Source organism: Parvularcula bermudensis HTCC2503 (assembly GCF_000152825.2).
In the GTDB taxonomy this organism is placed as follows: Bacteria; Pseudomonadota; Alphaproteobacteria; order Caulobacterales; family Parvularculaceae; genus Parvularcula; species Parvularcula bermudensis.
Genome location: NC_014414.1, coordinates 2,216,133 through 2,273,803 on the forward strand (window position 1 = coordinate 2,216,133; position 57,671 = coordinate 2,273,803).

Annotated in this window: 49 protein-coding genes and 1 tRNA gene (2 of these 50 cut by a window edge); 19 read left to right on the top strand and 31 right to left on the bottom strand. The window is 61.2% G+C overall.

The genetic code is table 11. The annotated features are described in order from the left end of the window. From PB2503_RS10515 to PB2503_RS15070, 10 genes are all read right to left on the bottom strand, one after another. On the bottom strand, window positions 1-28 hold the start of the coding sequence (locus PB2503_RS10515; protein WP_013301238.1) for a TolC family protein. It extends 1,370 nt beyond the left edge of the window; 28 of the gene's 1,398 nt are visible here — the first part of the coding sequence; it begins with the start codon at window positions 26-28; its stop codon lies beyond the left edge, outside the window. 1 nt (window position 29) lies between these two features. Then, on the bottom strand, window positions 30-1,340 hold the full coding sequence (locus PB2503_RS10520; RefSeq protein WP_013301239.1) for an HlyD family type I secretion periplasmic adaptor subunit: 1,311 nt from the start codon (window positions 1,338-1,340) through the stop codon (window positions 30-32). Next, on the bottom strand, window positions 1,337-3,346 hold the full coding sequence (locus PB2503_RS10525; protein ID WP_013301240.1) for a type I secretion system permease/ATPase: 2,010 nt from the start codon (window positions 3,344-3,346) through the stop codon (window positions 1,337-1,339). The genes PB2503_RS10520 and PB2503_RS10525 overlap by 4 nt, the downstream gene beginning before the upstream one ends. Before the next feature lie 160 nt (window positions 3,347-3,506). Beyond that, a complete protein-coding gene (locus tag PB2503_RS10530) occupies window positions 3,507-6,119 on the bottom strand; it encodes a TonB-dependent receptor (RefSeq protein WP_013301241.1) in 2,613 nt (870 codons plus the stop codon). Window positions 6,120-6,612: 493 nt separating this feature from the next. Beyond that, on the bottom strand, window positions 6,613-7,473 hold the full coding sequence (locus tag PB2503_RS10535) for an MBL fold metallo-hydrolase (RefSeq protein WP_041534984.1): 861 nt from the start codon (window positions 7,471-7,473) through the stop codon (window positions 6,613-6,615). Beyond that, a complete protein-coding gene (locus tag PB2503_RS10540) occupies window positions 7,470-8,252 on the bottom strand; it encodes a TatD family hydrolase (protein ID WP_013301243.1) in 783 nt (260 codons plus the stop codon). Before PB2503_RS10540 ends, PB2503_RS10535 begins: the two co-directional genes overlap by 4 nt. Continuing rightward, window positions 8,239-9,234, bottom strand: coding sequence for an AAA family ATPase (locus PB2503_RS14090; RefSeq protein WP_013301244.1), 996 nt, complete (start codon window positions 9,232-9,234; stop codon window positions 8,239-8,241). Before PB2503_RS14090 ends, PB2503_RS10540 begins: the two co-directional genes overlap by 14 nt. After that, complete coding sequence (gene tmk, locus PB2503_RS10550) at window positions 9,231-9,860, bottom strand: dTMP kinase (protein ID WP_013301245.1); 630 nt, start codon at window positions 9,858-9,860, stop codon at window positions 9,231-9,233. Before tmk ends, PB2503_RS14090 begins: the two co-directional genes overlap by 4 nt. Then, on the bottom strand, window positions 9,857-11,020 hold the full coding sequence (locus tag PB2503_RS10555) for a D-alanyl-D-alanine carboxypeptidase family protein (RefSeq protein WP_013301246.1): 1,164 nt from the start codon (window positions 11,018-11,020) through the stop codon (window positions 9,857-9,859). The genes tmk and PB2503_RS10555 overlap by 4 nt, the downstream gene beginning before the upstream one ends. Before the next feature lie 9 nt (window positions 11,021-11,029). Further along, window positions 11,030-12,316, bottom strand: coding sequence for a septal ring lytic transglycosylase RlpA family protein (locus tag PB2503_RS15070; protein ID WP_013301247.1), 1,287 nt, complete (start codon window positions 12,314-12,316; stop codon window positions 11,030-11,032). A 401-nt stretch (window positions 12,317-12,717) separates the two neighbouring features. Here PB2503_RS15070 and PB2503_RS10565 point away from each other — a divergent pair, with 401 nt between their 5' ends. The 3 genes from PB2503_RS10565 to PB2503_RS10575 all read left to right on the top strand — a co-directional run bounded on the left by PB2503_RS10565 (window position 12,718) and on the right by PB2503_RS10575 (window position 16,496). Continuing rightward, complete coding sequence (locus tag PB2503_RS10565; RefSeq protein ID WP_013301248.1) at window positions 12,718-13,929, top strand: NADP-dependent isocitrate dehydrogenase; 1,212 nt, start codon at window positions 12,718-12,720, stop codon at window positions 13,927-13,929. A 129-nt stretch (window positions 13,930-14,058) separates the two neighbouring features. After that, on the top strand, window positions 14,059-15,000 hold the full coding sequence (locus PB2503_RS10570) for an ABC transporter ATP-binding protein (protein WP_013301249.1): 942 nt from the start codon (window positions 14,059-14,061) through the stop codon (window positions 14,998-15,000). Beyond that, the gene (locus PB2503_RS10575) at window positions 14,997-16,496 is read left to right on the top strand and encodes an ABC transporter permease (protein WP_013301250.1); all 1,500 of its coding nucleotides are present in this window, start codon (window positions 14,997-14,999) and stop codon (window positions 16,494-16,496) included. Before PB2503_RS10570 ends, PB2503_RS10575 begins: the two co-directional genes overlap by 4 nt. A 19-nt stretch (window positions 16,497-16,515) precedes the next feature. On the opposite strand, the gene PB2503_RS10580 is transcribed toward PB2503_RS10575, so the two are convergent. Beyond that, complete coding sequence (locus tag PB2503_RS10580; RefSeq protein WP_013301251.1) at window positions 16,516-17,082, bottom strand: HNH endonuclease; 567 nt, start codon at window positions 17,080-17,082, stop codon at window positions 16,516-16,518. Between the two features lie 292 nt (window positions 17,083-17,374). Between PB2503_RS10580 and PB2503_RS10585 the strand changes: the two genes are divergently transcribed. Next, window positions 17,375-18,331, top strand: a complete 957-nt coding sequence (locus PB2503_RS10585; RefSeq protein WP_013301253.1) for a fatty acid desaturase family protein — start codon at window positions 17,375-17,377, stop codon at window positions 18,329-18,331. A 26-nt stretch (window positions 18,332-18,357) separates the two neighbouring features. Here PB2503_RS10585 and PB2503_RS10590 read toward each other — a convergent pair whose 3' ends face one another. The 3 genes from PB2503_RS10590 to ssb form a co-directional block, all read right to left on the bottom strand. Next, a complete protein-coding gene (locus tag PB2503_RS10590; protein WP_013301254.1) occupies window positions 18,358-19,731 on the bottom strand; it encodes a glutamate--cysteine ligase in 1,374 nt (457 codons plus the stop codon). 75 nt (window positions 19,732-19,806) lie between these two features. Beyond that, window positions 19,807-20,598 carry a 16S rRNA (uracil(1498)-N(3))-methyltransferase gene (locus PB2503_RS10595; protein WP_202944374.1) on the bottom strand — a complete coding sequence of 264 codons (792 nt, stop codon included), beginning with the start codon at window positions 20,596-20,598 and terminating at the stop codon, window positions 19,807-19,809. Window positions 20,599-20,813: 215 nt separating this feature from the next. Further along, entirely contained in the window at window positions 20,814-21,278 is a 465-nt protein-coding gene (gene ssb / locus PB2503_RS10600; RefSeq protein ID WP_013301256.1) for a single-stranded DNA-binding protein, read from the bottom strand. 182 nt (window positions 21,279-21,460) lie between these two features. Here ssb and PB2503_RS10605 point away from each other — a divergent pair, with 182 nt between their 5' ends. From PB2503_RS10605 to PB2503_RS14100, 6 genes are all read left to right on the top strand, one after another. After that, window positions 21,461-21,754 carry a hypothetical protein gene (locus PB2503_RS10605; RefSeq protein ID WP_013301257.1) on the top strand — a complete coding sequence of 98 codons (294 nt, stop codon included), beginning with the start codon at window positions 21,461-21,463 and terminating at the stop codon, window positions 21,752-21,754. Window positions 21,755-21,819: 65 nt separating this feature from the next. Beyond that, window positions 21,820-23,988 (top strand): TonB-dependent receptor, encoded by a 2,169-nt coding sequence (locus tag PB2503_RS10610; protein WP_013301258.1) that lies wholly within the window; start codon window positions 21,820-21,822, stop codon window positions 23,986-23,988. A gap of 166 nt (window positions 23,989-24,154) precedes the next feature. Next, window positions 24,155-24,994, top strand: coding sequence for an OmpW/AlkL family protein (locus PB2503_RS10615; protein ID WP_013301259.1), 840 nt, complete (start codon window positions 24,155-24,157; stop codon window positions 24,992-24,994). Window positions 24,995-25,080: 86 nt separating this feature from the next. Continuing rightward, a complete protein-coding gene (gene uvrA, locus PB2503_RS10620) occupies window positions 25,081-28,008 on the top strand; it encodes an excinuclease ABC subunit UvrA (protein ID WP_041535610.1) in 2,928 nt (975 codons plus the stop codon). A 138-nt stretch (window positions 28,009-28,146) separates the two neighbouring features. Beyond that, window positions 28,147-29,532 (top strand): methylenetetrahydrofolate--tRNA-(uracil(54)-C(5))-methyltransferase (FADH(2)-oxidizing) TrmFO, encoded by a 1,386-nt coding sequence (gene trmFO, locus PB2503_RS10625; RefSeq protein WP_013301261.1) that lies wholly within the window; start codon window positions 28,147-28,149, stop codon window positions 29,530-29,532. Between the two features lie 57 nt (window positions 29,533-29,589). Beyond that, entirely contained in the window at window positions 29,590-30,375 is a 786-nt protein-coding gene (locus tag PB2503_RS14100) for an endonuclease III domain-containing protein (protein ID WP_013301262.1), read from the top strand. Here the strand turns inward: PB2503_RS14100 and PB2503_RS10635 are convergent. Next, window positions 30,362-31,312: a polyprenyl synthetase family protein gene (locus PB2503_RS10635; RefSeq protein ID WP_013301263.1), complete on the bottom strand. Its 951-nt coding sequence runs from the start codon at window positions 31,310-31,312 to the stop codon at window positions 30,362-30,364. The two genes, PB2503_RS14100 and PB2503_RS10635, sit on opposite strands and share 14 nt — an antisense overlap. Window positions 31,313-31,464: 152 nt before the next feature. On the opposite strand from PB2503_RS10635, the gene fni reads away from it, so the two are divergent. Next, window positions 31,465-32,496, top strand: a complete 1,032-nt coding sequence (fni, locus tag PB2503_RS10640) for a type 2 isopentenyl-diphosphate Delta-isomerase (RefSeq protein WP_013301264.1) — start codon at window positions 31,465-31,467, stop codon at window positions 32,494-32,496. 64 nt (window positions 32,497-32,560) lie between these two features. Here the strand turns inward: fni and PB2503_RS10645 are convergent, their stop codons facing one another. The 8 genes from PB2503_RS10645 to fabD all read right to left on the bottom strand — a co-directional run bounded on the left by PB2503_RS10645 (window position 32,561) and on the right by fabD (window position 39,039). Then, on the bottom strand, window positions 32,561-32,893 hold the full coding sequence (locus tag PB2503_RS10645) for an Hpt domain-containing protein (RefSeq protein ID WP_013301265.1): 333 nt from the start codon (window positions 32,891-32,893) through the stop codon (window positions 32,561-32,563). Between the two features lie 92 nt (window positions 32,894-32,985). Beyond that, a complete protein-coding gene (gene gmk, locus PB2503_RS10650) occupies window positions 32,986-33,621 on the bottom strand; it encodes a guanylate kinase (RefSeq protein WP_013301266.1) in 636 nt (211 codons plus the stop codon). Further along, window positions 33,621-34,556, bottom strand: a complete 936-nt coding sequence (locus PB2503_RS10655; protein WP_083811060.1) for a YicC family protein — start codon at window positions 34,554-34,556, stop codon at window positions 33,621-33,623. Before PB2503_RS10655 ends, gmk begins: the two co-directional genes overlap by 1 nt. Further along, a complete protein-coding gene (mltG, locus tag PB2503_RS10660; RefSeq protein WP_148235260.1) occupies window positions 34,514-35,530 on the bottom strand; it encodes an endolytic transglycosylase MltG in 1,017 nt (338 codons plus the stop codon). Before mltG ends, PB2503_RS10655 begins: the two co-directional genes overlap by 43 nt. Continuing rightward, entirely contained in the window at window positions 35,527-36,810 is a 1,284-nt protein-coding gene (gene fabF / locus PB2503_RS10665) for a beta-ketoacyl-ACP synthase II (RefSeq protein ID WP_041535615.1), read from the bottom strand. The genes mltG and fabF overlap by 4 nt, the downstream gene beginning before the upstream one ends. A gap of 94 nt (window positions 36,811-36,904) precedes the next feature. Continuing rightward, a complete protein-coding gene (locus PB2503_RS10670) occupies window positions 36,905-37,144 on the bottom strand; it encodes an acyl carrier protein (RefSeq protein ID WP_013301270.1) in 240 nt (79 codons plus the stop codon). Between the two features lie 192 nt (window positions 37,145-37,336). Then, window positions 37,337-38,074 carry a 3-oxoacyl-[acyl-carrier-protein] reductase gene (gene fabG, locus PB2503_RS10675; RefSeq protein WP_013301271.1) on the bottom strand — a complete coding sequence of 246 codons (738 nt, stop codon included), beginning with the start codon at window positions 38,072-38,074 and terminating at the stop codon, window positions 37,337-37,339. A gap of 20 nt (window positions 38,075-38,094) precedes the next feature. Beyond that, window positions 38,095-39,039, bottom strand: coding sequence for an ACP S-malonyltransferase (gene fabD / locus PB2503_RS10680; RefSeq protein ID WP_013301272.1), 945 nt, complete (start codon window positions 39,037-39,039; stop codon window positions 38,095-38,097). A 182-nt stretch (window positions 39,040-39,221) separates the two neighbouring features. On the opposite strand from fabD, the gene PB2503_RS10685 reads away from it, so the two are divergent. From PB2503_RS10685 to PB2503_RS10695, 3 genes are all read left to right on the top strand, one after another. Continuing rightward, window positions 39,222-41,120, top strand: coding sequence for an ABC transporter ATP-binding protein (locus tag PB2503_RS10685; protein ID WP_013301273.1), 1,899 nt, complete (start codon window positions 39,222-39,224; stop codon window positions 41,118-41,120). A 150-nt stretch (window positions 41,121-41,270) separates the two neighbouring features. Beyond that, window positions 41,271-41,346 (top strand) — tRNA-Ala (locus PB2503_RS10690). Between the two features lie 250 nt (window positions 41,347-41,596). Then, window positions 41,597-42,367, top strand: coding sequence for an FkbM family methyltransferase (locus PB2503_RS10695; protein ID WP_013301274.1), 771 nt, complete (start codon window positions 41,597-41,599; stop codon window positions 42,365-42,367). 129 nt (window positions 42,368-42,496) lie between these two features. Here the strand turns inward: PB2503_RS10695 and PB2503_RS10700 are convergent, their stop codons facing one another. The 3 genes from PB2503_RS10700 to PB2503_RS10710 all read right to left on the bottom strand — a co-directional run bounded on the left by PB2503_RS10700 (window position 42,497) and on the right by PB2503_RS10710 (window position 46,414). Then, on the bottom strand, window positions 42,497-44,251 hold the full coding sequence (locus PB2503_RS10700; RefSeq protein ID WP_148235261.1) for a hypothetical protein: 1,755 nt from the start codon (window positions 44,249-44,251) through the stop codon (window positions 42,497-42,499). Between the two features lie 220 nt (window positions 44,252-44,471). Then, window positions 44,472-45,560: a glycosyltransferase family 4 protein gene (locus PB2503_RS14105; RefSeq protein WP_013301276.1), complete on the bottom strand. Its 1,089-nt coding sequence runs from the start codon at window positions 45,558-45,560 to the stop codon at window positions 44,472-44,474. Beyond that, window positions 45,557-46,414 carry an FkbM family methyltransferase gene (locus tag PB2503_RS10710; protein ID WP_013301277.1) on the bottom strand — a complete coding sequence of 286 codons (858 nt, stop codon included), beginning with the start codon at window positions 46,412-46,414 and terminating at the stop codon, window positions 45,557-45,559. Before PB2503_RS10710 ends, PB2503_RS14105 begins: the two co-directional genes overlap by 4 nt. Before the next feature lie 142 nt (window positions 46,415-46,556). Here PB2503_RS10710 and PB2503_RS10715 point away from each other — a divergent pair, with 142 nt between their 5' ends. Together PB2503_RS10715 and PB2503_RS10720 are read left to right on the top strand one after the other, a co-directional pair. Further along, window positions 46,557-47,720, top strand: a complete 1,164-nt coding sequence (locus PB2503_RS10715) for a glycosyltransferase family 4 protein (protein WP_013301278.1) — start codon at window positions 46,557-46,559, stop codon at window positions 47,718-47,720. Next, window positions 47,717-49,090, top strand: a complete 1,374-nt coding sequence (locus PB2503_RS10720; protein ID WP_013301279.1) for an oligosaccharide flippase family protein — start codon at window positions 47,717-47,719, stop codon at window positions 49,088-49,090. Before PB2503_RS10715 ends, PB2503_RS10720 begins: the two co-directional genes overlap by 4 nt. Here PB2503_RS10720 and PB2503_RS10725 read toward each other — a convergent pair. From PB2503_RS10725 to PB2503_RS14115, 5 genes are all read right to left on the bottom strand, one after another. After that, a complete protein-coding gene (locus PB2503_RS10725; RefSeq protein WP_013301280.1) occupies window positions 49,087-50,202 on the bottom strand; it encodes a CgeB family protein in 1,116 nt (371 codons plus the stop codon). The genes PB2503_RS10720 and PB2503_RS10725 overlap by 4 nt on opposite strands. Then, a complete protein-coding gene (locus PB2503_RS14110) occupies window positions 50,199-51,152 on the bottom strand; it encodes a sulfotransferase family protein (protein WP_049782004.1) in 954 nt (317 codons plus the stop codon). Before PB2503_RS14110 ends, PB2503_RS10725 begins: the two co-directional genes overlap by 4 nt. Window positions 51,153-51,192: 40 nt before the next feature. Next, window positions 51,193-51,936 carry a class I SAM-dependent methyltransferase gene (locus tag PB2503_RS10735; protein ID WP_013301282.1) on the bottom strand — a complete coding sequence of 248 codons (744 nt, stop codon included), beginning with the start codon at window positions 51,934-51,936 and terminating at the stop codon, window positions 51,193-51,195. Further along, window positions 51,933-52,748: an FkbM family methyltransferase gene (locus tag PB2503_RS10740; protein ID WP_013301283.1), complete on the bottom strand. Its 816-nt coding sequence runs from the start codon at window positions 52,746-52,748 to the stop codon at window positions 51,933-51,935. Before PB2503_RS10740 ends, PB2503_RS10735 begins: the two co-directional genes overlap by 4 nt. Before the next feature lie 143 nt (window positions 52,749-52,891). Continuing rightward, entirely contained in the window at window positions 52,892-55,282 is a 2,391-nt protein-coding gene (locus PB2503_RS14115) for a DUF2793 domain-containing protein (protein ID WP_013301284.1), read from the bottom strand. 70 nt (window positions 55,283-55,352) lie between these two features. Between PB2503_RS14115 and PB2503_RS10750 the strand changes: the two genes are divergently transcribed. The 3 genes in view from PB2503_RS10750 to PB2503_RS10760 are tightly spaced (at most 2 nt apart) and all read left to right on the top strand, a layout consistent with a single transcriptional unit that may run on beyond the window. Then, a complete protein-coding gene (locus PB2503_RS10750) occupies window positions 55,353-56,618 on the top strand; it encodes a glycosyltransferase (protein WP_013301285.1) in 1,266 nt (421 codons plus the stop codon). Between the two features lie 2 nt (window positions 56,619-56,620). After that, window positions 56,621-57,211, top strand: a complete 591-nt coding sequence (locus tag PB2503_RS10755; RefSeq protein ID WP_013301286.1) for a putative colanic acid biosynthesis acetyltransferase — start codon at window positions 56,621-56,623, stop codon at window positions 57,209-57,211. Beyond that, window positions 57,211-57,671, top strand: partial view of a glycosyltransferase family 2 protein gene (locus PB2503_RS10760; RefSeq protein ID WP_013301287.1) — the 5' portion only. Its footprint extends 538 nt past the window's final position; 461 of the gene's 999 nt are visible here — the first part of the coding sequence; its start codon is at window positions 57,211-57,213; its stop codon lies off the right edge, out of view. The genes PB2503_RS10755 and PB2503_RS10760 overlap by 1 nt, the downstream gene beginning before the upstream one ends.

Below are 57,671 nucleotides of genomic sequence, written 5' to 3' on the forward strand. Positions count from 1 at the left end.
GGAGAGAAACCACAAAACGCCTAGGCATATCAACTCATCCGTGTACCGCGCTGGAAGGTGGAGAAGATCGGTTCCAGAACGTAGTCGAGGAAAGTTCTCGACGTTCCGGAGGCGATAAAAGTTTCGACCGGCATACCGGGGAGCAGATCAAAACGGGTTTTCGCTTCGACGTCGGAGGCGTCCAGCCGCACCTCCGCTTCATAGTAAACCGCCCCAGTCGCCTCATCCTGTTTGAGGTCGGCGCTTACTTTCATCACTTCGCCCGCAAGATCAGGGACCAAGAACGATTTGTAGGCGGTCAGCTTGGCACGAACCTCCTGGCCAGGCTCCACCGCATCCCGGTCCGTCGGCATCACTCTGACGGAGGCGACAAGGTTATCCGTCACTGGAACGATTTCCATCAGCATACCGCCAGGGGACAGGACCCCGCCCACCGTGGAATATTCCAGGTTGAGAACGATACCGGACTCAGGGGCCCGCACCACGGTCCGAGCCAGACGGTCATCAAGCGCAGAGAGCCGCTCGCGCGCCGCCAGATATAGGCCCTGGGCCTCGACGAGTTGACCGCCGATCCCCTCCTGAAAATCGGCCTCCGTCTGGGCCTTTTCCCTGGCGACGGTTTGAATACTTTCCCGCGCCTCACTCTGTTCACCGCGCAATCGTGAGTAGTCAGCCTCAAGCCGCGCCACTTCACGACGTATTGCTGACACATTACCGGCGGTCTCAAGGCGCTCCTCAAGTAATTGCTGGCGAAGGACCAGATCCTCCCGCGCCGCCTCAAGCGCCCGGCGGGTCGCAGCGAGTTGATTGGACAGCTCCCGCACCCGGCCCGAAAGGGTCGCTTCTTGCTGTGTCAGCAGATCGAGGCGCGCCTGTTGGGCGGCCCTTTGCTGGTTGAAGAGGGCAAGCTGACTGGCGACAATTTCGGTACGGACGGACTGACCGATCGCGAGATTATCGATGCGGCTGAAATTCGGGGTCGCCTCGCCGGTTTTCAACGCGGTGAGCCGGAGAACCGCCGCCAGATTGGCCGCCATTTCCTGAGCGATTTCGTCTCGGGCCGTTTCGGATTGCAGCGGTTCGAGGACCACGAGCACATCGCCCTCAACAACGGTTTCGCCCTCTCGGACATGCAGCTCACGGATGATACCGCCTTCGAGATGCTGAACCTGTTTCCGGTCCGACTGCACGACCAACACACCGCTCGCCGTGACGCCCTCATCGAGTTTCGCAAGGGCGCTCCAAAGGAAGAAGCCGCCAAAGCCAACGGCACAGACAATGGCCGAGATGCGGATTGACCGATCGGAGAGGGGGGAGGGGGAGAGGGAAGAGGCGCTCATTGACCAAGATCCTCTGACGGGCTGGCGGACAGACGCGCGGGGGCCGTGCCGGTCGTGCCGCCGACGGCGTCTTTCGGCGCCGCATGCTCTCGACGGAGATCTGAGACCCGCCGCAAATATTGCTCGCGCGGCATGACGGCGACTTGTCGGTTCTGGATGATCATGACCTTGTCGGCGGCATTGATCAGCCTGACATCATGGGTCGCGATAATCGCCGTGAGGGGACGATCGGTCTTGGGGTGCCGCGCCTGCTGGGCAAACCGTGCCATGAGATTGGCGGCCAATTGGGCATCGAGATGCGCCGTCGGCTCATCCAAGAGCAATAAGGCCGGATCGCCGAACATCGCCCGCGCCAGCCCGACCGCCTGGCGTTGACCCGCGGACAGGTGAATACCCCCTTCGCCGATCATCGTGTCATAGCCCTCGGCCAGGGTCAGGATCATATCATGGGCGCCTACGGTCTTGGCGGCGCTGTAAACTTTGTCGACATCGCAGGGCGCGAACCGGGAAATGTTTTCAAAGACCGTCCCGCTCAACAGCTCGACATGCTGCGGAAGATAGCCGATGAATCGCCCGCGATCGCGCGGATCCCAGGTGGCGATGTCGCGGCCGCCAAGCCGGGCGGTGCCGTGATGCGCCGGCCAGGCACCGGCGAGGGATTGCAACAGCGAGGTTTTGCCGGAGCCCGACGGCCCAAGAAGGGCGATGATTTCGCCGCGATCGAAATCGACGGAAACCTGCGGCAGGAGCGGTTGTTTCGCCCCCGGGATACCGACCGCGAACTCTTCAAGGGTCAGTTTCGGCGTCGGCCGCGGCATGGCCGTGACCTCGTCGCGCTCGAAACTCGCCGGCAGATCATGACTGTTATCGATCCAGGATTTGAGCTCCTGCCACGACTTGCGACCGAGCAGGACCTGCCGCCAGAGGGCGACGGTCTGATCGATCGGGGCAAGAGCCCGCCCCATAATGATCGACCCTGCAATGATCGTCCCTGGGGTTTCGACCCCACCGACCGCAAGGGCGGCCCCGGCGCCGAGAATGGCGATCTGAAGGATCTGCCGCAAAGAGCGGGTGGAGGAGGCGAGGTAGGTCGCCGCCCCGGTGGACTCAACATTGCCGTCCACCGCCGAGCGGCGCAGGGTTTGCCAACGACCGATCGCCCGATCGCTCATCCCCATGGAAACAATGGCCGCACGTTGACGGACGAGGTGAGAGAGATGGTTCTGCGCGCGCTGATCACGCTTTTGCGCATCCTCGACGGATTTGCGGCTGATCCGGTCTGACACCAGCGCCAGAACCAGCAGAAGAACCGCCCCCCCAAGCCCAATCGACCCAAGGATGGGATTGATCGCAAAGAGGATCGCCAGAAACAACAGCGTGAAGGGCAGATCGAGAATCGGGGCGAGGGTGCTTTGCAACAACAGCCCTTGAATTTTCGCCAAATGGCCAACGGCCGTCAGGGTCTCTGAATTGGTCGCTTGCGCGTTTGTCAGCCCTCGTCTGAGCGTCAAGCCATCGACTTTTTCCCCCAGGAGCTGGCCGGCCCGGGTGAAGGTGCGGCGACGCCCGCCATCGGCGGCAATATAGATGAGAAGAAGAAAGACGGCGATCGCCGACAGGACGATCAGGGTCTCGATCGAGCCAGAGGTCAGCACCCGGTCATAGACCTGGAGCATGTAGAGCGGGCTCACCAAGAACAACAAATTCACGATGGTCGTGAACACCAGCGCTGTTGTCAGATAGGGACGCAAGGCGCGGACGATTTGCTCACTGGGCTTGAGATCGTCGGAGGGGTCGGAGGGGGCGGCCGCTGCTTTGGCAGGGGCCGCCTTCTTCTCGTCATCCGCAGGCCGGTCCGTGGCGCCCGCCACTTGCGGGGCCTCGGAAGGGGCCTCGCGCTCAGCCGATGACGGCGCCGAAGCGGCATCTAGCCCGCTCTCGGTTGATCTTTTTGGCGAAGCAGCAGACCGTGATTGCGGAATTTTGTTGTCGTCGGCCTCAGCCATTCACCACGCCCCAAATCTACAGCTGTAGTTTACCCTGTTTCAGAACAAGATTTCGTTACGATAGCCCTTGGGGGCTTCTCACGGCTCGAAGTCCGCATTGCAAGCCAAGGACCCACACCCGTCATTCGATTTTCTTGCCCGGCAAGGGAGAGGGAGCGCCTCAGAACCGTTTTCTGAGGGTGATCCCATAGGTTCGCGGCTCATTCGGATAGGCCGAAAAGGCGCCAGGCTGGAATGTTGTCGGGAAAGCTGATGTGTAGAATTCATCCTCGAACAAATTCTTGCCCCACAGAAGAGCTTCGAATCCATTGTCGGCGATCACCCCGATCCCGGCATCGAGAACACTGACCTCCCGCGAAGCGACGTCCTCGGGGACGTTCGAGATCACCTGAACTTCACTTTCGTAGCGCCAGCCGGTCCGGGCGAAGACCTCGCCCCAGCCGGTGGGCACACCATAGCGCACCCCGAGATAGGAGGAGAATTCCGGCACACCCGGCACCCGTTCCCCCGACAGATCCCCAACCCCATCGGGGGTTTCAGGGGTCACCGGCACCGGCGCATTCTCGAACTGATCGAACTTCGCATCGAGATAGGTCCCCGCCCAATTGATGGTGAGCCCTTCGAAGGGTTCGATGACGCTTTCGAGCTCGACCCCGAAGGTCGATTGCGACCCCGCATTGGTCAGGACAAAGCCCGCCCCTTGGAAGGTTTGCGACTGAAAGCCTTCGACGTCCTGATCGAAAATCGCGACATTGAGGCTGCCCCATCCCCAACGGGTCTTGAGCCCCGCCTCGAAGGTTTTGGTCTCTTCCGGCCCGGCAAACCGCGTCCCAGCATACTGACCGCGGGCAACGCGGGTGGTGGAGGGCAACAGCCCGGCGGCATCGAGAGCGGCAATATCGGTGGAGAAGGGGCGGCTGTCAGGTGTCAGGTTCCAAGAACTCGCCTTAAAGCCCGTGGCAAAGGACGCATAGACGCTGGTCCGGTTTGACAGATCGTAGGAGGCCCGGATGGTGTAGGGGACGTCATCGTCCTCGGTCTTATTGTTCTCAATGTCGTTCGGCAGATTGACGAAGGGGGCGATGGTCCCGGCCTGCAGCGTCGTCAACTGGAGGAGGGGATTGACCGCCGCCAGGCCCACCGAGGCCGGCACCAGGGAATTGACCAGGGCAAAGCCAAGGGGGTTGGCGGTTTGGAACGCGGCGACCTCCGCCGGGCTTGCGACCCGCGGATTTCCATTGCCATCGACAAGGCCCTGAAGGCCCGCCACCAGCGCCCGCAAGGTGACGTCGCTGGCAATGGCGGGGTCGGTAAAGTCGAGGGCCCCGAAGGGATTATCCGAAACCCCCTGCAGGCTGACCTCTTTCTCATCGTTGTAGTAGCTGGCCCCCAGGGTCAGCGTAAGGCGATCGGTGACCGCAATGTCCGCCTGCGCGAAGAAAGAATATTGCGTATTGTCCTGCTCCGCCCGGAACCGAATACCGTCCCCCGCGGCAAGCAGCGTGCCCTGATCGAACCCCGCAGCCGTCTCGACCTGATCGATAAAACTGGGGCCACCGGGCACGGAGGTATCCGCCGCGACCACATCGGCAAAGGCCCGCGTATCGTCCCCGAGGGTAATTAGCGTGTCCTCGGTCAGATCCTCGTTGAAATAGAAACCGCCCACAAGCCAATCGACAATGCCGTGGCTGCCTTCGAACCGCAGCTCTTGGGTGAAGGTTTCGGTAGAGAGGTCGCGGGTATTGTCCCGAAGTATTTCCGCGGAGGTGAAATCGCCCTCAAAGCTGATGAACTGATCGCTGGTGCGGAAAGCGGAGATCGATGTGAGGGTAACAGCCGGCGTGACCTCGACCTCGGTGATGGCGGCGACCCCGCCATTCTTGATGTCGTTGACGGAGTCGGTGTCGTAATAGACATCGTAGTCGAACGCCCCCGGCTCCTGCTTTTCGCCGCCGATCGCGCGGATCACATCTCCTGAAGTGATCGTCGTGCCGCCGATGAGAGGCGTTTCTCCCGCATTGAAGACCGTACAGCAAATCTCGTCGAGGGCGTCGTAATCGCCCTGCAAGCGGATTTCGACGCGGTCTGTCGGTTCAAAGAGCAATTCGCCGCGGAGGCCAAAGCGGTCGCGGTCATTGATATCCGCGCCACCGGCCAAATTATCCGTATAGCCCTCACGCTGATTGACATTCCCCGCAAGGGAGAAGGCCATATTGTCGGTAATCGGGCCGGAGATATAGGCCTTGGCGATCCGAGAGCCGAAATTCCCGACCGTGACCTCTCCGACGCCCTCTGGCTCAAAGCTCGGCTTTTTCGTCACAAAGCTGACGACACCCGCCGTCGCGTTTTTCCCAAACAGGGTGGATTGCGGACCACGGAGCACTTCGACGCGTTCAAGATTGAGGAAATCCCCGAGGGAGGAACCGGCGCGAGACCGGAACACGCCATCGACATAAACGGCGACGGAGGGCTCAATCCCGGCATTGTTCCCGCCATTGCCGAAACCGCGAATGATGAAGGTCACATTGTTCGAGCGTTCAAGCTGGGACACCCGCAGCGAGGGGACGATGTCTTCGAGGTCGGTAATATCCTCGACCTGGGTCTGTTGCAGAAAATCCTCTTGCACCACAGACACCGCGACCGGCACTTCTTGCAGCGTTTGCTCACGCTTGGTGGCGGTGACAACCACCACATCCTCCTCCTGCGCGGCGGCAAAGGCCGCGGTCAGGGCCACAACACCGGCGGTCGCCAAGAGACTCGATTTTCCCATCATGCTCCCCACACACGTCTCAAAAGGACGCTTTCGCTACTCTACAATGCCGTAATGTTACGGAGCCTTTGAGGTGACCACAAGCGAAAACACTTACTTAACCATGTTATTCACCGCTATTGATGGTTAAGGACGATAGCTCTATCGACTTGCCAAGTAATTGCCGTGCTGCACTGCGAAATAATGTCCTAGAATAGATCGCTTCTCGGCAGAATTTAGCTCAATCTTTTCAGCAAACGGCGGCGGCGCGTCGCCCGTGTTCGATGCGGCTCAGTCCGCACCGGTCCTCACGGGCGGGGCGGCACAATTTGATGGGGGGACAGCGGGGACCGGGGAGCACCCGGAGCGGCGAATGGCGGACGTCACCGCCTTCGAGTGCCGTCACTCTTCCTGTCGCACAATATATATTGTCGCAAATTGTCTATCTGTGTCGGTGAGGGGTCAGGCTTAGGCGTATCGCCTCAGGGCCAGCGCTATCCGGTGCCCGGCCCAGAGCTCAGTCTCCCTGTTGCGGGACCTCAATGCACAAGCCGTCATAAGCCGGCACGACATTCTCCGGCAGCTCGGCGGCCAGCTCCTCATAATCGAGATCGATATGAAGGTTCGTCAGGACACCGCGGCTCGCATCGGCGCGGACGAGCCATTCAAGCGCCATGGCAAGATGGGCGTGGCTGGGGTGCGGTTCGCGCCGCAAGGCATCGACGACCCACACATCGACACCGGTGAAAAGCGCCATTGCCGTGTCCGGCACCCCATTGGTGTCCGGTGAATAGGCAATCCCGCCCTGGGCCTGCTCCGGCACCGATAGTTTATAGCCGAAGGCGGGCACCCGGCCATGGTCCAATAGAGCGGCTTCGACAACGATATCGCCACTCGGCCCCGAGACAGTCACGGGGGCGCCCGGCGCGATTCTGTGACTGTCCAGAATAGCGGGATAGCCGGTTTTGGCGCTCGATTGAAAACAATAGGCAAATCGCTGCATCAGGTTCGGCGCGGTTTGATCGCTGAAATGGACCGGAACGCGCTTGCCGTTCCGATACACAAGACCGCGCAGATCATCGATTCCGTGGGTCTGGTCCGCGTGGTCATGGGTGATGAACACCCCATCCAGATGATTGACGGCCGCGCCCAGTAATTGCTCCCGCAAATCAGGGCTCGTATCAATCAGAACCGTGGTGAGCTCCCCTTCCCAGCCATTCGTGTCATGGGCGCGCTGCACCAGCAAGGAGCATCGCCGCCGGCGGTTCTTTGGGTTCGACGGGTCGCACACCCCCCAATCGCCGCGGCCATCCGCCCCCCCCACCCGGGGTACCCCGCCGGAGGACCCGCATCCGAGGATCGTCGCCCGCACTCTCACGACGGCCGCTGGGCTTTGGAAAACAGCCGAAAGAAATTGTCGGTCGTGGCCTCGCCCAGGATCTCCGGTTCGATGCCCTTCACCTCGGCCAGCTTCGCGGCCACCAGCGGCAGATAGGCGGGCTCGTTCCGGCGACCACGATGAGGGACGGGCGCGAGAAAGGGACAATCGGTTTCGATCAGCAGGCGATCCATCGGGATCATTTTCGCGACCTCCCTCACCTCATCAGCCTTCTTAAAGGTCACGATACCCGAAAAAGCGACATATCCCCCCATGGCGAGGGCCCGGCGGGCGAGGTCTTCGCCGCCGGTATAACAATGCAGCAGAATCGGAAAGGGGCGCTCCGCATAGGCCGCCTCGAGGGTCGCCGCCATCTCGTCATCCGCCTCCCGAGAATGAATGATCAGGGGGAGACCGGTTTCCTGCGCCGCGACGATATGGGCATGAAAGACCGCCTGCTGACGGTCGCGGTCGGAATATTCATAGTGAAAATCGAGGCCGCATTCTCCGATGCCGATCACATCCGTCTCCGTCGCGAGGGATATCAGCCGCTCGGCGGTCAGATCCGCATAGTCCTTGGCATGGTGCGGATGCACACCGATGCTCCGCCACAGCCAGGGCCGGGGGGCGACAATGGTCTTAAGCGCAGGGGTTGCGGCCAAGTGATCGGAAATGACCAACATACCCCGGACATCGGCCTCCCGCGCCCGGTCGAGCACCCCTTCGAGATCCTCCTCATAGCGGTCGCCATGGAGATTGACGTGACTATCGATGAACATGGCCCCCCCGTAGCGCATCCCTTAACGTCATGGCCATCGCCAAAGCGGTCTGCCCACGATCCGCATTGAGCGCTTCCCCTTGCGAGGTCAGGGTCACGAGACGGTCATAGCTTTCGAGCGCCCTTTGCGGATCGCTCAACCGATCGAAGGGCGGGTCAGGTCTCTCCCCCACGGCCAAGCGCCGCGTCGCGCCGGCAAGACGATCAAGAACAAGCAACTCGGCATCTCGGCGAATTTCGGCGGCGTCCCGTGCGGCGAACTGTCCCGCCGTCGCCGTCAGATCGCGCCCTGTGGCGGCAGCGGCGATCAGCGAGTCGGCAAGTCCCCTCACTTCGCGCCCCTCGCCGCTGGCCCAATGAAGGGCCCGGCCGGGGCGGCCATCGCTGAGGGCGGCGGCAGCGCGCGCCTCGTCCGCGGGAATGGCGTGATGGGTCTCGAGCCATTGCGCGATCTCGCCTAAGGGGCTCGGTCCGAGATCCAAACGGCGGCACCGTGACCTGATCGTCGGCAAGAGCCGGCCTGGCGCCGACGCCAGGAGCAGCAGCGTCGCGCCCTGCGGCGGCTCTTCGAGGCTTTTGAGCAGCGCATTGGCGGCACTGGCATTCATCTCATCGGCCGCATCGATGACCACGACGCGACGTCCACTGACCGATGTCTGGTAAAACCGGGCGATCATTTCCCGGATGTCATTGACGAGAATCGTGCGGGGAAGTTTGCCGGTTTTTTCGTCCGGCCGTCGGGTCACGAGGAAGTAGTCAGGATGCGCCTCCTCGGCGATCTGACCGACAATCGCCGGATCGGCGGCGTCGATCGCCTTTGCGCCGGACAAAAGGGCGGCGGCGAGCCGATCGGCAAGGAGACGTTTGCCGATTTGCGGCGGCCCCGTCAGCAACCAGCCCCCAATCATCGCGCCCCGGCCAAGGGCCGTATCGACCGTCTCGATCAGCGCCGGCCGCACCAAAAGAGCTGAACTCGCGCTCATGGGAGGGCCGCCCAATCGGGATAATGCGCCCGCATCACCTCAAGAATGGCTGCGCTGACATCGTCTTGGGGCTGCGCTGCGTCGATACAATGCATGTTGGGGTCCTTGGCCGCGAGTTCGAGAAATCGGGCTCGCACCCCCTCATGGTAATCGAGGCGCCGCCCCTCGAACCGATCGGCCGTCGATCTCGCCTTCGCGCGCGCAAGACCTTCGGCCACAGGCAGGTCGAGAAGCAGAACGAGGTCTGGACGCCGGACGACGACGGCCGCTTCGAGCGCGGCAAGGGTCTCCGGCGCCACCCCGTCCCCCTGATAGGCCAGGGTCGAGGCCGCAAACCGGTCACATAGGACGGTCTCCCCTCGCTGGAGGGCGGGCAGGATGAGCGTCTGCATATGCGCATCCCGCGCCGCATTCATCAACAAGGCTTCGGCCAGAGGGGACCACGTCGCCGCCGGGTTGAGCAACACGTCTCGCAAGGCTTCCCCCCCCGGGGTGCCCCCTGGCTCACGGGTCATCGTCACCGCCTCTCCGGCCGACCGTAACCGCTCGGCCAGAAGCGCGATCTGCGTTGACTTGCCGGCCCCCTCGGGCCCCTCAAAAGTGATGAAGCGACCGGGGAGAGTCATGGCTGCGCCTCCGCGTCGGGCGGCGTGAACAAGGTGCGCAGGCCGATAGCCATTTTCGAGGCCATGCCCCGCTCCCGCACCCGCTCGGCCGCAAAAATCGGATAGTCCTGCGGCGGCTCGCCGGGCAGCGCGATTTGCAGAACACCGAGGCGGTCCCCCTCCTCGACCGGGGCCAGTACCGGCGATTCATAAAGCAATTTGGCGCTCGCCCCCCTTATGGCGCTGACATGCCGGGTCATCCGGATTGCCGTGCTCACCTCCAGGGGAACGGTCTCGCTCAGCCCGCCGAACACCTCAGCTTCGCCCACGCGATCGCCGTCGGTGAAAAAGGTCACCGTGCTGTAGTCATTGAAGGCGGTATCGAGCAGGCGCCGCGCGGTGCTGGCCCGCGCCTCACTCGTCGGCAACCCCGCCACAACGATATATCGGCGGACCCCGTCACGGCTGGCGCTTCCCACCACACCGAACCCGGCTTCTTCCGTATGCCCCGTCTTCATCCCGTCCGCCCCTTCGAGACCAAGGAGGGGATTACGGTTTCGTTGCGTGATATCAGACCACGTCATTTCCGGCAGGGAGAATAGATATCGATAGTCGGGATAGCTGTCCCAAATATGGCGGGCGAGCTTGGCGATATCGAGCGCCGTCATCCGCTGTTCGGGATCGGGGATGCCATGGGGATTGGCAAAATGAGACCCGGTCAGGCCCCACCGCGCCGCTTTCCGGTTCATGATATCGGCGAAGGCCGCATCACTGCCGGCAATGTTCTCGGCGACGACGATCGCCGCGTCATTCCCCGACACAGTGATGATCCCCTTGAGCAGCTCTTTGAGGGGAATCTCGGTGCCCACCAGGACGAACATTTTCGAGCCCCCGGTTCGCCAAGCGCGCTCCGAAACGCTGAAGGGCGTGTCGGCACTGAGCTCCCCGGTAGCGATCATGTCGAGGGCGACCGCGACCGTCATCAATTTCGACATCGAGGCGGGGGGGATCGGCGTTCGTGCGTTCTTCTCGAACAGGACGTCGCCGGTCTCGCCATCCATGATCAGCGCGGTCGGTGCATCGGTCGTTACCGATTGGGCCGAGACGGTCCCATGGGTCAGACCGACGACGACCGATGCCAGGCAGAGAAGTCGCAAAATAGAAAGGAACAGGTCGCTCACATGGGGGGCTTAATCGACCTTAAGAGCCTCGACAATGTGGGCATCGTGGAAACCATGCGCTTTCGCTTCGGCGAGGGCGGCCTCGGCGGCAAAGGCATAATCATAGGGCCCCAACCGTAATTTATGGAGATCATCGTCGGCGGAGAGGCTGATCGGGATGATCGACTGAAAGGCGGCGGAGGCCCGGGCCGCATTTTCCGCGTCCGCATAGACCCCGACCTGCACGTAATAGGCTGGGGTGGCGGCGACGTCGATCCCGACAGCTTCGGCCCCCACGGCTTCGGCTCCCACGGCTTCGGCTCCCACGGCTTCGACATCGAGCGCTGTGTGTGCGCGCGCTGCTGCCGCCATCGACACTCCTTGGTCGGTCGGGGCAGCCTCCGCTGCCCTTGCCGGCATGGCGTCTGCTGAGGAAAGGGCCGACGGTGGCGTCAGTCGCTCTCCTGAATGGACGATGGCGATGGGCTCAAATGCCGGGAGAGGCCGATGCCGAGCACTGACCTCCATCGGCGCGGGGCTGATGGCTTCAGACGAGGCCAGCTCGTCTCCCCCATCGGCAAGACCTCTGCGCGGGGCCGCAACCGCCCTCACCGGCGCCGACCCAAATCGGGGCGCGGGGGTCATTTCCGGGGCTTTTTCTGCCGCCAAAGCTTCTCTGTTGAGGGCTTCGGCGCTGGACTCCTCGCCTGTAGCCGCGATGGGCAATAGGCTGGCAAGGCGCCCCACCGGCCCGCGGGGCGGCCGCAAGGCGGCGTAATTCTCTCGCTCGCCCAAGCGCACAATGGCATCGTCGAGACTGGCGGGACCGAGATACTCAACTCGCACGCGCGCCAAGCCCTTCTCCCGCGTACCAAGAACCTCGGCGGTCTTCTTCGACAGATCGATGATCCGATCGTCGGCATAGGGGCCCCGGTCGTTCAAGCGCACCACCACGGACCGGCGATTTTCGAGATTGGTGATTTTCACCAGGGAAGGCAGCGGCAAGGTCTTGTGAGCCGCCGTCAGCCGATCTTGATCGAACAACTCGCCATTGGCGGTCAATTTCCCGTGGAAATTCGGTCCGTACCAAGAGGCGATACCGGTACGGTCATAGGTCGGATCGACCTTGGGCACATACCGGACACCTTTGATGAAGTAGGGATTGCCCACTTTGGCGTGAGGGTTGGGGACAACCGTTTTCCCCACGCTCTGACCGCCCCCTCCCCCGGGGCCGGTGGCGCAAGCGGCCATAGCCAGGAGCGAGAGCAAGGTGAACGCGGTTCTGAGGGTAATCCGACGCCCCATAAGAATTTTCACTTCCCAACGTCCCTTCTTTACCCCCCCTTCTCAAGGTTTCAGCTTAAAGGCCCGTAAATCCCTTGCCATTTCGGCGACTCACGCGTCCAGCTTTTGGGTAATGGGCGCCCGCTTCCCGCAAGCCCAGGGCGTGAAGCGCAAACTCAGGGCGTGAAACGGGAGGCTGGCCGCCTCTCCCCTCAAGGCCCCCTCGACAGCGGTGGGGCCACGATATGCGGCATCCAGCTTGATCGCGGCCGAGGCGCGTCTATTGAGAGGGCGCTCGGCCCGCCTTCGACCGGGCCTGCGGTCAGTTTCCCAGGGGCCGTTGCCCAAAGTGCGAGGCTTAGTGTAGCCCCCATGGGCAAGACGCGATCGCCCAACGGCGGCGACGCCCGATCCTAGGCGGAGAAAGGGACATCATGGACAAGATCAAGGTCGATAAACCAGTCGTTGAGCTCGACGGCGACGAGATGACCCGGATCATTTGGCAGTTCATCAAGGACAAATTGATTCATCCCTATCTCGATATTGATCTGCATTATTACGATCTTGGCATCGAAGAGCGCGATCGAACCGAAGACCAAGTGACCGTCGATGCGGCAAATGCGATCAAGGAGCACGGCGTCGGGGTCAAATGCGCCACAATCACGCCGGACGAGGCGCGGGTTGAGGAATTCGGTCTTAAGGAGATGTGGCGAAGCCCGAACGGCACGATCCGCAATATCCTTGGCGGCGTTGTCTTCCGTGAGCCAATCATCATCTCGAACGTGCCCCGTCTCGTCCCCGGCTGGACCAAGCCCATCATTATCGGCCGTCACGCCTTCGGCGACCAATATCGGGCCACCGACATGCTGTTCCCCGGCAAGGGGAAACTGACCATGAAATGGGAAGGCGAAACCGGCGAAGTTCTCGAATATGACGTCTACGATGCGCCGGGATCGGGCATCTATATGGGGATGTATAACCTCGACGACTCGATCAGGGACTTTGCCCGCGCCTGTTTCAATTACGGGCTTCAGCGTCAGTATCCTGTCTATCTATCGACGAAGAACACGATCCTGAAAAAGTACGATGGACGGTTCAAGGATATCTTCGCCGAAGTCTTCGAAACCGAGTTCAAGGACAAGTTTGCGGCTTTCAACGGCACCTACGAACACCGCCTCATCGACGACATGGTCGCTTCGTGCCTGAAATGGTCTGGCGGCTATGTTTGGGCCTGTAAGAATTATGACGGGGACGTGCAATCCGATACCGTGGCGCAGGGCTTTGGCTCCTTGGGGTTGATGACCTCGGTCCTTCTGACCCCTGACGGCAAAACCTGCGAGTCCGAAGCCGCCCACGGCACGGTGACCCGCCATTTCCGCGCCCATCAGCGTGGAGAGGACACCTCGACGAACTCTATCGCATCGATCTACGCCTGGACCCGTGGCCTCGCACACCGGGCGAAACTCGACGATAACAAGAAGCTCGCCGACTTTGCGGCGACCTTAGAGAAAACCGTCGTCAAAACCGTCGAGAGCGGTCATATGACAAAGGATCTGGCATTGTTGATCGGGGCCCAGCAGGGCTGGCTGACCACCACCGGGTTCCTCGATAAGGTCGACGAGAACTTCCAAAAAGCCATGAGCTGAAGAAAACCTGGATCCGAACTTCTCCGGTTTTCTCGTTCGCTAACACCCGGTAGACCCTGCCCGTCGGCAGGGTCTTTGCGTAGGGATCGTGGCGTTGTTCCTTCATTCATGGCGATAGACCGGACCTAGATGACCGAAGCCCCTGTTTATCCGATCGAATTGCAGGCGGTGACAAAGCAATATGGCCGTCACATCGCGGTGGAAGAGCTGAGCTTCTGCGTCAAACCCGGCGAAATCTTCGGCTTTTTGGGACAGAACGGCGCCGGCAAGACGACCACCTTACGCATGATTATGGACATCATTGCCCCGAGTGCAGGCAAGGTCATGGTCATGGGGAACGACCGGCCCCGCTTGGTCCGCAACCAGGTGGGCTATCTTCCCGAGGAGCGGGGGCTTTATCGGAAGATGAAGGCGCTCGATACAATCGCTTATTTTGCCCGTCTCAAAGGCGTCCCCCGGGGCGTGGCGCGGCGGCGCGCGGCGCAATTGCTTGACGACTATGGCCTCGGCGCTCAGGCCAAGTCGAAAATCGAAACCTTGTCGAAGGGAATGGCCCAGAAGATCCAGGTCCTTTCGACGATTGCGCATGACCCGGACATTCTCGTCTTCGATGAACCTTTTTCTGGGCTCGACCCCGTCAACCAGCAAGTTCTCGAGGATTTGATCACGACATTACGGGATCGAGGAAAAACGATCATTTTCTCTACCCATATTATGGAACACGCCGAACGGCTTTGCGACCGTTTTCTTATGCTCCGTAAGGGAAGAAAGGTGTTCGAAGGGACTCTCGACGAAGCGCGCGCCCTTGAACCCTCAACGCTGATTTTACAGACGCCGGACGACCCCCTTCCCTTGCTCGATGTCCCGGGGGTTGAGGACATCGTCGCGCGGGATCGTGGCCGTTACCGATTGGTGGTGCGTGAGGATACCGACAGACAGGCGATCCTCCGACGAGCCCTTGACCTCTCGATCCGCATTGAGTCCTTTGGTGAGGAAGAATTCTCGTTACACGATTTGTTTTTCCGGCTGGCCGCCGCACCGACGGCGGTAAGTGAGGAGCCTCGCCCATGAGTGCCGTGTTTCAGATCATCGTCCACGAATATCGAAAATACGTCCTTACCCGCGGCTTTTTACTATTCTTGCTGATTATTCCGTTGGCGGGCCTCTTCGGTCTGTTCGCCGCCGAGGTGAACGAACGCGGTGGTCCGACCCGGTATTTCGCTGTGATTGACGAAACCGGCGGCGCCGTCCTCGACCAAATCGATGACGCTCTTGAGAGAAATAATCGAACAAGAGAGCTTGCCGCCTTTGATCAATGGGCGGCAACGACCTTTCCCGATCCCGCGCAAAGGGCCGCATTACCCGCCCCCTATGCCCCTGATGGATCCAACGGCAGAGCGCAGGCGTTTTTTGAGGAGGGCGGGATCGCCGCGGCGAAAGAAGCGCTTGCTTCCTATCTGCCTCAAGGCGCATCGCCCCTACCGGACCCTCGGCCGCGATTTGTCCGCGTCCCCCTGCCCCAGGACGCTCGCGCGCACTCCTCTCAATCCGCGCAGATCACGACCCTCTTGCCCTATCTCAATGAGAAGCGGACGCTTCCGAGTGGCGACCCCCTCTTTGCCGTTCTTGTGGTGCCCTCGGATTATCCGACGCGACGACAGGCCACCTACTGGACGAACAATATTCTCGCCTCGGATTTACGCACCTTCCTGACGGCGGAACTGACCCTTGCCGAGCAACGACAAGCCTATCTGGCCGAAGGCGTTGCACAGGAACGCCTTTTTACCATCGAAGACATCTCCGTGACCGTGGACGAGATCATTGCCGAGGTCGATGGCGGGGCGGAGAACGCCGCCGCCAGGCTGCGGCGCGTCGTGCCGCTCTTCCTCGCCTATATTCTCTTCCTGCTGATCAGCAGCATTGGCGGCATGTTGTTGACCAATACCGTGGAGGAAAAATCGAACAAGATTATCGAGGTCCTCTTGTCATCGGTCAGTGCCACCGAGTTGATGATCGGCAAGCTTGTCGGGCTCGCCCTCGTCGGCATGACCATCCCTCTTTTAATGGTGGGCCTGGGGGTGCTTGCAACCTTTCTTGGCGGGGCCGGCGCGGAGGGCAGTCTTGCCCTTTTGCTGCGTGAGGGGGTGTTCACCTCACCGGTTATCGGTCTCTTTTTCCTTTATTTCCTGCTCGGCTATTTGTTTTACGCCTCGATCTATCTTGCGGTCGGCGCGATGAGCGAGTCGATCCATGACGCCCAAAGTTTTGTGGTGCCCCTCACCCTTGCGCTGCTTCTGCCATTGCCGTTCTTAGGGATCATTTTACAGGAGCCGAATGGCGTCGTCGCTCGCCTTCTGACCTTTATTCCGATCTATACGCCCTATGCGGTGATGCTGCGGGTGACGGGGGATCCCCCCCTTTGGGAATTGGTCCTTGCCACCCTCTTGCTCTTCCTGACGGTGAGTTATGTGCTGATCGTCATGGGCCGGATCTATCGCGGCAGCGTGCTTGCCTCCGGCGGTCCGCCCAGCTTCAGGCGCCTAAGAAGAGCCGCCGGAAACAGCTGAGCCAGAGGCGCCTCGCTGATTATTCTTCGAGCTCGGCATCCCAATAGAGATAATCGTGCCAGGTATGGTGCAAATAGTTCGGCGGAAAGGCCCGGCCCTTTTCATTCAGCTCGAACATATTGGGCTGGTAAGGGGGCTGGAAGGGCTCCATCCGCGCATCCCGCGGCAGCTTATTGCCCTTTTTCAGATTGCACGGGCTGCAGGCCGTCACAATGTTCTGCCAGGTCGTCTTCCCGCCGCGAGAGCGGGGGATCAGATGGTCGAAGGTCAGATTGTCGCGATCCTGCGTGCCGCAATACTGACAGGTAAACACGTCACGTAGAAACACGTTGAAGCGCGTAAAGGCCGGCTTTCGAGAGTGATTGACGTAGGTTTTGAGCGCGACAACGGAGGGAAGCCGCATGGTGACGGTGGGGCTGTTCACGGCCGTGTCGTATTCTGCGATGACATCGACCCGATCGAGAAACACGGCTTTTAACGTGTCCTGCCATGACCACAGGGAGAGGGGGAAGTAACTCAACGGCCGAAAATCGGCATTCAATACAAGAGCTGGACACCCGTCAGGAGCATGGCGAAGGGTCTGCACCGTTACATTCCTCTCTCGCAGAAAGCGGAGCCGAAATGTCGATGCTGACGGCCTATTCGGCTCGTCGCATGGTGGCGGACCAAAGGGTCGCCCAACTTATGCTGGCTCATTTGCGTGAACCCAGCGGCTCCTTCATCAAAGGCAGCACACCGGTATCGGCGCGCTGCCTTATTCCTACCTGATTCTCCATGACAGTTTCTTGTCATGGATCCCCCTCATCGCCAAGAGATCCCCTCGGCCGGGCTTTCATCGAGACCGGTGATCTCTCAATTGTTTCATGGTAAGAGGAACAATGACCACACCGCAACCTGTTGCCCGCGCTAAGCCGCTCGCAGTCTTTGGGGCCGAGCAGTGGGAGGGCCTGCGCCGCATTTCCTCCTGGAAAGGCCTCGCCCTTGTCGCCCATTGCTGGGGCGTGATCGCACTCAGCCTCACGGCCGTGGCGCTCTGGCCCCACCCCCTCATGGTGATCTTGGCGGTGATGATCATCGGCACGCGACAATTGGGGCTGGCGATCCTGATGCACGAGGCCGCCCATGGTCTGCTGCACCCCGATCAGCGTGTGAATGATCGGGTGGGCGAATGGCTCTGCGCCGCCCCGGTGGGGGCGACCTTAAAGGGATACCGCGATTATCACCTCGCCCATCACCGATATACGCAGACCGATCATGATCCGGATAAGGATCTCTCCGCCCCGTTCCCCGTCACGGGGGCCAGCCTGCGACGGAAAATCATTCGTGATCTGACGGGCCAAACCTTCTTCAAGCAGCGGGTTGGACTTGTCCGCATGAAGTGGCGTCAACGGGATAGGGGCGATGGATTGATTGCTGCGGCGACGACAAAGTTATGGCCCTTCGCCCTGACGAATATGGCGCTGTTGGTTGGCCTGTCGGTTATCGGCCAAGGGTGGCTCTTTGCGGTATGGGTCCTCGCCATGGCGACCTGGTTCCCCTTGGCGACGCGGCTACGCAACATTGCCGAGCATGCCTGCGTGCGCTCCTGTGCCGACCCCTTCACCCATGCGCGGACGACAAAGGCCAATCTTCTCGAACGTGCCTTGATCGCGCCTTATTGGGTCAATTTCCACGCCGAACATCACCTCTTCATGTATCTGCCGTGTTACCGTCTGCCCAAAGCGCATCGGATACTGATGAAGAGGGACGAGGCGCGCCGCATGATCGTTTCTCCCGGCTATCTTGCCACCTTGCGGGCCTGTCTCCTCCCCGCCAATAAAACAGCGGTTTCCTAAAAGCGGCCAAGGACCTTCGGGGTCGTTTAGAACGCGTATTTATCGAACAGGGCGGTAAAATCACCGCCGGCAGCATCGACATCGTGCAGAAGAGTGCACGCAAAGCTCTTTCCCGTCTCGGCAATCTCGACGAGGGGATCGAGAAAGGTGCGCTCGTCACGGCCACTACTGCCTCGACACGCGCGCCGCTGGAGACCCGCCGCCGATAGGGCGAGCACCTCCCGTGCCAGGTCCGTGACGGGACGGCCATCGACTGTCGCCGCCATCGCCTCCTTTGCCGCATCGTGACGGAACGCAGCCCGCGTTTCCTGCGACCAATGGCGGACCAGGTCCCACGCGGCATTGAGAGACTGATCGTCGTAGAGAAGGCCCACCCAAAAGGCAGGGAGCGCACAAATACGGCCCCAGCTGCCTGAATCCGCGCCGCGCATCTCAAGAAAAGTCTTGAGACGGACCTCGGGAAAGGCCGTAGACAAATGGTCTTTCCAATCTTCGAGCGTTGGCAATTGTCCCGGCGCGCCGGGCAATTCTCCGGCCAGGAGGTCCCGAAAGCTTTGCCCCGCCACGTCGACATAGTCCCCGTCCCGCCACAGAAAATACATCGGAACGTCCAACATGTATTCTGTGTACCGCTCGAACCCAAAGCCGTCCTCGAAAACGAAATCGAGCATCCCCGTCCGGTCGGGATCGGTATCGGTCCAGATATGGGCCCTGAACGACCGGTAGCCGGAGAAAGCGGCGTCGATGAATGGCGAGTTCGCGAACAGCGCCGTGGCGAGGGGTTGCAGGGCCAGGGCGGTCCTGAATTTCATCACCATGTCCGCTTCGCTGGCGAAATCGAGATTGACCTGCACGGTCGCGGTCCGGTGCATCATGTCGAGGCCGAGGGAGCCGACCTTCGGCATGTAATTGCGCATGATCGTATAGCGCCCCTTGGGCACTTTCGGCATGTCATCCCGCGACCAGGACGGCGCCGCCCCAAGGCCGATAAAGCCGATCCCCAAGGGCTCAGCCACCGCTTTGACCTCGGCCAGATGGGTGTGCACCTCGTTACAGGTCTCATGCAGGCTCACCAAAGGGGCGCCCGACAATTCAAACTGGCCCCCGGGTTCAAGGGTGATCGAGGCGCCCTCTTTCTTGAGCGCCACAAGGGCATCCCCTTCGTGCAGCGGGGTCCAGCCATATTGCGCCGAGAGCCGATGCAACACCGCCTCAATGGATCGCTCCCCCGAAAAGGGAAGCGGGGCATAGCTATCGGTCAGAAACCCGAATTTCTCGTGCTCTGTCCCAATGCGCCATTCGGCGACGGGTTTACAGCCACTCGCGAGATAAGCGCTCAATGCCGCGACATCTTCGATGGGGGGCAGGTCCTCGCGGGCGCTCGCATCCAATTGGGTCATAGGCCAGTCCTTCGTCCAGCCGCTTCCGTGATCCCCGGGGCGGCAAACCGCAAGACCGGAGTGCCAATTTGACGGCTAGATGTCGCCGAGAACCGCCTGCCAGAGACTGATTGCCACCAGGGCCGCCGTTTCCGCGCGCAAAACTCTTGGCCCCAAACTGACCGCAAGGGTGCCCGGAAGCGCTCTTAGGGTCTGTCGTTCTGTCGGCGTAAAACCGCCTTCGGGCCCGATCAGGAGGGCGCCCGGCGACCCTGCCAAGCTCTCCTGTCGTGTAAGTAGCGCCGCGGCGGCGCCTTCCCCGTGTCCCGACGGTCCCCCCCATCGCGCCGAAGGATCGTCCCCCGCTTCGTCGCAATAGACGAGACAGGATGGCGGGGCGGCGATGAGGTCTTGAAGCGAGATCAGCGGATGGATCGTGGGCGTATCCAGCCGCTCGCATTGCTCAGCCGCCTCGACAGCGATCGATGCGAGGCGATCGTCCTTGAGCCCCGCCTTGGGCACAATGGTTCGGTCCGTTCTGACCGGGCGAAAGTCGGTTATCCCCAGCTCGGTCCCCTTTTGGATGATCAGCTCTGTTGGATCTTTCTTGAGCGGCGCGAAATAGAGCGTCAGCGGTGAGGGCGGCGTCATCGGGCGTGTCTGCCGCTCGACCGTCAGCACCCCATGCTTTTTCGAGGCGATCGTGATGGCCGCGGCCCATTCCCCCGAGCGGCCGTCGAACAGGAGGACCGGCGCGTTTTGATCGAGCCGAAGCACGTGGTGCAGATAGTGCCATTGAGCGCCCTCGATGGGGATCACCCGGTCGGGCGCCAGCGTCAGCGCGGCATCCCCTCCCACGAAAAGCCGAGGCGGTGGTTTTGCCATCATCCCTCTCCCACAGCGGGGGCAAAGCGCCAGGGTCGATTGAGAAGCGTTTCTCCCCGCATGTGGGAGACCCCTAGCCGATTGCCGACCGGGTCGCGACCCCGGCTCGTCTGCGGCCCCTCCTCACGGAGAGGCCGGGTCTTCTCGCAAGCGGGGCGCAATGCGCCTTTCCCCTGGAACGCCCCTCCCCTCAGGCAACGGAGTAGACACGCAGGGGATTAGAACGGAATGTCGTCGTCGAGGTCGAAATTTTGTCCGCCGCCGGATCCGCCGCGATCGGCCCCGCCGCCGGAAATTTGCTGGCCATAGCCCCCGCCCATCTGGTCGCCGCCGCGACTGTCGAGCATCGTCAGCTCGGAGCGATAGGGGCGTAGGACGACTTCGGTGGAGTACCGATCATTGCCGTCCTTGTCTTGCCATTTGCGAGTCTCAAGCTGGCCCTCAATATACACTTTCGAGCCCTTTTTGAGATAGTTCTGCGCGACCCGAACAAGGGGCTCGGAAAAAATGGCGACGCTATGCCATTCGGTCTTTTCCCGACGTTCCCCACTGTTCTTGTCTTTCCAATTTTCCGATGTCGCAATCCGAAGATTGCACACCTGGCCGCCATTATTGAACTGCCGAACTTCTGGGTCCTGACCGAGATTTCCGATCAAAATGACTTTATTGACGCTGCCCGCCATGGCGCTTCTCCGTCTCGGTAATGGGCCAGCACCATAGGGAGGCGGGCCCAATCCCTCCAATCGAGTTTTTCCCCAATGCGGCGTACATCTTTTGTTCTCGTGTGCCAAGGTGAAACAGCACGGCCCCAGCCCCATCAAGGAAATCATTGGAGGCAGGATGAAGAGCGTGATAAAGTTACGGGGTGCGGCAGTGGTATCCTCTCTTCATCGCTCTCTTGACCTTTCTGGGAGCGCAGATCGCGGCATCGGCGCACGCGGTCGAGTTTGGCGATCCCGCCCATACCCATGACGGTGAGGCCTGCGACCTCAGCCAGTTTGGTCTCCGGGTGGGAGATCTCCCCGCGCCGCCGACGATCACCCTGCCCGGCGAGGCGTTCATCGCCGCCCCGTTGGCCTTCGCCCGCCGGTTGCTTGCCGCGTCGACACTGCACGACCATCCACCGCAACGTGCTCCGCCTTTTCCGATCACCCAGTGAGCCACACCCTATCCGCGCCTCCTTCGGGGCGCGGCCGTCTCTATTTGTGTTGATCAGGAAATATCATGAAATCCCTATCCCTCGGCCTGCCGGCCGTTCTCCTTTCCGTGAGCGGCATTGCCCTCGCCCAATCCGGTGAGACAGATGATCGGATCATCGTCACCGGCTCCCCCCTCGCCCATGAGCTTGATGAGGTGCATGTGGGCACATCAGTGCTCACCGATGAGGAGCTGCGCCGACGTCAGGCGCAAAGCCTCGGCGAGACCTTGAGATCACTCCCCGGGGTCAGTGCGACCGCCTTCGGTCCCGGCGCCTCCCGCCCCATCATCAGAGGCCAGGGCGGCAGTCGTGTCCGGGTCTTGGAGAACGGGGTGGCCACAATTGATGCGGCCAGTCTCAGCCCTGACCACGCCGTTCCGCTCAACCCGGCCCTCGCCGACCGGATCGAAGTGGTCCGCGGCACAACGCTCCTGCGCTATGGCAGCAATGCATCGGGTGGGGTTGTGCTCGTCGACGATGGCCGCCTGCCCAGTGAGGTGCCGACCGACGGCCTTGAAGGGGCGTTTCGACTTGGCGGCAGCACCGTCGATAACGGCGTCGAAGCCGCCGGCGGTATCACCGGCACTCTCGGCACGATCGGTCCCGTCACGCTGGTGGGCCATTTGAGCGGTGCCATCCTCGATACGGAGGATTATGACATTCCCGGCTTCGCCGAATCCGCAAGGCTGCGCGCCCTTGAGGAGGAAGAGGAAGGCGAGGACCATGATGATGACCACGATGACGATCATGATCATGAGCATGAGGACGAAGGGCGCGATGTCCTGGCCAATTCAGATGTCCTGTCGGAGACCGCAGCCATCGGCTTCTCGGCCATCGGCGACAATGGCTTCCTGGCGGTTTCCGCGAAGAGCTTTTCCAGCACCTATGGCATTCCCGCCGGGCACGCTCACGACCATGAGCACGAAGAAGAGCACGGCGACGAGGAAGAAGAGGAGCACGATCACGAGGAAGAAGAGGCAGGCGTCTTTATCGAGCTCGAGCAACAGCGGGTGGATCTGAGGGGAAGTCTGTCCCTTACCGGCCCCTTCGAGCAGGTCGATCTCTTTGCTGGTTATACCGATTACGAACATATCGAGTTTGAAGGCCCCGGTGAGCCCGGAACGGTGTTTGCGACCACCGGCTCCGACCTCCGGCTCGAAGTCCTCCAGCGGGAACGGAACGGCTGGCGCGGCGCCATCGGCTTGAATGTCGATCAGCGCCAGGAGTCCGCCGTCGGCGAGGAAGCGTTCTTCCCTGAAGCCGACACCCTGCAATGGGGTCTCTATACGGTCCAGGAATGGATCAGGGGGGCCTCAACGGTCGAAGCGGGGCTCAGAGTTGAACAGACCGACATTGACGCCGATGGTGGGGAAAGTCGGGATTTCGACACCGTCAGCGTCTCGGGCAGCTATGGATATCAGTTTACCGACCAACTCTCCGCAGGGCTGACAGCCTTCCGCACCGAGCGCGCGCCTGCCGCCGAAGAGCTGTTTTCCGATGGGCCGCATCTGGCCACCGGCGCGTATGAGCTCGGCAATCCGCTCCTCGATATCGAAGTCGCCGCCGGGCTCGAGGCTGTCCTGCGCTATGCCACGGACCGCTTCACCCTCACGGCGTCGAGCTTCTTCACCGACTATCAGGACTTCATCTACGAACGCTCCACGGGGGAGAATGCGGAGACCTTGCTCCTGGCCCGGGGCGTCGAGGCTGAAGAAGCCGAAGAGTTCGGCGACTTGCCGGTGCTTGCGTTCACCGGTGCCGATGCGCGCTTCTCAGGGGGCGAACTCGCCATTGATCTGGGCCTCGGTACGCTAGGCGGGCTCGATCTCAGCGCGAGTTTGGTCGGACAAATTGTGGAAGCCGAGCTTGCCAATGGCGATCCCCTCCCCCGTATCCCACCGGCGCAGGTCCTTTTCGGCCTCGAAGCGGCACGCGAAGGGCTGTCTCTGCGCGCTGAACTCGACCATGCCGCCGAGCAGGACGAAACCGCCGAGGGAGAATTGCCGACGGATAGCTATACGGTGCTCAACGCCTTTGCGGATTGGACGCCGTTCAGCGGCAATGAGGCCCTGACGGTCAGCGCTGCGATGTTGAACCTCACCGATGAGGAGGTTCGCTTGCATACCTCCTATCTGAAGGACGAAGTGCCGATGCCGGGCCGAAACCTGCGGTTGTCGGTGCGCTATGTCTTCTGATCGGTCCGACCTGCCCTATCGGACGGCACTGACCTGACGCTGAGGCCCCTGCCGGAGGAAATCTCCGGCAGGTTTCTTGCACAGCGCAAGGAACGAAGGCGCTTTATCTTCTGTTGCCTGCGTAGCACTTATGATAATCTCATAATAAGCCAGAAGTGTATAAGACGTGCGTATCTTGGGGGAAGTATTGAAGAATTTGTCAGTAGCCATCGCGGCCGCGACGATTTTCTTCGCCTTGGTCCCTTCACCCGTTGATGCGCAAAACGTCAATACACAAGACCCCGTTGAGCAGGACGTCAATACACAGAAGACCAGCGAGATTAGCGATCAGTCATTCCTTGAAAAAGGTCGCTTCCAGAGCGTTCTGGATCGCATGCACATACGGGCGGGGATCACCAGTATTCGCTTCAGAGAAGGATTGGACGTTAAGGCCGACGGCAATATCGCCCAGACGATCGACCTGTTCACGGATCTCGAAGTCTCCTTCGATGAGATTTTCGAGTTGGAGAACGTCAACACCTTCGTGCTGGAAGTCGGATATCGGGCCTCCCAATATCTCTCTTTCGCCGCCAGTGTCCCCACCCCGCCCGAGGAGGAGGAGCCCGAGGGGGGGGAGCCCACCGAGTTCGGCAAGATCATTCGCGGGATCGAATATTGGCCGATAGTGGTTGAAGCCCGTTTTCATCCCTCATTTGTCGATTGGATCGACCCCTATGTGGGGGCGGGCGTCACGTTCCTAAGGGTCAGAGCGACGGATCCCGGCCCCTTGGAAGAGGTGTCGGCCAACAACACGATTGGCTTTGGGGTGTCCGCCGGATTTGAGATTCCCATCGCGCGGAAATTCGGGCTGTTCGGCGATTTCAAATATTATGACCTCGACACCGATGGAACGTTCACGGCGATTACGGCCGACCTCGGCGACCGCGGAGACCTCGTTGTCGATGGCACCGGCGTGGTGCGGTTCGACCCCACCGTCTTCACCTTCGGATTGAGCTATCACTTCTAAAAGCGGGAATTGCCCCCGAGACGTGCGGCCCCCCTCCCCTAAGCCCCGACGATGACCTACATCCCCTGCTTAGGCTGGAGGTGCGTTTGTCACAGAAATACATCACCGTTGCCGGGGCGCGGGAACACAATCTGAAAGACGTCCATGTCCGCATCCCCCGCGATGCCCTGACGGTCGTCACCGGATTGTCCGGCTCAGGCAAGTCGTCCCTCGCCTTCGACACGATCTATGCCGAAGGGCAGCGGCGCTATGTCGAGAGCCTGTCCGCCTATGCGCGGCAGTTTCTCGAACTGATGCAAAAACCGGATGTCGACCAGATCGACGGGCTGTCACCGGCCATCTCCATCGAACAGAAGACCACCTCGAAGAACCCTCGCTCCACCGTCGCGACCGTGACGGAAATCTACGACTATATGCGGCTCCTGTGGGCGCGGGTGGGGATCCCCTATTCTCCCGCTACCGGCGAGCCCATCACCTCCCAGACCGTGTCGGAGATGGTCGACCGGCTGATGGCGCAACCTGAGGGGGCGCGATATTATATCCTTGCCCCGATGATCCGAGGGCGGAAGGGAGAATATCGTAAAGAGCTGGCCGAGCTCATGAAAAAGGGCTTCCAGCGGGTACGCATCGACGGTGAGTTTCACGATATCGCTGATGCGCCCTCCCTCGACAAAAAGCTGAAACACGATATCGAAATTGTGGTCGATCGAGTGGTGTTAAAAGCCGGCCTTGAAAGTCGGCTGGCGGAAAGCTTTGAGACTGCCCTTGACCTCGCCGATGGGATCGTCCTCGCGGAAAGCGCCGATGGCGGCACCAAGGGCGAAGCGGAAAAGCTGACCTTTTCGGCAAAATTTGCGTGCCCCGTATCCGGGTTTACCATCGAGGAAATCGAGCCGCGGCTGTTTTCCTTCAATTCGCCGCAAGGGGCATGCGCGGTTTGCGATGGGCTCGGAACGATGATGGAATTCGATCCCGACCTGGTCGTGCCCGATCCCCAAAAGAAACTCCGCGATGGGGCGATCGCGGCGTGGTCGAAAACCCAAAGCCCTTATTACACTCAAACCCTCGAAGCCCTCGGCGCCAAATACGGGTTCACCGTGGAGGCGGAGTGGCGCTCCCTCACCGCCAAGCAGAAGAACAAGATCCTGTACGGTACGAAAAACGAAAAGGTCCAGTTCGTCTATGATGACGGGCTCAGGCGCTTTGACACGACCAAAGCTTTCGAAGGGGTGATCCCCAATCTCGACCGCCGCTGGCGCGAGACCGACAGCGCCTGGGTCCGGGAGGAGATGGAGAAATATCAGTCCATCACCCCTTGCGAGGCCTGCGGCGGTCAGCGTCTCAAGCCCGAAGCGCTGGCGGTACGGATCGACGGGGCCCCGATTGCGGCGATCGCCGCCAAATCGATTCGCGATGCCTATGAGTGGTTCGCGGCGGTGGACGCCCATCTCACCGATACCCAAAAGCAAATCGCCGTCCGTATTCTGAAGGAAATTCGGGATCGTCTGCATTTTCTGAATGCCGTCGGCCTTGGCTATCTGGGCCTCGATCGTGCATCGGGTACTCTTTCTGGGGGGGAGAGCCAGCGTATTCGCCTTGCCAGCCAGATCGGCTCGGGGCTGACGGGCGTTCTCTATGTCCTCGACGAGCCATCGATTGGCCTTCACCAGCGGGACAATGACCGGCTGCTCGAAACCCTCAGACGCCTGAAGGATCTCGGCAATACCGTCCTGGTGGTCGAACATGACGAAGACGCGATCCGAACCGCCGACTATGTCATTGATATCGGCCCGGGCGCTGGCGTCCATGGCGGCAAGGTGGTCGCCGCCGGGACCCCAGACGAGATCATGGCCGATCCCGTCTCCCTCACCGGTGATTATTTGGCGGGGCGCAAGGAAGTGCCGGTGCCGGAGCGGCGCCGTCCCATCGATCAAAAGAAGATGATCAAAGTGATCGGCGCCGCCGCCAACAATCTGAAGACCGTCACCGCCGAATTTCCCGTCGGGGTTTTGACCTGCGTCACCGGTGTTTCAGGCGGGGGTAAGTCGACCCTGACCAATCAGACCCTCTACAAGGCGGCCGCTCGGCGGCTCATGAATGCCAAGGCGGTCCCAGGGGTGCATGAGGCGATCGAAGGTCTTGAGCATCTCGATAAGGTGATCGACATTGACCAGTCCCCTATCGGGCGCACGCCGCGGTCGAACCCCGCGACCTATACCGGCGCCTTTGGGCCGATACGGGATTGGTACGCCGAACTGCCCGAATCGAAAGCGCGGGGATACAAGCCGGGTCGCTTCTCTTTCAATGTCAAAGGGGGGCGGTGCGAGGCATGCCAGGGCGATGGCGTCACCAAGATCGAAATGCACTTTTTGCCGGACGTCTTCGTCACCTGCGATGTCTGCAAGGGCAAACGGTATAATCGGGAGACCCTGGAAGTCGAATTCAAGGGCAAGTCGATCGCCGATGTGCTCGACATGACCGTCGAGGAAGGGGCGGCGTTTTTCTCCGCCGTCCCGAGTATACGGAACAAGCTGACGACCCTTGATCGCGTCGGTCTTGGCTATATCAAGGTCGGTCAACAGGCGACGACCCTCTCGGGCGGCGAGGCCCAGCGGGTCAAACTCGCCAAGGAATTGTCCAAGGTCGCCACCGGCCAGACCCTCTATGTCCTCGATGAGCCGACCACGGGGCTTCATTTCGACGATGTCCGTAAGCTGATGGATGTGCTTCAGGAATTGGTGGATGCCGGTAACACCGTGGTCATCATCGAGCACAATCTCGATGTCATCAAACAGGCTGATTGGATCATCGACCTTGGCCCCGAAGGGGGGGATGGCGGCGGTGAAATCGTGGCGGTGGGATCCCCCGAGGAGGTCGCCGCAAACAAGGCCTCGGTGACGGGACATTTTCTTGCCCCCATTCTCGCGCGGTCGACCAGCGCCGCGAAGTCGACGGGCAAGACTGCCGCAAAAAAGCCCCCCCGGAAGCGCACCCGAAAGACCAAAGCGGCCTGACAGCGGGGGCGTGACCGGGCGTGTCCTTTGCACCTCGGCCCTTGCATCATGAAATGGCCCTGAAGAGGGAAGAGTTCAGCCCCCCCTCTCACGGGTCGATACTTGCCCCCCGGCGCCCCTCCCCCCTAGAGGTTAGACATGAAACCATTGACGATTATCGGGGCGGGCCTTGCCGGCTCAGAGGCCGCTTGGCAGGCCGCCGAGGCTGGCCTTTCTGTTACGCTCATCGAGATGCGGCCGACGCGCATGACCGAGGCCCACCGGACCGAGGGCTGCGCGGAATTGGTCTGCTCCAATTCCTTCCGGTCAGACGATGCCGAAACCAATGCGGTCGGCCTGCTGCACGAGGAAATGCGTCGTTGCGGTTCCTTGATACTCAACGCGGCCGACACCCATCAGGTCCCCGCCGGGGGGGCGCTAGCGGTGGACCGGGACGGGTTTTCCGACGCGGTGACCGCCGCCTTGACCGCCCATCCGCGGATCACACTGGAACGGCGGGAGGTGACAGCCCTCCCCGCCCCCGGGACCCTCGCCATTATCGCCACGGGGCCTTTGACCAGCGGCCCCCTCGCCGAGGCGATGACCGAGGTGGTGGGCGAAGACGATCTTGCCTTCTTCGATGCCATCGCCCCGATCATCCACAAAGACTCGATCGATTTCTCCAAGGCCTGGTTCCAGTCGCGCTATGACAAGCCCGGCCCGGGAGGATCGGGAAAAGACTACCTCAACCTGGCGATGACCGAAGCGGAATATGATCGCTTCCTCTCGGCTCTGCTTGAGGGAGAAACCACCGAGTTCAAGGAATGGGAGACATCGACCCCCTATTTCGAAGGCTGTTTGCCCATCGAAGTCATGGCGGCACGGGGGCGAGAAACCTTGCGATTTGGGCCGATGAAACCCGTCGGGCTGACCAATCCCCACAAGGATGAAAAGCCCTTTGCGGTGGTTCAACTACGCCAGGACAATGCGCTTGGGACCCTCTTCAACATGGTGGGGTTTCAGACCAAGCTGAAATACGGCGCCCAAGGGGATGTTTTTCGCTTGATCCCAGGGCTTGAGAACGCGCGCTTTGCCCGGTTGGGCGGGATCCATCGCAATACCTTTATCAATTCCCCCAAGGTTCTGACCGATGATCTGTCGGCAAAGGCCCAGCCCGGCTTACGATTTGCCGGCCAGATGACGGGGGTCGAGGGGTATCTTGAGAGTGCCGCGATCGGTCTCTTGGCGGGCCGGTTCGCCGCCGCCGAGGCGCGGGGCGAGGCCCCGGCGCTGCCGCCGCGAACCACCGCCCTCGGCGCCTTGCATCACCATATCACCCAAGGACATGTGCCGGGCGAGAAAGGCAGCTTTCAGCCGATGAACGTCAATTTCGGCCTGTTCCCCCCGATGGAGGCACCGCGCCAGGACGAGGAGGGGCGGCGTCTGCGCGGGAAAGAGAAGGGGCGCGCGAAAAAGCGCCTGATGAGTGCTCGGGCCTTGGCCGACCTTGAGAGCTGGATCGGTGCGGTGGATGCCGCCGCCTAGTCCAAAAGTTGCTCTTTTGTTCTTGCATGTTCCGGTTTTGTGCCTTATTAAGAGGGCATGCAGACGTCCCTTGATTTCGACCGCGATAGCGCCCTTCCCCGTATGGCGGAGATTTTGGTGCTCACCTTCGGCAAAGCCCGGCGCCACACGGATGACGCCCTGCGGCAACTCATCTTCATGACCTTGGCGGAGGGCGAGGCGCGATCGGTGGGCCTTGCGGTTTTCGAGCAGATGAGGCGGCGATACCCCAATTGGCGAGCGCTGTCTGACGCGTCGGCTGATGATTTAACGGGATTGTTTGTGGGCCTGGCCCATCGTCGGCGGAAGGCGGAAGCCATTCCTGGATTGCTCAAAGCGATAGAAGCGGAAAGCGGCGGCTTTGACCTTAGTTTCCTTGCGCGGGTCTCCACCGATGCGGCGCGGCGGTGGCTCGAGAAATTACCCGGGGTGAGCCATACAATGGCCTCGGCCGTCCTGGCTTTCTCCTCCCTCAACCGGGCAGCGTTGCCGGTGGATCGTGCCAGTGCCCGACCGATCCGGCGGCTGGGCCTGTGTGCTGAGGGGGCGCCCCTATCAGCGCTTGGTCGTCAGGTCCTCGAACGGGCACCGGCGAGTTGGGACGCGGAGATTGTGGCGGATTTCAGCTATGGTCTGTCACGTCTCGCCGCGGGCTATTGTGGCCCTGCCCGGCCCGATTGCGAGGGGTGCCCGCTTTCGACGCTCTGTCCCCAGGCGGCGCGGCCGGACAGTCAGGTCATTGCCTTCCCTGGAGGTCAGCACCAGCGCCGCCGCCCGGCTCCCGCTCAAGGACCGACCTCCGGTCATGGCGTTAAAGCGAGCTGACCGCTGCTGTCATCGCGGGGGACGCCTTTGACAGAACCGACTGAAAATGACCTTCGATCAGGGTGAGATAGGCGGACAGCCGGGATGTTTCCGGCAGGGCGGCGCGCGCCTCGTCCAGATGATGCCGCGCCGTCTCCACTGCTTTGGACACGGTATCCTCACTCTCGCCGCCCTCCGACAGGGCGGTGCGTTTGCCGTCATCGCGCCCTGTCGATTTGAGGGCGGAGACGGAATCGATCAGGTCGAGAAGATCGTCGAGCGCCTGGTAGGCGCGGCCGAGGGCGGTCGCGAAGGCCGCAAGGGCCACGCTTTTCTCTGAAACCCATCCGGCGGTCTGCTCTCCCGCAAGAACGGCGGCCTCGAACAGGACGCCGGTCTTGCCGTCCTGGATCGTCTCGAGGGAGGTGGTGCCCGGATTGAGATCGAGCGCCTGGCCCTGGACCAATCCCCGCCACCCCACCGCCGATGAGAGAATTGAGGCGATCTTGGTTTTCTCCGCCGCGCTCAGAGGTTCTGCGGCCATCACGACACCATAGGCCCCGTTAAGGAGGCCAATGGCCGCGAGGATCGCGGTACTTTCGCCAAAAGCACGATGACAGGTCGGGCGGCCGCGGCGCAGATCCGCATCGTCCATGGCGGGCAGATCATCGATCACCAGACTTGCCGTGTGGATCATTTCAACGGCGCATGCCGTATCCAACGCCCGTTCGAGGGAACCGCCGCATTCCCGTGCAGCCAATAAAGTGAGAACGGCGCGGATCCGCTTTCCCGGCGCCAACAAACTGTGACGAGCCGCCTCAGCAGGAGGACCCACCGCGGGGATCAGGTCGGCAAGTCGCGACTCGACCACCCCTTTCAGGCGAAGGGCCTCCGCCTCGATTGTCTCTGCCGCCTCGGCAAGGTGGTCCTGTCGATCAGAAGACTGGTGCCCAACCACAATCGCCCTTTCGCTCCCCTCGCCCGTCGATCCTACAGATATTGGCCCAACGCGCCTATGGTAAAGAGACGGCAGCAAGGCTTGCCCCCTTTCAAGGGGACCCCATCAGCTTCGAGATAGCCTTCGCGCCGGTTCTGCCTAAACTCTTTGGCATGGACGAGGGCCCTTCAGATATCGTCTCCCGCAAACGGGATCACCTGGCAGTGGTCCTTGAGCGTGATGTCGGCTTTGGCGGTCTGACCACCGGGCTCGAAAAGATCCGCTTTATGCCGAATGCCCTGCCCGAGATCGACTACCGCGCCGTGGATCTTAGCACCACGCTGCTCGGCATCCCCCTCGCCGCGCCCCTCATTATCAATTCCATGACAGGGGGGCCGGAGAAAGCGGCAACCATCAATCTTCATCTGACCGAGGCGGCCGCCCATCTGGGAATCGCCATGGCCGTCGGCTCTCAACGGGTGGCGCTTGAGGATAAAGGCCAGTCCGGGTTCAGCCCTGCCCTCCGCCGTGCCGCGCCGAATATTCCGTTGTTCGCCAATCTCGGTGCTGCGCAGATACGCGGGCCCAAGGGGGTCGATCGGGCCCGCGCGGCCCTCGACATGATTGCCGCGGATGGCCTCTTCATCCACCTCAACCCAGTGCAGGAGGCCATTCAGAATGGGGGCGATACCGATTGGACAGGGGTCATTTCAGGCCTTGAACGTCTTGTCAGCGCAGGGATCCCCATTGCCGTCAAGGAAGTAGGGTTCGGTCTGTCGCCGAATGTCGTTCGCCGCCTCGTTGAGATCGGGGTACGGATCATCGACGTCGCGGGCGCGGGCGGCACCAATTGGGCACGGGTCGAAGGATTTCGCGAAGGACATCTCGCCCAGCGCGCCGCCCTTTTCACCGAATGGGGACTGCCAACGGCAAGCGCCATTCGGCACGCCCGCGCGATTGCCCCCTCCACCATGCTCATCGGGTCGGGGGGGATCAAAACCGCTCACGATGTCGCCGCCGCCCTTCGCCTTGGCGCCGATCTTGTCGGCCAGGCCGCAGCAAGCCTCAGCGCCGCGCTTGAAAGCACCGAAGCGGTGGTCGCCCATTTCCAGGAGATCATAGAGGGTCTACGGACGATTTGTTTCGCCACAGGCTCGGCGGATATTGCCAGCCTCAAATCGGCGCCGCTCATCGAGGATGCCTAAAGCCTTTTCAAGCGAAGGGGGAAAGCGGGGGCCTTGGCGCGTCACGCCCCTTGCGGCCCGCGCCTCAGCTTTGTCGCAGACGACGGACTTCGTTAATCGTGGCTCTGACCACATCGCGCAATCTATTAAGGGCGTCGGCCCTATCATCAAGGGAGGCTTCGGGACCGATCATGCCCTCCGCCTCTTCGCAGATCTGACCGATTTCCCACGCGCCGACACCACGGCTCGCGCCTTTCAGAGCGTGAGCGGCGTCGCGCCATGCCGTGTCATTGGCCATCGGGTTTAAGACCTCGGCCCATGTTTCGACCTGTTGTTCGTAGATCGCCAGAATTTCATCCCGCAGGGCACGATCGCCAGCGACATATTGGTTGAGATGATGAACGTCGATTAACGCCATTGGTCTGTGCCCAGCCACTATTCTTGTTCTGTATATTCTGGCTGAGGAACCTTAAGAACACCTTTCCCGCCGTCTGGCTCAGGGTAATCGCGTTACGTCCCGATAATACTTCGGACAAATTGGCTGAGCCCTGTCTGGCGCTGACGTTTCAACCGTTCGGCCATGAGGATCGCTTTCAACTCCGACGAGGCACGATTGATATCGTCATTAAGAATGACATAATCATATTCAGCATAATGAGAAATTTCCGAATCCGCTTTTTTCATGCGGTCCATGACCACGGCTTCTGAATCCTGGTTGCGGCTACGGAGACGGTCCTCCAATGATTGGCGCGATGGCGGCAGAATAAACACGGTGACAAGATCCTGCGGCATCACCTCGGCGAGCTGCTGGGCTCCTTGCCAATCGATATCAAAGAGGACGTCACGTCCGGCCTCCACCGCCTTCACAACCTCAGTCCGCGGCGTACCGTAATAATTGCCGAAGACGAGGGCGGATTCGAGGAAATCGCCCCGCTCCCGCTGCTCAACGAACGTCGCTTCATCGACGAAGAAATAATCCTTACCGTGAATTTCATTGGAGCGCTTGGGGCGGGTGGTTGCAGACACGGACAGATGGATCGCAGGATCGTCCGCCAGCAGGCGGCGGCTGAGAGTCGTTTTCCCGGCCCCGGAGGGGCTGGAGACGATTAACATCAATCCGCGACGATCAATCGGAGCCATGCGCATTATTCGACATTTTGTACTTGCTCCCGAAGGCGGTCGATCACCACCTTGAGGTCAAGGCCGATTTGCTTGAGAGGTAAACTTACCCCCTTCGTTGTGAGGGTATTCGCCTCCCGCGCCAATTCCTGGGTGAGAAAATCGAACCGGCGCCCCACAGGCGCCTTAAGATTGAGCCATGAACTCGCCGTCTCAAGATGGGCATCGAGGCGGTCGAGTTCTTCGGTGACATCGGCCTTCATCGCCAGATGCGCCGCTTCCTCCGACAGGCGCTCTGCGCCCAGCGCCGTCTCGGCGGCAAGGGCGGTGAGCCGGAATTTGAGGGCCTCAAAATGGGCCGGTAAAGCCGTCTCAGCCTCCGTCCGCGCCTGGGCGGCGAGGGCGGTGAGGGTCTCGATTTGTCCGGCCATGACCGTTCGCAATTGGGCGCCCTCCTCCGCGCGCGATTGAGTGAGCATACTGATCGCCCGGCCAAGGCCCGCCAGAAGTGCCTCCCGGTCAGGGGCGGATAGTCCAGCCTCCCTCCGCCCGGCGGCCATGCTGCCGACAAGGCTCAGAACTTCAGCCGCGCTCGGCGGGGTGGCGCCGGTCACGTTCATGATCCGCGACAGCAGCGGGCTTAAACTGTCCAGGGTCGCGTCGCTGACATCAGGCAGGTCCAGTCCCCCGGCGCGGTCAAGATGCAGGCTGACCTGGAGATTGCCCCGGCCGATTGCCGCTTTGAGCGCGGCCCGCACCGCCGGCTCCAATGTCTCGGCCTCGGTCGGTAGACGGAGCCGCATATCGAGGGTCTTGCCGTTCACGGCTTTCAGCTCCCAGCGAAAGGGGCGGACGCCCTCCCCCACCTCATCGGCGAGAACACCGTCAGCACCGCCATAGCCGGTCATGCTGTTGAGGGTCACTGGCCAGCCTTCCGGCGCGCGGCTTCGATCTTTCGCCATTCGCGCACATTGCGGCTGTGCTCGGCGAGGGTTTTGGCAAAAACGTGCCCCCCTGTGCCATCGGCCACGAAATAAAGATCGTCAGTTGAGAGGGGATTGAGCACAGCGCGCAATGAAGCCTCCCCTGGATTGGCGATCGGGGTCGGCGGCAGGCCGTCGATGACATAGGTGTTGTAAGGGGTCTCCCGCTGGACTTCCGACCGATAAAGCCCTCGCCCCAGGGGCTCCCCCTGGGTCAGCCCGTAGATGATCGTCGGATCCGATTGCAGCCGCATCCCGCGATTGAGGCGATTGACGAAGACCGCCGCCACCCGGGGACGCTCTGCCGCCACCCCGGTTTCCTTTTCCACGATCGAGGCGAGAATCACCGCTTCCTCCGGGGTGTCGAGGGGAAGCTGAGGATCTCGGTCCGGCCATAAAGACGAGAGCAGTCGATCATGGGCGGCCTGCATGCGCGCCACCACCGCATTGCGGTCATCCCCCCGTTGATAGGAATAGGTCTCTGGCAGCAAGCTGCCCTCGGCGGGGAGCGGATCGACAGTACCGGTGAGCATCGGCGCGGCGTCGATGATTGCGGCGGCTTGTCGAGAGGTCATCCCTTCAGGCACGGTGACAAAGCGCAAGAGCGGATCGCCGTCCTTTAAGATGGCGATGATGTCGCGAATACTTGATCCGGCCGGAATCACGAACTCGCCGGCGCGCAAGGCGGGGGTCAGCTTCTCAAGCCGCGCGGCCACCTTCAGCAGAACGGGACGCTCAAGGGCTCCAAGGGACGTCAAGGAACGGGTGACGTTGTCGACCCCGTCCCCGCGCTTGATCCACAGCACCTGATCGGCCTCCAGGGGCCCCGGTCGCGTAACCCGCCGCTCGAACTCGATCGCGACCCCAAGGGCCGCGACACTCGCGACAATGGCAAGGATCAAGACGACCCTGATGGCGCCGACCACCGCCCCCCCTCGTCCACGGGTTCTCATACGCGGGTTATCACAAGGGAGGCATTGGTACCGCCAAAGCCGAAGCTGTTTGAAAGAACGGCATTGATGGGCTTTTCGACCGCACTATTGGCCGCAAGGTTGATCTTGGTCTCCACCGAGGGGGCGTCGAGATTGATCGTTGGCGGGCAGATCCCCTCTTGCAGCGCCATCAGGCTGAACACTGCCTCGACCGCTCCCGCCGCGCCGAGCAGATGACCGGTGGCCGATTTCGTCGAGGACATCACAAGCCCCCTTGCGTCATCGCCCCAGAGCCGCTCCACGGCCTTCAGTTCGATCTCGTCCCCGAGGGGGGTCGAAGTGCCATGGGCATTGATGTAGTCGATATCGGCCGGCGCGAGCCCGGCCCGCGCCAACGCCGCCTTCATCGCGCGATACCCCCCATCCCCCTCAGGGTCAGGGGCCGTGACGTGATAGGCGTCCCCCGACAGACCATAGCCGGCGATTTCGCCATAGATCGTGGCGCCGCGCGCTTTGGCCCGCTCATATTCTTCAAGCACGACAATGCCGGCCCCCTCGCCCATCAAAAACCCGTCGCGATCCTTGTCATAGGGGCGACTGGCGGCGGTGGGACGATCGTTAAACCCGGTGGACAATGCCTTGCAGGCGACGAAACCGGCGACCCCGATATCGCAGATCGACGCCTCCGTCCCGCCAGCCACCATGGCGTCCGCGTCGCCGAGGGCGACAAGCCGGGCCGCATCGCCGATCGCATGCACGCCCGTGGCGCAGGCGGTGACGATCGAGGAATTCGGGCCCCGAAGGCCGTATTTGATCGAGACCTGGCCGGCCGACAAATTGATGAGCGCTGAGGGAATAAAGAACGGGGAGACCCGGCCCGGCCCCTTGGCATCGAGCAGCCGCGTTGTATCGGCGATCCCCCCGAGCCCGCCAATGCCGGAGCCGATCATCACGCCGGTCGCGTTCTTCTCCGCGTCGCTTTCCAGGGGAAGCCCTGCGTTTCGGATTGCCATATCCGCCGCGGCCAGCGCGTACAGGATGAAATCTTCGTTACGGCGAATCAGCTTGGGCTCCACCCATTCTTCGGCGGCGAAGGCCAGCGGATCGTCAGGATGATCTTTGCGAAGGGGGACTTCTGCGGCAATCCGTACGGGCAGGTTGGAGGCGTCAAATCGGGTGATGGGGCCGGCGCCTGATTGACCTTCGATCAACCGCTTCCAGACCGGTTTCACCGGGTCGTCCACCGTGCCGCACCCAAGGGGTGTGACAAGCCCCATGCCCGTGACCACAACTCGTCTCAGCATCGGCGTGTCCTCCTTTTCCAGTGAGATAGCAAAAACCCGCCGCTTTCGGAAAGCGGCGGGCCGAATTCAGATCATTGAATTGCTGAAGGGGTCAGCCCGCATTCTTCTCTTCGATGAACTTGATGGCGTCGCCGACCGTCTGAATGGTCTCGGCTGCATCGTCGGGAATCTCGATCCCGAACTCCTCTTCGAACGCCATCACCAGCTCGACGATGTCGAGGCTGTCCGCGCCGAGATCGTCGATGAAGCTGGCACTTGGTTCGACCTTGGACGCATCTACATCGAGATGTTCCGTCGTAATCTTTTTCACGCGCTCGGCGATGTCTGCCATCTTGGCCTCCTTACAGGATTCTTGCCGGGGGAGGCAGGCGACGCTTGCTCCCCAGCGATGTTCTCAAGGCCGTGCGTCTAGGGGAGGTCCCCGATGGGCGCAAGTTGACAAGGTCATATTCCCGCACCCTTCAATAAGATAGCCCTCTCCACGCTCGGCCCCGCTCTCCCCCAATGGGGAAGTTGTTAACGCCTACATCATGGCCATCCCGCCATTCACATGCAGGGTCTGCCCGGTCACATAGCCTGCCTCATCGGAGCTGAGATAGACACAGGCGGCGGCGATATCCTCAGGCTGCCCCATACGGTTCATGGGGATGCGATCGGTCGTCGCTTTTTTCTGATCGTCCGTCAGCTCATCGGTCATCGCGGTTTCGATAAAGCCAGGTGCGATACAATTGGCCGTGATCCCGCGGGTCGCCACCTCATAGGCGATCGATTTGGTGGTGCCGATCATGCCGGCTTTGGAGGCCGCATAATTGGTTTGACCGGGATTGCCAGTTGCTCCCACTACGGAAGAAATGCCGATGATCCGACCGAACCGTGCTTTCATCATTCCCCGGATCGAGGCTTTTGCAAGAATCCAATAGGATTTGAGGTTGATATCAATAACCTTCTCAAAGTCCTCAAGACTCATCCGCATAAAGAGATTATCGCGAGTAATGCCGGCATTTGCCACAAGAATATTGAGGCTCCCCATGGCTTCCTGCGCCCGACCGGGCAGTTTTTCGACGGCGTCGACATCGGACAAATTGGCGGGCAGGATGTGAACCCGATCGCCCAATTTATCGGCAACTTCCTTCAGACGTTCCTCACGCGTGCCGGAGAGCGCCACTTCCGCGCCCGCCGCATGGAGGGCGGTCGCCATCGCGCTGCCCAAGCCGCCCGTCGCCCCGGTTACCAAGGCCGTCTTGCCAGTTAAATCGAACATCTTCCGTCTCCTCGATGATTCTAATGTCCCAGACGATCTCTCAGGGTCTCGATGTCGTCAGGCTCCCCAAAGGAAAGCGCGGTTGCCGATTTGGCGATGCGCTTGACCAGCCCAGACAACACTTTTCCCGGTCCGACCTCAATGAAGGTTTCCGTCCCATCTTCGGCCATCTGCGAGATGGTTTCCACCCAGCGCACGCGACCGGTCACCTGATCGACGAGAGAGCGCTTGATCGCCTCCTCCCCCGCGGGCGGCGTGGTCAATACATTCGAATAGACCGGCACCTTCGGGGGCTGAAAAAACGTCTTGGCCAGGGCTTCGGCCATCCGCTCAGCGGCGGGTGCCATCAGGCTCGAATGAAACGGCGCCGAGACCGCCAGGAGCATGGCCCGCTTGGCCCCGGCCTCCTTCGCCCTGGCGCAAACGGCGTCGATGGCCGCCGCCCGACCGGAAAGAACGATTTGTGAGGGAGCATTGTCATTGGCAATTTCAACGCCGGCCTCGGCGGCCAGCGCCGCGGCGGTCTCGATATCAAGACCCAGCACCGCCGCCATCTTGCCCTCCCCCACCGGCACAGCCGCCTGCATCGCTTCCCCCCGAAGCCGCACCAGGCGGACAGCATCGGCAAGCTCGATCGCCCCGGCGGCGCAATAGGCGGTATATTCCCCCAGTGAATGGCCCGCCATCGACCGCACCGCCCCGAGGCCGAAGCCTTCCGCCTCAAGGGCCCGCAGCGCGGCAATGGACACGACCAGCAACGCAGGTTGGGCATTCTCCGTCAGGGTCAGCTCCTCCGACGGCCCCTCAAACATCAGCCGGGATAAATTCCTGCCCAAGGCCTCGTCGGCCTCCTCGAACACAGTGGCCGCCGCCGGGAAATGATCACGCAATGCGACCCCCATCCCTACGCTTTGGCTTCCCTGGCCGGGAAAGATATAACTGATCGGCGAGGCGCTCTTCGTCATCACATTCCTCCAGCGAAAGCTCTAGGGATCGCAGCCGGGATCGTCCACCGGGGGCAGACCGTTTCGGAGCCGAAGCTCTTCACCCCTTGCCCGCACCCATCGCAGCGTCATGAGATCTTCACTGGCCTCTCTGCCTTGCGGTCCCTAGGGTGGTCGGCTGCCCCGAGCCCGAAGAGTTTCCTATGCCGTTCCGTTATTTTGAAAATATGGTCGATCCGTTTGCCGACCATCCTGTCGAGGCGCCGCCGCGCCAATTGGCGGCTTTTATCTGGCACTATGCGCGTCCCTTCAAATGGGTCTTCCTTGCAAGCCTCATTCTTGCCGTCATGGTCGCGGCGATCGAAGTCGTCGCGTTCAGCCTTATCGGTCAGATCGTCGACTGGGCGGCGGCGAGCAGTCCCGACCGGTTTTGGGCGGACCACGGGGTCAAGATTCTTCTCGTCTGTACCCTGATTGGTATAATCTGGCCCCTGATCGGTTTTGTCGAGGAATTGCTGCAACTTCAGGGCATCCTCGGTAATATGGCGATGCAGATCAGGTGGCGGGGTCACCGCTATCTCCTACGTCAGTCGACGACCTTTTTCGCGGACGACTTTGCCGGGCGGATCTCGACCAAACTGATGCAGAGTGCCATCGGCGTCAGGGATGTCTGCCTCAAAGTGGGCAATCTCTTCGTCTATATGGGGGTCTATCTCTTAACGACGCTCGCGCTGTTCATCGGCAATGATTGGCGGCTGGCCATCCCACTGGTCCTATGGGTCGTGACCTTCGGAATGACCTTGCGACTCTTCCTGCCGCGCCTCAAAACCTGGTCGGAACGCCAGGCCGATGCCCGATCGACGCTGACCGGCCGTATCGTCGATTCCTATACGAATATTCATACCGTCAAGAGTTTCGGGTCGTTAAAAGCCGAAGAGCGCTATGCCCAAGAGGGCATGGCCTCAATGCTGAGCGATGTTTACGGATCCCTCCGCGTGTCGACCACCATGTCGAGCGCCCTACAGGCGATCAACGACCTCTTCATTGCCGCCACCCTTCTGACCGGCATTTTCCTATGGACCGGGGGGCAGGTCAGCATCGGGGCGGTGGCTTTTTCGAGCGCCATTGCGCTGCGCATGAAAGGGCAAGCCACCTATTTCCTCTGGGAGGCGGCGTTTCTCTTCGAACATCTTGGGGCCGCGTCGGACGGGATGAAAACCCTCGCCAACGGGATCGCCGTGACGGACCACACTGACGCCGTCCCGCTGCAGCGGGCGGAGGGCGATGTTGTTTTCGATCATGTGCAGTTTTCCTACGGAAAGGGCGGCGGCCGCGGTCCTGTGATTCATGATCTCTCCCTCACCGTTCGTCAGGGGGAGCGGATTGGCCTTGTCGGTCGATCAGGGGCGGGAAAGACGACCATCGTCAATCTCTTGCTTCGTCTCTATGATGTCGAGGCCGGACGCATCACCATTGGCGGCCAAAATATCGCCGAGGTCGAGCAGGAAAGCTTGCGCCAACATATTGGCGTGGTCAGCCAGGACACCTCCCTCCTCCACCGCTCCATTAGGGACAATATCCGTTATGGGCGCCCGGAGGCGGACGACGACGCGATCATCGCCGCCGCGCAACGCGCCCAAGCGTGGGACTTTATCCAGGGTCTTGTCGATAAAAAGGGGCGGCGTGGGCTCGACGCCCATGTGGGCGAGCGGGGGGTTAAATTGTCCGGCGGCCAGCGCCAGCGGATCGCCATTGCACGGGTACTCCTGAAGGATGCGCCTATTCTCGTGCTCGACGAAGCGACGTCGGCCCTCGACTCCGAGGTTGAAGCGGTGATCCAAGATCGTCTCGACAGCCTGATGGCCGGGAAAACGGTGATCGCCATCGCCCACCGGCTTTCAACGATCGCCGCCATGGACAGGCTGATTGTGCTCGATAAAGGCCGCATCGTCGAGCAGGGTACCCATGCTGAGCTGGTCGCCACCGACGGTCTTTACGCGTCTCTTTGGTCACGTCAGTCGGGCGGCTTCCTCGCCGAGGGGGGGGAGACCCCTCAAGAGGAAGCGGCGATCAGCGACGATCGGCAATCAACTGAGATGTGAGGGGGGCTGCCGCCTGCAACATTTATCGGCGCATGAATGGCGGCAGCAGAGACGTGAGAAAGCCCGATCAGGCAGCGTGGATCAGGGCGTCGGTTTGTGGTTGCCAAACCGGCGGGAGTTTTCTAATCCGCTCCCCTCGCCGATCGGCGCGGGGCTATAGCTCAGTTGGTAGAGCGCTTGAATGGCATTCAAGAGGTCGGCGGTTCGATTCCGCCTAGCTCCACCATTTCTATTTGCGCTACCGCTTCGCTGCTTGAGCGCGGTTGCGGGCTCCCCATCGCGTGGTGAGACGCCGAGTAGCCGCGCAAGTTTTCTGTCAAAACAAGGACGATTGCGGCAGGCCGTTAATGTCGCTGAGGGCAATCGTGCCCTGGCGCCGCCCCACGCGCGGCAGGGGAATGACGGCGCAAGCCCGGGTCTTCACCGGAGGACAGCGTTAGGTCATAAGGATCGCCCAGGGATGTAGGAGAGCGGAAATGCTGTCACCGAAGCGGCTCGCCACGAAGATACTCGATCGGACAAAATTGAATATGTGGGCGAAGCTTCATCACGGACCGCATTTGCGCGTCGATATGAGCAACACAGTGGGCCGCTCGATCTATCTGCGGCACCGCTATGAGCCCTCGATCGAGCAGGTAGTACGGGAGATGCTCACCCTTGGGGATACGTTCCTCGATATTGGGGCCAATGTGGGCTATTTTTCGGCCGTAGCGGCCGGGTGCGTCGGGCCCACCGGGCGCGTGATCGCGGTGGAGCCGAACATTGCTCTGTGCAAGAACATTCGTGACAGCATATCGAGGAATGGGTGGTCGAATATCGAAGTTCTGCCGATGGGGGTCGGCGCCAATGCCTCTTTCGACGTCCTCAGGGTCCAACCCAGTTCCGGCGTGAGCTATGTCGGCACTGTTGAAGAAGCCGAGGACCAGGCCATTTCCGTTGAATTGATTGTGGTGGAGACAATCGATTCCATCTTGGCAAAGCTCGCCCTGGATCGTCCGCCAAAGCTCATCAAAATCGATGTCGAAGGCCGGGAGCGCGATGCCCTCCAAGGGGCGACCGCTCTCCTTGGTCAGCGTTCAACGTCGTTCATCGTCGAGCATGCCGCCCGCAATCAGGCGCGGTTCGGTGTCGGCGAACACGAGGTGGCGGAGATCTTTCGACAGTTTGGCTATGAGCCGACGGCGATCGGCCAGTCGGCCATCGATTGGTCACGCTCCGACGTCCTGTGGCAGCCCGCTGCTCACTGACGCCCCTCCCCCTCTCGCGGGCGCAAATATCGTCACAATAAAGGGGACGGCCCCAATGGTCCGTCCCCTATAAATGATGGAGATAACCTGTCGAATGCGACCACGATCTCCCGTGGGACCGATCGGCCGTTAAGCGACGTCCACCACCGCTTCCGGCGTAGGCTCAATGACCGTCCCGAAAAGCGGAATGCTGATTTGCGCCTCTGCCAAGCCTTCGAGCGCGAGCGGCTCTTCCTCAAGGTCGATTACCGTTTCTCCATCGGGAGACACGAAGAACCCATCCGCATTCAGATCGTAGAGAAGGTCGAGATCGAAGACCAATGCGCCGGAGAACGCGCTCTCCCCCGCATCGGTATCGCCGCGACTGATCTCAATCGCAGCTTCGAGAAAGGCCTCGAGGCCAACCGAGAGGTTGATATCGAAATCCGGGATCCCAAGCGTCATTCTTGCCTGTTCAAGGGCGAACTCGGCGGCTTCCACCCCAAGCCCAGCGGTCACCACCGCCGCGTCGAGCGCTAGCACCTCCGCTTCGGCCAAGCCCAATTCGGCCAACACCGCCGCTACCGTGGCAGGCGTCACCTCCCCACTGAAAAGGCCTGAATCGTCGGCGGCCTCCTGGGCGTCCGCTTCGTCGAGTTGGGCTTGAGTGAGCGCCGCCTGCGCGGGCCGTACCTCTTCGAGGATGATCCGATCGACCTCGGCCTGGAACTGCCCGACCTCCCGCTCCGCCGCGGCAAGCGCGGCGACCGCCGTGTCAAACTCGGCTTCCCTGATCTCCACATCCTGCACCGCCTCGGCAGCCGCGGCAGCGGCGGCGGCAAAATCCGCCTCCGCTGCGTCGAGCGCCTGTTCGGCACTGGCAAGAGCGTTGGCAGCCTGGGCCTCAGCCTGCTCGGCGAGGTTCAGATTCTGGAGCGAGTCGATTTCATCCTGCACAGCTTCCTGGGCATCCCGGGCCTCCTGGTAAGCCGCATTGGCCCCATTATAGGCCAATTGCGCCGTGTCCCGAGCAACCTGCGCCGCAGCCAGCACCCCCTGGGCCCCCAGCAGGAGAGGTCCCCAATACGCCTTCTCATAGAAGGGCGCATTATCGTACTGGTCTTGATAGTAATCGACGCTGTCCCGCGCGTCGTCGACGGCGTTCTGCGCCGCGTTGAGCGCCGAGAGGGCCGTATTGCGCGTCGCCGCCGCAGCGGAGACGACGCCATCGATCACGGTACGAATGGCATCACCGAAAATTCCGGCGAAGAAATCGACGGTCGCCGCCGCCCCGACATAAATATCGAGAGCGACATCCGCCGCATCCGCCGCGAGGTTAAAAGCAACCTCCGCCGCGGCCACGGCGGCCTCCGCCGCCAGCACGGCCCCCTCATCCACCGCGTCGAGTAAAATATTCGCGAGATCGATGGCCTCGTTCAGCGCATCTTCTGCAAAGTCGACGGCCTCCTGCGCCGCAGCGAGAGCGAGGATCCCGCCATCAAGGGCCAGCTCCGCCGCCGCCTGCGCCGCCTCGGCCCCAAAAAGGACCCCCTCATAGAAGAGGACTTCCGCTTGCGCGGCCACCACATCCTCGGCCAGAGACAGTTTAAGCAAAAGATCATCGCGGGTTGCCACCGCCGCATCCCGTTCTGAGATGGCCGCCCTCTCCACCGATTCTGCAAGGTCAAGCGCATCGGTGAAGGGGCCAAGGGCGTCCGCGAACAGGGCATCGTCAGTCAAATTGATCGGCCCGGCATTCACATTGAAAAGCGAAAATCCTTCGCCCAAGGGGAAGCGCGAGATCGGCGTCGCGCTCGACATTGCCGCCGCGATGGGAGCCGTGGCCTCTTGATCGAATTGATGTTGCCGATAGCGCAACAGCGCTTTGAATGGCTGAATGTCCATGGTGCTCTCTCCCCCTTCAAGGCCTTGGCCGATATTTCGCCGCCCCTTCATTGGTATTGGATGGCTTTCATCATTGCAATCATTGACATCGGCGCCACCAACAAAGATTGCCGTTTATCTCTGCAGTGCACAATAATCGGAGCCGTCAGAGCGACAGGGGCCGAGTCTTTCCCTGCTGACAGCCGCAGGTTTCACGGGCAAAGAAAGGCTCGTTGTCTTATTACTGACAAATACGCTCAACCATCAGTCGGTAGGCCTCGGCGACAACGGCCGGATGGTAACGGCTCAAGAACAGCTCCCTTCCCTTCTGGGCCCTGCGCATCCGATCGCTGCGATTGGTGCCAAGAAGTCTGAGGCTTTCCGCAATGGCCTTGGGATCGGGACCGACGGGGAATCCAACCTCCCCTTCTGCACTCAGCTCACGCTGTTGGGGGCCGGCCGCCAGGATTGGGACAGCGCCGCTCGCCATCGCCTCGACATACACAAGGCCAAAGGTCTCCCGAAGGCTGGGCACCGCGAGCACATGGGCACGGGAAAATAACGAGAGAACCTCGTCGCGGGGAAGCTGTTCGTGATAGGAAATACGATCGGATTGGGGCAGTGAAACCGGTCCATCGAGCATTTTCGAGACAATCGTCAATTCCCACGGAATCTCCGATACGTGCGGGGCTTGCAGCGCCTCCAACAAGGCGGGCAACCCCTTGCGCCGGGCTTGGTGTCCGACAAAGGCAATCCTGAGGCACCGATCATCTTGATGCTTGGCCTCGACCGCCGTCTCGCTGAGCGTGCTGACTTGCGGCAGAAAGAAGGGAACAACAAATATTTTCGCCTCTGGAATACCGATCCGGGCGAATAGTCGCTTTTGCGTTTCGGTCGCCACCTGAATACCGGCGCAATGGCGCGCATAGGCGCGCTTTGCTTCGACATCCTGCATGAATTTGGCGGGGGCGTCGATTTCATCGGGCTCGTGAATATAATCGAAGCGAATGACTGGCCCCAAAACGTCGGACGCCGGTAAGCGGCCATTGGTGTAGAACACCTCCCACGGCGTGTGCCGTCTGATCCGCTGCAAAGCCGCGAGTTCGGCAGACGAAAAAAAACTTGTCGGATAGCGCCCCCGTCCCAGCCGGCGACCGATCGCCCCTGACAAAATCCTCGCGTTTTCAGTGACATCGATCACGGTCGAGGCGGCGGTTTGAACATCCAACGCCGTAAATGACGAAAGAGCGGACAACGATCTCATATAGGAAATGTCCGTGTTCGCCCGCTGGAATACGGGCCGATAGCCATAGGCGAAAACCCGTCTCACGGCCGTAATACCCGCCCCTGCCAGGCGATAGGGCCTGCGGCCGCCAAGCGAGCGTCAACAGCGTCGACATCACGAATGAAGAGCGCGTTTGACGCGTTCAAGCCGACTATAGGCTGCTCGGCCAATCGCTTTGCCCACGGATCGTAATAGCGTTCAACGAACCCGGCCCCTTCGAGCAGGGAGACCACATCAGGGTCGGCCGTCTCCGCCTCGACGGCCAACAGGGTCTTTGAGGCCAAGACGGTCGAGGCGCCCTTTAGAACCGGTGCCTCAAAGCCCTCGACATCGAGTTTCGCCACGACCGCCGATGCGGCCCCCTCAATATCGTCCAATCGCTTGACCGGGACGGACTGGACCGCCCGATCGGACGCTGTGGCAACCCGGTTCATCGCGTCTTGCCCAGTGGTAAAGGACAAGGTGCCAGCGCAATCCCCCAAGGCGCAGTTTTCGATCCGAACCAAGCTCTCCGCCCCATTCGCCACGACATTTTCTTCAAGGTGGCGGACCGTCACCGGGTCAGGCTCGAACGAGATCGCGCGCGCCTGACGGGCGCCCGCCGCTAAGATGGTGTAGGAGCCGACATTCGCGCCAATATCAAGAAACAGGTCCTCCGGCGTCAGCATGTCGAGGATGAAGGCCATATCCGCGAATTCGTGCAATCCGCAATAGATGTTGCCCGTTGCCCCCACCATCCCCTTCGACACCATGAGGCACGCGCCGTCGATCCATTCAACCCGCGCTTTTTCCCGCAAAAAGGGGCTTTTCGCCTGCCACCGGGCAAAATTCCAATAGCCGATCCATGGAGTCCGCCGATTAAGGGGATGGGTGTTCAGAAATCTGACGGTTCGGCGCATCAAGGAACTCGATCGGACAGGGGGCAGCAGCCCTTCTTTGGGCGCTCCTATAGCATTCTGAATGGTGGGGCCAAGCTGAGACTGGACAAGGAAATGGCCCTTGGGCGATATGTCAGGATTGCGTAAGTTGAGGCACCCCGCAATGCCGCGCCTGGCCGTCATCACCTCTCACCCGGTTCAATACTACGCCCCCCTCTTCCGAACGCTCGCCAAACAGATCGATCTGATGGTTTATTACGCCTACGAACCATCAGCGACGACCCAGGGCAAAGGCTTCGGCGTTACCTTTACCTGGGATCAGGATCTGACCACAGGATACCCGCACCGCTTTTTGACCAATACCGCCCCTTCACCCGGCGCTGGCGGGTTTTCCAGTAGCGATACGCCGGATATTCACGACCGTTTGAGAGCGGATGATGTTGACGCCGCATTGGTTCTGGGCTGGCATCTGAAATCCCAACTCCAGGGGATTGTCGCCGCAAAGAGGCTTGGCATCCCGGTGATCGTCAGAGGCGACAGCCAAGCGGGACTTCAGACGAGTAGGGTGAAGAACGCTGCCAAAACAATCCTTTATCCCTGGCTCCTGCGCCGCTTCACGGCCGCCTGTTATGTCGGAGAACGGAATAAAGCCTATTACACTCAGTATGGGTATCCCGAGCAGCGCCTTTATCATTCGCCCCATGCGGTGGACACGTCTTTTTTTACACGTCAGGCCGATAAGGGAAAAGGCACGCAATGGCGCCGCGAGACCCTCACCTCCCCTCAGGATAGGGTGGTCTTATTTGCCGGGAAACTCCTTCCCTTCAAACGGCCGCTGGATGTTGTCGAGGCCGTCGCTGCGCTGCCGAGCCGTCATGGAAAAGTCCATCTTCTGGTGGCAGGTAGCGGAGAGCTTGAGACACAGATGTCGGAACTCGCGACGGCCAGGGGCGTCTCATACCATCCCTTAGGATTTGTGAACCAATCGGATATGCCCTCCGTTTACGGCGCCGCGGATGTGCTGGTCCTGCCCTCGACGGGACGGGAAACCTGGGGCCTTGTCGCAAATGAGGCGCTCGCGAGTGGGACGCCGGTGATCTTGTCCAATGCCTGTGGGTCGGCGCCGGACCTCACCCATCATGGGGGCGGGGCCGCCCGCTCCTTCCCCTTGGGAAATATCGCCGCGCTGACAGCGGCGCTGGAGGCGGTTCTCACGCATCCTCCCTCTGAGGCGGCGATCGCGAAGGTCTCGGCCGCTCATTCGCTGGACGCAGCGGCGGCGGGTATTTTGAAAGCGGTCACGGCGACTGCCGGATCGCCTACATGACCGCTCCCCCGTCGTCACCCGGTGAGCCCTCAAGCGGCCGATATGCCCTTTCGGCAGCGATGTCCCGCGTGCTCGGTAGCGGGATCGGCATGCTGCTGGTCCGCTTTGGGAATATGGGCCTCGGCCTCCTGGTCGTCGTGATCCTTGCGCGTGGGTTGGGGACCGAAACCTACGGCGCTTATGCATTCGCCTTTGCGGTGGCGCAGCTGCTTGCCTTGCCGGCGACCATGGGGATGCCGACCCTGGTGCTCCGGGAAACGGCGCGGGCCAGCACCGATGCGCGCCTCCCTACAGGCCTCATCGGGTGGGCATTCATTTTGACGCTGATGATCGGGACCTTTCTGGTGCTGATTTGTTATGCGCTATCCCAGCTCTTCGGTATCGATATCGGCGGCGAGACCCTTCTGCTTCCCGCTGCGGCACTGGTCGCCACATTGATGGGCCTCCTTGCCCTCGGCAATGCGGTGATCAATGGCGTCCGGCGGCCCCTTTATGCCTCACTGTCCGATGCTTTAGTGCGGCCAGCCCTGTTCCTGGCCTTCATTCCCCTTGCGCTGGCCGCTTCCCCGCCGACCGCCCAAGCGGCCATGGCGGCCCATATCGCCGCGTTACTTCTTGCCGCCATCGCAACCTATGTCGGCGCCGGCCTATTCCTCCGTTATTTGAGGAAAAAAGGACATCAGCTCGACAGGTCACGCACTGTGGGGTCGTGGCTGAGGAGCCTTCTTCCCCTTTCTCTCAGTACGGGAATAAGCGTGCTCAATCGACGGTTGGATATTCTCATGGTCGGTCTTTTCGTCGGCCCCGGCCCTGTTGCCTTATACGCAGTGGCCAATCAGATCGCCTCCCTCGCCGTCGTGGGGCAAACCATCGTCAATAGTCAGCTCTCCCCCCGGCTCGCCGGTGCCCTCGCCAGAAAGGACAAGGCGGCCAGTCAACGCCTTGTCGCTTTCGCAGCCTTGGCGAGTACAGGCCTGTCGCTTGGTGCTTTGGGGGGAATTGTCGTTCTCGGCGGGTGGGCGATTAATGTCCTTTTCGGTCCGGACTATAGTGATGCTCTTCCTATTTTGCTCATTCTCGCCGCATCGCAGCTCGTAACAAGTACCCTAGGACCGACGGCGCTTTGTCTGAATATGGGCGGCCTTGAAAGGTTGACGTTGCGCGCCAGCATCATCGGCACCCTTCTCAATATTGTGATCAATCTCCCTCTAGTGCTTACCCTTGGTCCCGCGGGAGCGGCCCTTGGCACCCTCATCGCCCAATCAGTCATGCAGTTATTGATGATGAGATCGGTACGGGACCATTTGTCCCTCGACACAACGATCAGAACGGTGGGCCTTTTGGTCACCCCCCGGACCAAGAAAGGCTAATCGCTGCCCTCCCGACGGCGACGGCTTTCCGAGGAGAGATCAGCAGCACATTGGCGGTAAGTATCGAGAATATGCGCCACCCGATGATCCACCGAATAGGCGGCGTCAACCACCTTTTGTCGCCCTGCGGTGGCAATAGCTTCACGCGTTGCTTCGGCATCGATGAGCCCTGAAACCTTGGCGACCAGATCGTCCCGGTCATCGAAAAAGACGGCTTCGACGTTCTCATTAAAGAGATCGGCCACCACAGAAGTTCGCTCGTGAAGCATGACCCCGCCGGCCGCGGGAATTTCGAAAGTCCGTGCCGTGACATTATCGGGGGCCGGAGCGCCTGGATCCCCTTCGTAAAGAAGCGCCAGTGCGACCTTGCCGCCGCGTAGCGCCTTTGCATATTCTGCGCCCCACAATATGCCGCCAAAATCCACGCGGGCGCCGGGCGGGATGGGAAAGGACCAACGACACCCTCCCCAGATACGGTAGTGCAGGTCGGGGCGGTGCGCGATGAGGTGGGCTAGATCCCCCTCCTTTTTCGGTGTGCGCGACCCGACGAAAACGACATCGCATCCGTACCGCCTCTCCTCTTCGGGGGAGAGGACATGGGGGCGATGGACCTCCGGATCGAACCCGTGATCGATATAGGATGACCTCGGCATCCCATAATTCTCTCGCAAATCGTCGACGCCGAAACTCTTGGTGGTGAACACCCAATCATAGCGGGCGATCGCGTCGGGCAGATAACGGCCATGATTTCGAAAGCCGGTATCGGGATAGAAATTGATCGTGACGATCCCCATCCCCCGTAATTTGTCGAGGGTCTCCGCACGAACCCACTGCCCCTTGAATACGAAAAGGAGATGCGGACGCGTATTCTCTGCCGCGGCAAGAATGGCCCGGTTGAAGGTCTCCACCATCGTTTGTTCCAGAACCCGGCGGACAGCCCGTAAGACAAGGCTGTTCCAGCCACCGGGGATATATTCCGCTGGATTGACGGTCTCGACGGAATGACCGGCGCGGCGAAAAGCCCTGACAAACGCATAATCGTTCGCCCCCGAATGGGTTCGACTGACAGCGAGAATGCGTAAGGGTGACATATCCTCTTGATCGGGGCTCATGGTTCTAGCGCGTCTCCCTCCGCCCCTAGGCGCCGGACCGGATGACCATAAATTTCTTCCGCCAACAGAAGATCATCTTCGAAGGCTTGCATCATGAATTGGCGGAAATCGCGGGAAACCGCGGGGCGGGACGACAGGGGCTTTGTGTTAAGACGCTGGAAACGCCGAAGCAGGCCAAGGGATTGGCCACCGCGCGCCTGCCGGATAGGGGCTAATACCGGATGTAGCTGGTTTTGCAATGTGACCGCCAACCGATTGAGCGTGGGGTGCCGGATATCCACCCGCTCATTCGCCATCGCGAAAACTTCCCTGCCGTCATCGGCGACACCCAAATGGTCGAGTATTCGCCTATAGGCGGCGACGAGACTAGAATTCAGCTCATCGAGATGCATAAGGAGCAATCGGCCCCCCGCCGCGGCCCGCCACCGGGTGAGCGGGGCGCCGAAGCGTCCCCAATAGGGGTAATTTATTCGGCCCTTCCACCACGGCGCGTCCGAAAGCGCCCGCCCCGTCTCACCGTCCACGCAGCGCCGCCATGCACGCTCGAAATCGGCTTCGGTCTCCTGCCCCTCACGCAGTTTTTGCGCATGGTAGGAAAAGACAAGATCGACCGGATCGCGCAGCACGGCGATCAGCTTTGCGTCCGGCCGATGGGCGGCCAGGATAGAAATCGCTTCGGCGGAATAGAGGGTGCGCGGTGTCGCCTCCCCCGCCAAGGCCCCCGCCGGTGTGGCCGTAAAAAGCTGCCGATAGGCGGCGAGGTCCGGGACATGTTCGCGATAGCGTTCGGTATTCTCGACATCCTGGCTGAGAAAACCCGGCTCCTTACGCGGAAAATGGAGAGACGGATGCCCGTTCAAGACCTCATACAGGGTCGTGGTGCCACATTTCGGCGCGCCCAAAATCAGGAAGTCCGGGAACCGGCCCGGAGAGGCATCATCACTCGCCACCGACGTCACGCCTATCTTGCTCCTGCCCTGTTTCCCGTCATTACGGCGTCTTATGAGGGTTTGGCGATCCCCGTTTTCTGAGGACAAGGACGACCACGGCGTCGAGGGGGTGATCGACGCAGTAAATGAACTGGTATGTCGCCTCGATGATCCGCCGCAGGAGCTGCCGAACGCTGCGCACGGCCTTGTGCAGGAGCGATCCGCCGCCGACAATCGCCTGTCCCCGATAGGCCACGATCTCCCACCCATGGGTCATCAGGAGCGGTCGCAATTTCGCCAGGGATAGCGGCACAAGGTGGGTCGGATCCCCATGCTGCTGGGTCAGCCCGATCGGGCTTTGCCCGTTCGGAAAGCGCAGCAGGAGATGCCCCCCTGGACGAAGCATAGTGTGGCAGGCATCGAGACGTGGGCCGAGATCTGAGAGGGGGAAATGCTCGAACACATCGAAGGAGACGATGGTGTCGAAGGCCCCAGCGAACGCGTCCGCACAGGTCTCGATAGCCGGCGCCAGAAGGCGAATGCCCGCTGCCTCAGCCGCCTCGGCAAGGGCTGGCTGAAGTTCGGTACCGCTGACCCGCGCGCCCTGGTGCCGCGCCCATGCCAGGAAATGACCCGCCCCGAAGCCGATTTCGAGGAGGTCCGCATCGGCCACGCTAATCCCTGCGGTCTCGATACGGAAATAGCGGTTCTCGACATCTGAGAAACTGAAGAGATTGTCCCAGCTCTTCCATTCTACATACTGATCATAATGGCCGTCCGCCAATGCCGCGCTGGGTGTGGTCATTGGGCCGATGGTCCGCAGGCCAAGGGATGCCAATTCGATTTGATCGGCATACGTGGCTCATATCCCGGCAAGACCGCCACGAGGTTTGAGAAAACAAAATCGTCGAGCGTGTAATTATAGGTCGACATCTCCAGGAGAGCGGAGGGCGTCAATCTGAAGAGCCTGAACCCATGGGGCTTGAGGAGATCGAACAGCTTCTCGATCGAGGACCCAGATCGCAGCCAGGTTTGATTATATTCCATCTGAATACGTTTAATGCGACCGGCGGCCAGCGCCTCCGTCGCCCCGCGGAGGGCGGGTAATTCGCTGCCCTCAATATCCATTTTCATGAAATCGACCGAGGTCACCGCCTTGTCGGCGAGGATCGTATCAAGGGTTGTGATCTCGACATCGAGTTCGATGCCCCCCGACCGCTCGAGATAATAATGTTTGAACAGCGAGCTGTCCCCCGGCACGCCCGACGCATCTCCGATGAAAAAGGTCGCCCGCCCGGCGGCGTCCGATACCCCCGCCTGAACGAACTCGATGGTCTCCCGCTCACCAAGGCGACGGGTGGCCGCGTCGATCGCGGCGGGGTTCGCATCAACGCCGATGAAACGCGCGCCGGCCCCGGCGGCGAAGCCATAGGCCTCTTGCAGCCATTCCCCTTTATTCATGCCGATATCGACGACACACGCCCCCGGGGAAAGCGCCGCTTCGAGCAGCGCAAATTCGCCATTGGTCCGCATATCGCCATTCGATTTCCCGTTCAGGCGATGGGCGATATGCTCCGCGTAATAGCGGTAATAGTTGAAAAAACGACCGATCTTCATGCGCGCCCTCACGTCTCCGCTAGAGAGCTATCGGGTTACAGGTTCACGAAAAGGGCCGTCCATGAGCATGGCACGCCCCAATGATCCCTCCCCCTATCGAACGGCGCGATCGCAAGCAAGTCAGGGCACGCGACTGAGAGGCCCTAGGCGCTGACGAGGCGGGCCTTGGCCTCTGCGATCGAGGCGGGCAGCGAGTAATAACGGATATTGGGACGTGCCAAGCCCGCCCCCGTCGCGCCGAGATCCCCGGTGATCGTCCAATCCCCGCCAAGGGGGTCGGCAATTTGCAAGGCCCCTTGGACCGACCCTTCATCCTGTCCAGTCGCGCTCTGCCAGGTGGCAAGATCACCGTCCAAGGCGACGGTCACACCGTCGCGATACCATCGTCCGGTTCCGCCATAGGCGTTATCCGCCGCGACGAAATCATCGTCGGTGACAAGGCGGAGATAGCCTTCGTCGGATATCAGAACCGATCGCTCGACACGCAGATCGACCCCGCCCGGCAGAGGGGCCGTGGTCAGGGCGAACGTATTGCCCATAGCGGTGCCCTGGCCCTCGACAATGAGTATACTGCCGGTAATGGTCGACCTTGTGGCGGTCTGGATCAGCGTAATGCCCTCAGGCACCTGGGACCGCAGACCATCGATGATAAAATCGAAGGGATCTTCCAGATATTGGGTTGAGATCGCATAGGGCGATATAGCCGGTGTCCGGGTAAAGACGATCTCGGAATCGATCAACTCGACCTTTGCCGCCGCGCCATGAGCGGATGCGTTAATGCCCCCATTTTGAAGGCGTAACCGTTCAAACCGGATATAGGACGTGTCCGTACAAGCGACCGAGCATTCGAACAACGCGGAATCTTCGATGATCCATGAATCATAGAGGATCACCCCGTTCGAGTGCCCCCCAAAGCCAATGGGATTGGTCACGTCACGGACTTCTGGGGTACACACCGCCAGGGTCCGGGTCCATCGGCACTTCTCCCCCGAAACATCGCCGGTGGCGGAATGCTCGATGAGAATCGCCCCCCGGCGGTGGTCGACGTGATTATGGAAAGCGGTGCAGTCACGGAACTCTCCCGAGCCCATGAGCATCTGGTGGGAGACCCCGTCAAAGGCGAGGCATCGATCGAACAGGCATCGACGGTTTCCATGGAGCGACCCCGCATGGTCACCGGCCCGATAGGCAACGACCTTTCGGATCACCGAATCGTTTCCAACATAAACGCCGACCTGGCGCGTAATGCCGTGATAGCTTTTCCCATCCGTCCGCGGATCGGTGCTGTCAAACGGATGGAGATACACCGTGACCTGTCGGGCGACACCGGTAACATTGAACTCAAGGGCAGGATCGGCCCCCAATTCGGCGGCATCGACGAAAAAGGTACCCGGCGTTGCGGCGCAATCGGCAAGGCTCGGGGCCCATTTCAGGTTCCGCACGCCGGGGGCGTCCGGATCGTCATCCGCTGTTGGATGCTCCCAAAAGGCGAGCCAATGCGTCGTCGGCGCCTCCCCCTCCCATGCGAAGGGTTGGGAATAGATGGTCGCATGCCCATCCCCCCGATCAGCGCTAGTGCTCCAAGGACCGGTAAGGGGATCGTCGCCGCGGATCTCCGGCAAGCCAAGGGTGGAGGTGTCACCATGGGCGGCAACGATCACGTTATTCATGCCTGAGAGATCGAGGGAGTCCCGCCAAAAGCTGCCCGCCCCCAGGGCCAAGCGCACCCCATCCCCCAGTAACAACGCCGCTTGTCGGGCGGCCGTCAGCGTTTTCAGCGGCGTTGTGGCCGTCCGTCCGTCATTGTCGTCATCGCCGCTCTCGCTATCCACATAGATATCGGCGTCGAAGCGGCCGAGTTGATCGGGCGTATTGGGAAACCGAACGGCGCCGGTATAACGGTCGATGACGATCGCATCTCTCCATAAACTGCCATCGGGAGACGCACGCAGCCTGAGATCGTCGTCGCCGGCGAGACCGATCTCCCCGCGACTGACAAAGTCATTCTGTAGGAGGATCGACGCGACATCCTCCCGTCCACGCTTATTCAAAAAGAGCCGCTGGTCACCCGTGCCCGGTGTGACATCGTCATGGGAGAACAAGATCGCATTGGATTTGACCGCAAGTTTATTGGTGGTATCCGCATCGGTATTGATGCCGATCTGCTCAGCCGTAGACAGATCGAATTCACTGAACGGCACCATGGGGGCCCAGACCCCGGCCCGATAGGCAAACAGCCCGTCCTCGTCAACGATATAGGCAACCCATCCTTCGATGGGGGTGTGGAACACCCAAATCCCATCCTGCCACAAAGCCACCTTTTGCCCATGCCCCGCCCATGCGCCTTCAGCCTCCTCAGGAACGATATACCGCTCGCCGATGACGGGGGGCGCAGGGGGGCTTGTCCGTTCGCGGGAGCGGACGGCCAGGTGGACCACCGCATCAAGAGTGCGCAGTGCCTCGTTATGGGTGACGTGCTTCATCGCCTGGGCTTCGGCCAAATAGGGAAGTTCGAGATTATCGGTTTTGCTCATGGTCCCCTCGATGCCCTTGCCCTGCTCATGCGGGCAAAGGTAAGGCAGAGGCAGAGGATGGGGATAAGATATGGGGAGCGATGGCCCCTTGGCGCCGAGTGCCACCCTGGGCGCCGCCATGGATAACCAACGATCCACCGGGGCCGCCGCCGATGCCCGTCCGTCACGGTCGCCTCGCTTGCATGTGCTCCAGGTGATTTCGGATCTGACGAACCCCGCCGCGGGCCCGACCTATTCGGCCACCCGGCTCGCCGAAAGCATCGCCGCCGCCGGGGCGGACAGTTCTCTCTATTGCACTGGCCCCGTGCCGGCCCCCCCCGACCCATCGGTTCACCTCCATCAATTCCCAACGCCGTTTCAGTCAGTTCCCGTCGCCGGTGCTCTGCGGCATGCCCCCGCCCTCGCCCAAGCGCTCATCGCCGATGCCGCGTTGCCGGGAACGGTGTTGCACAGTCACGGCCTATGGCTGATGCCGAATATCTATCCCGCCGATGCCGCCGCCCGGACCGGCGCGCCCTTGGTTCTGTCCCCGCGGGGAATGCTCTCCCCCGGGGCACTCCAGTTTTCGAAGGCAAAAAAGCAGATTTTCGGCGCCCTCTTTCAGCGCCGGGCGCTTCACAGGGTCGCCTGTTTTCATGCCACCGCAGCGGTCGAGCTTGAGGATATTCGGCGCGCCGGCCTCAAAGCCCCTGTGGCGATCATTCCGAACGGGATCGATATTCCCCCCCTTTCGCCATCCCGTCCACGGCGCCGAACGGTACTCTATCTTGGGCGGGTGCATCCGAAGAAAGGGATCGATCGACTGCTGACCGCTTGGCGCCAGGTCGAAACGCACCACCCGGAGGTGACCTTGCGCGTTGTCGGCCCGTCGGAGGGCGGCCATATCGGCACGTTGAAGGCCCTCAAAGCCCAGCTTGGCTTGACCTCGGTCACCTTCGAGGAGGGGCTGTACGGCGCCGAGAAACAAAGGGCGTTCGAGGATGCCACATTGTTCGTCCTGCCCACCCTGAGCGAGAATTTCGGGATGGTCGTGGCCGAGGCCCTTGCCGCCGCCTGTCCCGTGATTTGTACCAAGGGCGCCCCCTGGCAGGGGTTGGACACCCATGAGTGCGGGTGGTGGATCGACCACGGCCCCGACGCCATGGCGGCGGCACTTCGAAATGCGCTGTCACTCTCTGCCGATGACCTTGCCCAAAAGGGCCTTTCCGGACGGGCCTGGATGCAAAAAGACTTTTCGTGGACGAAGATTGGCGAAGACATGGTGTCAGTCTATGAATGGCTCCTCAATCGGCGGGAGCGCCCCACCTGCGTCTCCCTGCCGTCAATGGAGGCGTGACGATGGGCGTTGAACCGCTGAAGCGCGAAAGAGAAGAAGTGCCGGTCACACCGACCACGGTCCGACCCACGCTGACGCCGCCCCCCAGTATCGGGAACAAGCTGCGTCGGCTGGCCTTTCAACTCGCCTGGGCTGTATTTGCCCGGTGGACGCCGGCCCCCCTGCACGCCTGGCGATGCCGGATCCTCCGTCTGTTCGGCGCGCAGATCGCAGGTGGGGCGGCGGTATATCCCGATGTGACCATCTGGGCGCCGTGGAATCTCCAACTCGCCGCGGGCGCCTGTCTCGGACCGGGGGTGGATTGCTACAACGTCGCCCAGGTGTCGATCGGTCGTGACACGACGGTCAGCCAACGGACCTATATCTGTACAGCAAGTCATGACCACCGCGACCCCGCCTTTCCGCTGGTCACTGCCCCCGTGCAGATCGGGGCCAAGGGGTGGCTCGCGGCGGAGGCCTTTGTCGGTCCGGGGGTGGAGATTGGTGAGGGGGTGGTGGCCGCCGCCCGGTCGGTCATCGTGCGATCCGTTCCCGCGTGGACTGTCGTTGCAGGCAACCCCGCCCATAGTGTCGCAACGCGCCCCCCCTTCTAATGGCAAAGGGCGACATTCACGCCCTCATTTTGGCGTATAATGAAGAGAAGCATCTTGGCCGGTGCATCGATAGCGTCAAAGATCAGTGTGCGTCCGTAACAGTGATCGACAGTGGGTCGTCCGACCGCACAGTAGAGATTGCCGCAGAAAAGGGGGCCGAGGTCGCCACCTTTCCGTGGGTCAATCATGCCCTCCAAGTCAATCGGGGGATTGATCTCCTGGCCCACCGCGAGGGCTGGATTTTGCGGATCGATGCCGACGAAATCCTCGATCCAAGCTCTCAGGAGAGCCTGCGTGACGCCACTGAACGGGCCGCCCCGGCGACCAGCGGGCTGCTGATTGACCGCGTTATCCATTTTATGGGCCATGGCCTTCGGTTCGGCGGGATGCGGCCGAGTTGGCAGCTTCGGCTGTGGCGGATCGGTCAGGGGCAGTGCGAACAGCGCTGGATGGACGAGCA

What these genes read in the sequence shown, in the direction of transcription:
- fabD (WP_013301272.1), bottom strand. Translation starts at nt 39,039, where the DNA reads ATGACGAAGAGCGCCTCGCCGATCAGTTATATCTTTCCCGGCCAGGGA.
- ssb (WP_013301256.1), bottom strand. Translation starts at nt 21,278, where the DNA reads ATGGCGGGCAGCGTCAATAAAGTCATTTTGATCGGAAATCTCGGTCAG.
- PB2503_RS10530 (WP_013301241.1), bottom strand. Translation starts at nt 6,119, where the DNA reads ATGATGGGAAAATCGAGTCTCTTGGCGACCGCCGGTGTTGTGGCCCTG.
- PB2503_RS10715 (WP_013301278.1), top strand. Translation starts at nt 46,557, where the DNA reads ATGCCGCGCCTGGCCGTCATCACCTCTCACCCGGTTCAATACTACGCC.
- trmFO (WP_013301261.1), top strand. Translation starts at nt 28,147, where the DNA reads ATGAAACCATTGACGATTATCGGGGCGGGCCTTGCCGGCTCAGAGGCC.
- PB2503_RS10685 (WP_013301273.1), top strand. Translation starts at nt 39,222, where the DNA reads ATGCCGTTCCGTTATTTTGAAAATATGGTCGATCCGTTTGCCGACCAT.
- PB2503_RS14100 (WP_013301262.1), top strand. Translation starts at nt 29,590, where the DNA reads ATGCAGACGTCCCTTGATTTCGACCGCGATAGCGCCCTTCCCCGTATG.
- PB2503_RS10700 (WP_148235261.1), bottom strand. Translation starts at nt 44,251, where the DNA reads ATGGACATTCAGCCATTCAAAGCGCTGTTGCGCTATCGGCAACATCAA.
- PB2503_RS10725 (WP_013301280.1), bottom strand. Translation starts at nt 50,202, where the DNA reads ATGAGCCCCGATCAAGAGGATATGTCACCCTTACGCATTCTCGCTGTC.
- fabG (WP_013301271.1), bottom strand. Translation starts at nt 38,074, where the DNA reads ATGTTCGATTTAACTGGCAAGACGGCCTTGGTAACCGGGGCGACGGGC.
- PB2503_RS10595 (WP_202944374.1), bottom strand. Translation starts at nt 20,598, where the DNA reads ATGATGGCAAAACCACCGCCTCGGCTTTTCGTGGGAGGGGATGCCGCG.
- PB2503_RS10755 (WP_013301286.1), top strand. Translation starts at nt 56,621, where the DNA reads ATGGGCGTTGAACCGCTGAAGCGCGAAAGAGAAGAAGTGCCGGTCACA.
- tmk (WP_013301245.1), bottom strand. Translation starts at nt 9,860, where the DNA reads ATGACTCTCCCCGGTCGCTTCATCACTTTTGAGGGGCCCGAGGGGGCC.
- PB2503_RS10520 (WP_013301239.1), bottom strand. Translation starts at nt 1,340, where the DNA reads ATGAGCGCCTCTTCCCTCTCCCCCTCCCCCCTCTCCGATCGGTCAATC.
- PB2503_RS10610 (WP_013301258.1), top strand. Translation starts at nt 21,820, where the DNA reads ATGAAATCCCTATCCCTCGGCCTGCCGGCCGTTCTCCTTTCCGTGAGC.
- PB2503_RS10750 (WP_013301285.1), top strand. Translation starts at nt 55,353, where the DNA reads ATGGGGAGCGATGGCCCCTTGGCGCCGAGTGCCACCCTGGGCGCCGCC.
- PB2503_RS10585 (WP_013301253.1), top strand. Translation starts at nt 17,375, where the DNA reads ATGACCACACCGCAACCTGTTGCCCGCGCTAAGCCGCTCGCAGTCTTT.
- PB2503_RS10590 (WP_013301254.1), bottom strand. Translation starts at nt 19,731, where the DNA reads ATGACCCAATTGGATGCGAGCGCCCGCGAGGACCTGCCCCCCATCGAA.
- PB2503_RS10540 (WP_013301243.1), bottom strand. Translation starts at nt 8,252, where the DNA reads ATGTTCATCGATAGTCACGTCAATCTCCATGGCGACCGCTATGAGGAG.
- PB2503_RS10695 (WP_013301274.1), top strand. Translation starts at nt 41,597, where the DNA reads ATGCTGTCACCGAAGCGGCTCGCCACGAAGATACTCGATCGGACAAAA.
- PB2503_RS14090 (WP_013301244.1), bottom strand. Translation starts at nt 9,234, where the DNA reads ATGAGCGCGAGTTCAGCTCTTTTGGTGCGGCCGGCGCTGATCGAGACG.
- PB2503_RS10710 (WP_013301277.1), bottom strand. Translation starts at nt 46,414, where the DNA reads ATGCGCCGAACCGTCAGATTTCTGAACACCCATCCCCTTAATCGGCGG.
- PB2503_RS10670 (WP_013301270.1), bottom strand. Translation starts at nt 37,144, where the DNA reads ATGGCAGACATCGCCGAGCGCGTGAAAAAGATTACGACGGAACATCTC.
- mltG (WP_148235260.1), bottom strand. Translation starts at nt 35,530, where the DNA reads ATGAGAACCCGTGGACGAGGGGGGGCGGTGGTCGGCGCCATCAGGGTC.
- PB2503_RS10565 (WP_013301248.1), top strand. Translation starts at nt 12,718, where the DNA reads ATGGACAAGATCAAGGTCGATAAACCAGTCGTTGAGCTCGACGGCGAC.
- PB2503_RS10575 (WP_013301250.1), top strand. Translation starts at nt 14,997, where the DNA reads ATGAGTGCCGTGTTTCAGATCATCGTCCACGAATATCGAAAATACGTC.
- PB2503_RS10740 (WP_013301283.1), bottom strand. Translation starts at nt 52,748, where the DNA reads ATGAAGATCGGTCGTTTTTTCAACTATTACCGCTATTACGCGGAGCAT.
- PB2503_RS10570 (WP_013301249.1), top strand. Translation starts at nt 14,059, where the DNA reads ATGACCGAAGCCCCTGTTTATCCGATCGAATTGCAGGCGGTGACAAAG.
- fni (WP_013301264.1), top strand. Translation starts at nt 31,465, where the DNA reads ATGGACGAGGGCCCTTCAGATATCGTCTCCCGCAAACGGGATCACCTG.
- PB2503_RS10525 (WP_013301240.1), bottom strand. Translation starts at nt 3,346, where the DNA reads ATGGCTGAGGCCGACGACAACAAAATTCCGCAATCACGGTCTGCTGCT.
- PB2503_RS14115 (WP_013301284.1), bottom strand. Translation starts at nt 55,282, where the DNA reads ATGAGCAAAACCGATAATCTCGAACTTCCCTATTTGGCCGAAGCCCAG.
- PB2503_RS10655 (WP_083811060.1), bottom strand. Translation starts at nt 34,556, where the DNA reads ATGGCGAAAGATCGAAGCCGCGCGCCGGAAGGCTGGCCAGTGACCCTC.
- PB2503_RS10735 (WP_013301282.1), bottom strand. Translation starts at nt 51,936, where the DNA reads ATGACCACACCCAGCGCGGCATTGGCGGACGGCCATTATGATCAGTAT.
- PB2503_RS10720 (WP_013301279.1), top strand. Translation starts at nt 47,717, where the DNA reads ATGACCGCTCCCCCGTCGTCACCCGGTGAGCCCTCAAGCGGCCGATAT.
- gmk (WP_013301266.1), bottom strand. Translation starts at nt 33,621, where the DNA reads ATGCGCATGGCTCCGATTGATCGTCGCGGATTGATGTTAATCGTCTCC.
- PB2503_RS10645 (WP_013301265.1), bottom strand. Translation starts at nt 32,893, where the DNA reads ATGGCGTTAATCGACGTTCATCATCTCAACCAATATGTCGCTGGCGAT.